Source organism: Allobosea sp. LjRoot9, assembly GCF_964252745.1.
Classification (GTDB): Bacteria; Pseudomonadota; Alphaproteobacteria; order Rhizobiales; family Beijerinckiaceae; genus Allobosea.
Window position 1 is genome coordinate 1,132,501 of sequence record NZ_CAXUPC020000002.1, and the last position, 55,747, is coordinate 1,188,247.

Genomic DNA, 55,747 nt, shown 5'->3' on the forward strand with positions numbered 1-55,747 from the left:
CCCAAAGGTCTCAATGAAGCGTGGGAGGCGGCGGCGCCAGCGGCGTCGCCGTCTCGATGGCCGCTGTATAGGCCCCACCTCCCAAGCCTGTCAACAACCAACGTGAAACTTTTTAGACAGCGCAGCAGTTTTTCAAAAACGGGGCTGTTGGGCCGCCATTTTGAGGCTGAATCGACGCCTTGGCGCCTCCCCCCGCCGAGAGTTCCGCTCGTTTTTTCGGAAGCGGCGCAATTTTTTCTGAAAATGCCGTTCGGCCCCCTCCCCGCGATCAGAAGGAGACCCCGGACCTAGTCCTGGAGGTTTGCGCTCGTCGCCACGGCCAGCATCTCACGACAAAGCGAGCGGAAGCACCAGCACGACGGCAAAGCCATCGACCTTTCCAGCGAAGCGGATCGAGCCGCCATGGCTGCAGATCATGTCGGACGCGATGGCGAGGCCGAGCCCCGATCCGCCCTTCCCGGTGGAGCCGGATGTGAACGGCGCGATGACCGAGGCCCATTCGGATGCCGGAATGCCGGGACCATCGTCGAAGACCTCGACCATCGCCTACGCCCCGCCTTGCGAAACCGCCACCGTCAAAGCCGTCATGGCGCCATGGGTCAGGACGTCATCTGCCGCTCGCATGAGGCGAGGATAATCGCTAGATTCCCGCAATGCGCCCGACACAGATTCGCAGCTGTGACCTTTCATCCTTGCAGAACGCGCGGCGTCGCGAGCCCCGTCATGCTGAGCGCTTCGGCAACAGGGCCGTTACGCTCGCGGCAGCAAATAGGGTGGAAACCGAAACCGTGGTTGCGCGTTCTGGTCGCATTACGGAGACGAAACGATGATATTTGAATTCGTGTCAGCCAGGGCGGGCCGTGACGCCGACCATAGTCACTCTGAGGGGCTTCAATGATGAGACGTGTTATCGCGGCCGCCGGCATGCTGAGCCTGGCCCTTCTGGCAACCGGCTGCGTCCAGCAGAGCCGTCAACGCGTGATCGTGGCGAGCCCCGAGCCCGGTCGCGGTGCCGCAATCACGAAGCGAATTACGCCCGATGGCGTCGGCGGCCTGTTTCTCCCAGACGGATCACGTGTCGAGGTGGATCGCGCCGGGGGCTTCACGCTCCCCAATGGCGACTATGTCCGCCGAGATGCGTCCGGTGCACTGAACTTGCCCAATGGTTCGCGCTGCCTGCCCGACGGGCAAGGCGGATTTGGCTGCCCGTAGCAGTCGACGGCCACAACTTCGCAGATGGTCCGGGCTCGCCACGCTAGCTCGAACCACCTGCACGCCGGACGATCTTCAGTAAGTTGGATATTCAGTAGGTCGCCCTGCCGCCTGACAGGTCGAAAATGCCTCCGGTGGAGAAGGAGCATTCGTCGCTGGAGAGCCAGAGCACCATGCGCGCGACCTCTTCGACCTCGACGAAACGCCCCATCGGGATGCGGCCGAGGATGTCGGCGCGGCGCTCGGCCGAGATCTCCCTGGCCATTGCCGTCTCTGCCGCCGCCGGCGTGACCGCGGTGACGATGATGCCGTCCAGCGCCGTCTCCTTGGCGACGCTCTTGGTCAGCGCGAGCAGCCCGGCTTTTGAGGCCGAATAGGCTGCGGCCTTGGCCATGCCCTCCTTGCCCTGGATCGAGGCGATGTTGACGACATGGCCGCGCAGGGGATGCGGCGTGGTCGCGGAGGCGCGCGCCGACTGCCGGCGCATCAGCCCGACAACGGCGCGGGTGACGAGATAGGAGCCGAACAGATTGACCTGCAGCACGCGCTGGAAATTGTCCGGCGTCGTCTCCCAGACCGGCTTCACCTCGCCGAGCACGCCGGCATTGTTGACCAGGATGTCGATGCGACCATTATCTTTGAAGGCGGCCTGCGCCGCGGCCTCGACCGCGGCAGCGTCAGTGATATCGAGCACGCGGGCGCGGGCGCCCTCGCCCAACTCCGCAACCGCGTCGGCAAGGGCTGCGCTATTGGCGTCCCAGAGCTCGACGATCGCGCCGGCCTCGATCAGGGCGTGTGCGATGCCGCGCCCGAGCCCGCCGGCGCCGCCGGTGACGATGGCGATGCGGCCAACAAGATCATAACGCGCGCTCATCAGCCGGCGCTCCAGGCCGTCTTGGTACGGGTGATCTGATGGCGGTAGAGGCCCAGTGAATAGGGGCCGCTCCCGCCGATCGCATCGAGCTTCTCGCCGGCCAGCTCCGCCTTGGCGAGCGTGACGAAGGCCGCCTCATCGCCCCAGCCTTCGAGCAGCAGCACCCAGCGCGGCACGGCATTGGCGACACCGCGCGCCTTCTGCTCGGCAGTGGCGACGCCGCTCGCCTCGGCGTCGGCCGTCAGCAGGTGCACGCCGGCGATGCCGGGCCTGGCGAGCAGGTCAGGGATGGTCTGGCGTAGCAGTGTCGCCTTATGCGCGGCGGCCTCCGCATCGGCCACGTCATAGCGCAGCGTCGCGATCAGGCCGCCCTGGGCTGGGCCGGTGCTATGGGCGACGCGACAGATCGAGCGCGCGACGGAGCGGAAATGCTTCACCGCCGCGAGCGTCCAGGGCGTCGGTGCGTTGACGCGGGCGGTGTAGTCCTGGCTCTTAAGGACTTCGACGCTCAGGGCCTCGTAAAGATTGAAGAATTCAAGGTCGGCCTCGATTGCGGCATAGCGCCGCCCGCGCGTGAAGCCGGGAATGCCGAGCCGCTCCGGCATATGCTCCTGGCCATGCCAGGCATAGAAGATCTCGCGGCCTTCCGGCGCGATGTCGTGCCAGATCGCGACCGCGCCTTCTCCAGATAAGCTCACTGACATCCTCCCGGTCGGGTCTCGAGGGCGCGTTGACTCCGCCTCTTGCGGTTCGTATATGAAATTCAATTCTGAATTGGAAATCAATTCCAAAATAAAAACTGCAAGGGATGAAGCGTGACGATCGCAGCGGTAGAGCGGGCGTTGAAGGTGCTGGAGGCGTTGTCGGGCGAGCCCGACGGCGTCGATCTCAGCCTGCTCGCAGAACGCCTCGATCTACCGGCCAGCGCGACGCACCGGCTTCTGGCGACGCTCGCTGAGCGCGGGTTCGTCGCTCAGGACGCATCCAGCGGCGCCTATGGGCTGACGTTGAAGCTCTCCCAGCTCGCCTTCCGCAATCTCGATCTGCGCGGCCTGCCCGATGCAGGACAGATCGTGCTCGACGGGCTTGCCATCGCGACCCGCGAATATTGCCGCCTCGCCGTAGTCGAGGGCGAGAGCCTGGTCTGGATCGCGCGGTCCCAGGGAGCGACCGCGGGCCTGCGCTATGAACCGCCGATGGGCACCGAGATCGTGCTGCACGCCACCGCGACGGGAAAGGCCTGGCTCGCCTCCTTGCCGGAGGCCGAGGCGCTGCGCATCGTCTGCGCGCGCGGTTTCCGGGCTGACGGCCGCACCGGGCCCAATGCCTTGCGGGATGTCGATGCGCTGCGGGCCCATCTCGACGAAACCCGCCGTCGCGGCGTCGCACTCGCGGTGGAGGAAGGCGAGATCGGCACGGTCGCGATGGCGACGACCTTCCGCGCCGGCCCCGACAGCGACGCTCCCGTCGCGGGCACGCTTAGCGTCGCCGGCCCGGCGGCGCGCATGAGCGAGAGCCGGCATGGCGAGATCAGCGCCGCCTTGCGCCAGGCCGCGCGCGCCATGGCGGAGATCTGGCCGCTGCGGCGCCGGCAGATCCAGAACCTCGTCCCTGCTGTCGCAGGCGGCGAGCAGCGCCACAGTCTTTCCTCGGGCCACAGTCTTGCCGCAGGGACAAACGCATGACGGACGAGGTCGCAACCCGGCCGACGCAGCAGCCCGCCGAAGCCTCCCAGGCACAGAGCCGGGCCGGCGCATGGGTGTCTGCCATCGCCTGGCCGCTGGCGAGCTTTGCCGTGCTGCTGCTCGCCTGGCAGTGGCTGGTGCCGCTGGCGGGTATCCCCGAATACATCCTGCCCGTGCCAAGCGCCTTCTTCGAGCGGCTCTGGAGCGACAGGGCCCTGATCTTCCAGCACACGCTGGTGACGGGCAACGAGATCGTGCTCGGCTTCCTGATGGCGGCGGTGATCTCGATCCCGCTCGGCTACATCATCGTTTCCGTCAAAATCCTGGAAAAGGCGATCTATCCGGTGATCGTCTTCTTCCAGCTCGTGCCGAAGATCGCGATCGCCCCGCTCTTCGTGGTCTGGTTCGGCTTCGGCCTGTTCCCAAAGGTGCTGCTCACCTTCCTGCTCTGCTTCTTTCCGACGCTGGTCGCCAGCATGACCGGGTTCCGGGCGCTGGACGAGCGCGTGCTCTATCTGACCCGCTCGATGGGCGCCTCCGCCTGGCAGACCTTCCGTTATGTCCGGGTTCCAGCCGCGCTGACCTATATCTTCTCCGGCCTCAAGGTCTCGGCGGTGTTCGCCGCGACGGGCGCGATCGTCGGCGAATTCGTCGGCGCCAATGCGGGGCTCGGCTATCTCCTGCTGCGCGGCACGAGCTTCCTCGACATGCCATTGATCTTCGCCTGCCTCGTGGCGCTGAGCCTGGTCGGGATCCTGTTCAGCTATCTCGTCGACGGGCTCGAGGTGCTGCTGATGCCCTGGCAGCGCAAAGGCTGACAAGCGCAAGGGCTGACGCGCCGATCCATTCTGTTCACGAACGAACCATCAACCCGGACCAACCGGGGCATACGGGAGGACCAAGACCATGAACCGACGCATGTTGATCACCACTGTCGCCATGCTCGCACTCAGCGCAGGCAGCGCCTTCGCACAGGGTGCCGGCAAGCCGATGAAGATCACGCTGAACTTCCTCGCCGCCGCGCCCAATGCCGGCTTCATGATGGCCAAGCAGCTCGGCCTCTACGAGAAGGCCGACATCAACCTGACGATCGAGGAGGGCAAGGGCTCGGGCACCACGGCGCAGATGGTCGCCACCGGCCAGACCGATATCGGTTTCGCCGACGCGCCGGCCGCCATGCAGCTGCGCACCAAGGGCGCTCCGGTCAAGATCATTGCCCCCGTGCTCCAGACCAATGGCTTCGCGATCATCGCGCTGGAAGACAGCAAGATCAATTCGCCCAAGGACCTCGTCGGCAAGAAGCTCGCGGTCCAGCCGGGAACGGCACAGACGACGCTGCTGGAGGCCATCCTCGCCAGCAACGGGATCGACAAGAGCAAGGTCGATGTCATCGCGATCGATCCCGGCGCCTTCGTCGGTGCGCTGCTCGAGAAGAAGGTCGACGCGATCCTGGGCGGCGCCGATTTCCACTCGATCCAGATTCGCGAGCGCGGCTTCAAGGTCCGCGACATCTTCTACCGCGATGTCGGCGTGCCGACGGTGGGCTTGTCGATCATCGCCCGCGACGACCGGATCAAGGCCGATGCGGAGCTGTTCAAAAAATTCGTCGAGGCGAGCCTCCAGGGTTGGGACGCGGCGCGCAAGAATCCCGAAGCGGCGGCGGACGCCGTCGTGGCGCAGTTCCCGGCGGTGAAGAAGGCGCAGGTGCTGGCGCAGTTCGATGTCGTCAACAAGCTGCTCTGCGCGCCGGGAGCAACCGCGCTCGGCAAGGTGCCGGAGACAAACTGGACCGTCAGCTACGACCTGCTGACGCAGTATCTCGGCCTGCCCAAGGACAAGCCGATCACCGATTACTACACGACCGAGCTGCTGCCGGCCTCGGCACCGGCCTGCCCGTGAGACGATGATGCATCCCAGCTCTGCGCAGCCCGGCACCGGCGCCGCCTCCATTTCCGGACGCGGCGTGATCAAGAGCTTCGGCGGCTTCACCGCCGTCGATGGTCTCACCCTCGATATCAGGAGCGGCGAGTTCGTCAGCCTGATCGGCCCTTCCGGCTGTGGCAAGAGCACGTTCATGCTGATGGCGGCGGGGCTGATTCCGATCAGCTCCGGCGAGCTCCTGGTCAATGGCAAGCCGCTGACCTCGCCTTTGACCGATATCGGCATCGTCTTCCAGGACCATCTCCTGCTGGAATTCCGGACGGCGCTGGAGAACGTGATGCTCCAGGCTGAAATCCGCGGCCTGCCGCTCGCGCCTGCGAAGGAGCGCGCGCTGGAGCTCTTCGCCAAGCTCGGCATCAGCCACGCCGTCGACCGCTACCCCAAGCAGCTTTCGGGCGGCATGCGCCAGCGCGTCTCGATCGCGCGTGCACTGATCCACGATCCGTCCGTCCTGATGATGGACGAGCCCTTCGGGGCGCTCGACGCGATCACGCGCACGCAGATCCGCCACGATCTCGAAATGCTCTGGCTGGAGACGGGCAAGACCGTCGTCTTCATCACCCACTCGATCGACGAGGCGATCGGCCTGTCGGACCGCGTGCTCGTGATGTCGCCGACGCCGGGTCGCGTGGTCGACGAGATCGCGATCGAGCTGCCCCGCCCGCGTCCCGCGCATCTCGGTGATTATCCGAGCTTCAACGCCTATGCCGACCGCATCCACGACGCGTTCCGGCGCTTCGGCGTGATCAAGTACTAGGCGCAACGCGACGCCCCCCCGGGTAGGGCACGGCTCCCCTCAGCCGGTTCCCTCTCCCGTCATGGTCGCCCTTGTGGCGACCATCCACGTCTTCGCTGATCAAGGTCTGAGTTCAAGACGTGGATGCTCGGGACAAGCCCGAGCATGACGGAGAGGGCACAGCCTCCCGATGTGGAGCATTTGACAACAACCGGATCATCTCCCACTCTCATTCTTACATAAAACAAAAATGAACAGGGTGGAGATGTGAAGGGGGCATGGAGCCGGCAGGAGACGCGCGCCGCGGTTCTCCGCTATCTCTGGCGATCCGGCGGGTCGTTCCGGCCGGATGTGATCGCTCATATCGGCCTGACCGATGCGAGCATCTCCCGCATCGTGGCCGATCTCAAAGCGGAAGGGCTCGTCGACGAGACCCGGAAACGGGCGCCTTATCGCGGCGGCCCAAGCGCTTTTCTCACGCTGAGCGAGAGCCAGTTCGTCGCAACGATCGAGCTCTCCAACAACCGCGCGCATGTCGGCGTCGGAAACCTCAAGGGCGAGGCGCTGTTTTCGGAGCACCACGACCTGCTCGACGGCACGGCCGCCATGGCGGCGGAGAACATCACCGCCGCAGCGATCGCGCGCATGGCCGATTGGTGCCTGCGCCACGACATCGTCTTGCGCCAAATCGCCGTCTCCATACCCGGCTACCATCCTGGCCAGGCGAGCAACCCGATCGTGGCGCTGCGGCGCGACTTCATCACCCGGACGCTGGAAGCAGCGCTCCCGGACGTGCCCGCGACTTTCGCCAACTCGATCGTGACGCGCGCCCTGGCGCATCGGCTTCAGATCGGCGTCACGCGGGATGAAAGACCCTATTTCTATGTGTTCCTCGGGCATGGCGTCGGTGGGGCCTTCGTCGATGAAAGCGCCGGGAGCGACGATGTGCTCCCCTGCGAAATCGGGCACATGATCATGGACCCGCAGGGCGCGCGGTGCCGCTGCGGCCATTCCGGCTGTCTCGAAGCCTATGTCTCGACAGGGGCCATGGCTCCGCTCTTCGGCAAAGCCGAGCAGCACATGCTCGCGCCCCGCGATAGCTGGCGCGAGGGCGTTCGGCTGTCTGGTCATGCCGAGGCCGAAATCGGCATCCGTCTCGCCCAGCTCGGCACGGCGATCGGCAATGCCCTGAACCTCAATCGTGTCAGGCGGGTCGTCATCGCAGGCTGGCCAAGCGAGCTGCAAGACAAGGCCCGCCCAGCCTTATTGGCCGGTATCGACCAGAGCCTGTTCGGCGGCGCGGCCGGTGTTGAATTGTCCTTCTCCGCGATGAAGCTCGGCAGAGAACCCGCATCGGGCATCGCGCTCGCCACCTTCTGCTTCATCAATCGCGGCGGGCACCTGGCCCCGGCGCCTGGCCGCAAGCGAGCACGGCGCCCGGCGCTGGAAACGTCATGACAAATCACAAGAAAATCGGGAGGACACCATGAAAACGCATTGGGCAATCGGCGCCATTCTGCTTGCACTATCAGCCGGCTCGGCAGCGGCGCAGAGCGTCTTGAAAGTCAGGCCGTCCGGCGACGTCAAGATCCTCGACCCGATGCTGGGCTCGGATTCGATGGCCCGCAACTTCGGCTACATGGTCTACGACACGCTGTTCGCGGTCGACGACACTCTGGCGGTGAAACCCCAGATGGTGGCGGCATGGAGCACTTCGGCCGACGGCAAGACCTGGGACTTCACGCTGCGCGACGGCCTGGCATTCAGCGACGGCCAGCCCGTCACCTCCGACGACGTCATCGCCTCGCTGAAGCGCTGGAGCGGCAATGACAGCATGGGCCAGCAGCTCAATGCGCGCGGCGCAAGCTGGAGCGCGCTCGACGCCAAGAGCTTCAGGCTGACGCTGTCCCAACCCTGGGGCTTCGTGCTCGACGCCCTCGGCAAGCCCGGAGCGCCTGTGCCCTTCATCATGCCGGCGCGGATCGCCACGGCGACGCCGGCCAATCAGGGCGTGACCGACCAGACCGGCTCCGGCCCCTTCATCTTCAAGAAGGAGGAATGGCTCTCGGGCTCGAAACTGGTCTTCGTCAGGAACCCGGCCTATGTGCCGCGTACGGAGGCGCCGAGCGGCTTCTCCGGCGGCAAGGTCGCGCGCGTGGACCGCGTCGAGTGGCAGATCATCCCCGACCAGCAGACGGCGATGAACGCCGTGCTGAAGGGCGAGATCGACATCAGCGAAGACCTCTCCGCCGATCTGATCGGGCTCGCCAAACCGGCAAAGGACGTCGTCATCGCCCGTCAGGATGAACTCGGCGTGGCGCAGCAGATCCGCATCAACTCGCTGCAGCCGCCATTCAACGATCCCAGGATCAGGCAGGCCCTGCTCCATGCCGTCAACGGCTCCGAGTTCCTGGAAGCCGTGATCGAGGATCCGAGCCTCGGCAAGACATGTCGCTCCTTCTATATCTGCTCCTCGCCCTATTTCACGGAGGAAGGCTTTCCCAAGCCGGACCTCGACAAGGCCAAGGCGCTGGTCAAGGAGAGCGGCTATGACGGCACGCCGGTCGTGCTGCTCGACGCCACCGAGAACACCAATATCCACGCCTTCACGATGGTCGCGGATCAATTGCTGCGCAGTATCGGCCTCAAGACGGATATCCAGGCGATGGATTGGGCCACGGTCGTGAGCCGCCGCGCGAGCAAGGAGCCGGTTGGCAAGGGCGGCTGGTCCATCTTCATTTCAGGACCTGGAGGGCTCGACATGATGGAGCCCCTCAGCCATCTCGGCCTGCGCTCGAACTGCGACAAGGCCTGGTTCGGCTGGCCTTGCGACGCCGAAATCGAGGCCATGCGGTCCGCCTTCGCCGACCTCTCCGACCTTGGCGCGCGCAAGGCGCTCGCCACGAAGATCCAGGCCCGAGCCGTCGAAACGGTGCCCTATATTCCGATCGGCCTGCAATATCAGATCAGGGCCCACCGGGCGAACCTGACCGGGATCCTGACGCCGCCGGCGCCGGTCTACTGGAACATCGCGCGCAAATAAGCAGCCGCCGAATGATCATCCGCCTCTAGAGCATTCCGCGTTTCTCCGAATCGCGGAATGCTCTAGCTCCTTGTTTTAGCGTGTTTTCTCCGCGCAAACGCTTCGCGTTTGTCGCGGGGAACCGGTGTCCACTTCGCTCGAAAACGCTCTAGTCGCAGCAGGACGATTCGAACCATGTCGTGGCGGCGGCCGTAAGGGCGGGCAAGGCCGCCTGCAGCGCCCGGTAGCGCGGCAGGTTCTTGCGCAAGAGCCCGCGCAATTCGGCCTCGCATCGCTCGAGCTCGATGCCTGTCGGGCGGCCATCCCTGACGATCTCCCGCCCGGCCACGACCACGTCGCGGACGCAAGCGGTGTTGCCGCGGGCGAACAGCAGGTCGAGCGGATCGACAGGCATGATCGCGTCGCGATCGAGCCGGTCGAGGTCGATCACCGTGAAATCGGCGGCAGCGCCCGCAACCAGCGTGCCCGACCCCGGCGCGCCCGTGGCCTTGCGGCCGTTCCGGACCGCGAGGGAGAGGAATTCGGCGCGGCCCCAATTGCGCCGGAGGCCCGCGCCGTCATGCATGATCTGGACGAGCCGCATCTCGCGCAGCGCATCGTCGTCTTCGTCGAGCGCTGCGCCATCGACGCCGACAGCGATCGCGCAACCACGACGATGGGCTTCGGCGATCGGCCCGAGCCCGGAATGCAGATGCAGATTGGAGCTGAAATTGGTGACGATGGTCGCGCCGGCCTCGGCAATGAGATCGAGCTCCTCGGGCCTCGCATGGGTGCAATGGGCCAGGGTCAGGCGCTCAGAAAGCAGGCCGATATCCTTGAGGTAGCCAAGCATGCCGCCCGGGAAGGTCCTGTCCGCCCAGGCGCGCTGGTAGACGGTTTCGAGGAGATGCATGTGCACGCGCCGGCCGGTCGCGGCTGAGCGCTCGGCAATGGCCTCGAGCAGGGCCGGCGAACACCATTGCACTCCGGCGGGCCCGAACTGGACATCGATCATCGGCCCGGCGATCGCGGCGGCGATCTCCTCGACAAGGTCGAGATAGGCGGCAGGCGGCATCGCCGGCCGGATGAACAGCTCTTCGACCGGCTGCCGCGCCTCGACCGGGAGAGCCTCGAGCACGGCGGCGCTGTCGCCATAGACCAGCGGGTTCTGGTCGCGCACCGCCGGTGCGAAGGCCAATCGGATGCCGACATCGCTGGCCGCGCGCGTGATCTGCCGGGCTTCCTCGACGATCGGCATCGTGCCGCTCGGGCGGGTATAATGGACCATCATGGCGCCGCAGCCGGCCCGTGCCGTTCTGGCCAGCGAGACGGCGGCGGCGAGATAGGGATCAGGCGGCGTGCCGAAGGCCGAGCGCAGCATCCAGGTTTCGAGCGGCAGGTTCGCTGCGCCCAAGGAGGTCATGCTCGGCCGGGCATGGTCATGCGCATTGACGAGGGCCGGGATGATCAGCCGGCGCCCATCCTGCACCGCTTGCCCATCCAGCACGGCGCTGATCACCCCGTCCCTGTGCTGGAGCACGGCATCCGCGACGAGGTCTTGTCCGGTGAACAGGCTCGTCGCGAATGCCGTCCCTGTCATCTCGCCCTCCCGGCGGGTTCAGTTCACAGTGTAGACCAGTTCACGCTCCGCCTTGGGCGGCAGGAACTGGCGCGAGAAGATCTCACTGGGCGCCGGCGTGCGCGCGAGCTGGTAACCCTCGACGATGATGCCGATGGCACGCGCCATGCGCTCGTCCTTGGTGTCGCCGATGCCGATCTCCTTCATCTCCGGCGAGACGATAAGCTCGCTGAAGGAATATTGCAGCCGGCGCTTCTCGACCTTTTCGTCGACGAGGTTGTCGAAATTGATCACGCCCTTCATGCCGAGCCCCTGATCCCCAGCGATCTCGATCAGTGCCTTGTTGGTGGCGCGGACGAGGCCGGCCACGGCCTTCGGATTCTCCTTGATCAGCTTCTGCGAGACCATCAGGCCGTTCGAGTAGAGGTCGAGGCCATAATCGCCGAACATCAGCCAGTTGAAATCCTTGTCCGGATCCTGGCGGTTCAGCACGAGGTTGAAATAGCTGGTGATGTTGAAGACCAGCGCGCCGTCGATGTCGCCCTTGATCAGCAGGGGCTCCTGCAGGTTCGGCGCCATATTGGAGAGCTTGACCTTGTCCATTGGGACGCCGTTCTTGCGCGCGAAGACCTCGAGCAGGCGGGTCGTCGGCGTGCCCTGGGCGCCGCCCAGCGTCTTGCCGACGAGCTCGGCCGGCTTGGTCACGCCGGTCGCCTTCTTCGTCACGATCGCGAAAGGCGGCCGGTTCCATATCATATAGACCATCACCGGCGCTTCGCCCGGCTTGGCCGCGGCGTTCTGGATGATGGCGTTGACATCGCCGAAGCCGGCATCATAGGCGCCGCTCATGACCCGGGTGACGGTGGCGCCGGAGCCCTCGCCCTGATCGATGACGACGTTCAGCCCCTCGGCCTTGTAGTAGCCCTTGTCGCGCGCGACGAAGAAGGCTGCATCCGAACCTTGCGTCTTCCAGCCGAGCGTGAACTTGATCGTGGCCTCCTGGGCCAGCGCGGAGCCGGCCCAGGCCAGGCCGGCAAGGAGTGTCGCGGTCCAGGTCTTAAGCATCGTGGTCTTCAGCATCGTGATCTCCCCTTCTGACGATTTGTGGCGATTGCAGGAGGCCTAGGCGGTGGCGAGGTCGGTCTTGCGGGTGGCCCAGCCGGTGACGCGCATCTCGATCAGCGAGAAGGCGACGTAGAGCGCCACGCCGAGCCCGGCGAGGATGAACAGCCCGGCAAAGACCAGCGGCACGTTGAAGTTGGACGAGGCCGTCATCATCACATTGCCGATGCCGCGATTGGAGGCGACGGTCTCGGCCAGCACCGTGCCGACGAAGGCATAGGTGATCGCGACCTTCAGCGAGGCGAAGAAGAACGGCATCGTGCGCGGCAGGCCGACATTCCACAGGATGTCGAACTTGCTGGCGCCGAGCGCCTTCAGCACGTCCTCCATCTCGGGCTCGGTCGTAGCGAGGCCGGTCGCGATGTTGACCACGATCGGGAAGAAGCAGATCGACAGCGAGGTCAGCACGGCCGGCACCGTGCCCGAGCCGAACCAGAGCACGAAGATCGGCACCACCGCGACCTTCGGGATCGAGGAGAAGCCGATCAGCAGCGGGTAGACCGTGTCATAGGCCGTGCGCGAAACGCCGATGACCGCGCCCAGGACGACGCCGAGCGCAACGCCGAGCACGAAGCCGGCCATCGTCGTCGCCAGCGTCTGCAGGATATGCGGCCACAGGATCGGGAAGCGCTGCACCAGCGTCGCGACCACCTGGCTCGGGCGCGGCAGGACCAGGTCCGACATGCCCGAGATGACGCAGAACAGCTCCCAGCCGACGAAGAACAGCACGATCAGCCCGGCTGAGCCCAGCCTCTGCCTGAGACGGATATCGGCCATGTCAGATGCTCTCCTCAAGGACCGGGGCGGAGCGGGCATCGACGATGAGCTCGCGCAAGCGCTGGTTCAGCGCGACGAAGTCCGGCTCGAAGGTCATCGCGATCGTGCGCGGCCGGGCGAAGGCGACCGCGCTGTCGTCGAGGATGCGGCCCGGCCGGGCGCTCATCACGCAGATCCGGCTTGCCAGGAAGCCGGCCTCGCGCAGATCATGCGTCACCAGCAGGACGGTGGGGCGGTGCGCCAGCCAGAGCTCCTGCAGGATCGCCCAGAGCTCCTCGCGCGTGAACTGGTCGAGCGCGCCGAACGGCTCGTCTAGCAGCAGCAGGCGCGGCTCATGGATCAATGCTCGGCACAGATTGGCGCGCTGGAGCATGCCGCCCGAAAGCTGCCAGGGATATTTGCCGGCAAAGCCCTGGAGCCCGACCTGGGAGAGCAGCGCATGCGCCTTGTCGCGGAAGACGCCGCGCTTCTCCCGCGCGAAACGCGAGCGGAACGGCTGGACGATCTTCAGCGGCAGCATGACGTTCTGTTCGATCGTCAACCAGGGCAGCATGGTCGGATTCTGGAAGGCCATGCCGATCCGGAGCGCCCGCGCGGTGACCTCGCGGCCACCGACGATGACGACGCCCGAACTCGGCTGCACGAGCCCGCTCACCAGCCGCAGGATGGTGGACTTGCCGCAGCCGGAGGGGCCGACCAACGCGACGAACTCGCCATCGGGAATGCGCAGGCTCGTCTCGGACAGGGCCGGCACCGCGCCTGCACCACGACCGAAGGTGACGGAGGCCTGCGAAAGCTCGATTGCCGGAGCGGGGCGCAGCGTTGCATCCGCACCCGGCAGCGGCGGCGCCGACGGAACGATCGCTGGCTTGCGGTGCGGCTGGCTCATGCCAAAAGTGCATGCAATTGCAGTGCCACATTGTATCCTGATCGGACCGCCCTCCTTGTTCGAGCGGCCTCGGCAATCCATCATGGCCAGCGCGATCGGCGGGATGCCGAGGCAACCCGGCTGTCCCGCGCATGCATTGCGGAAGCGGTCGACATGGCGCTAAGACGGTCGTCCACGACGTGGAAACCATGATGGCGCGCGAGACGGACCAGGGCCGCACTTCGCCCGACAAGCTCGGGACGATCTGCCGCGCGTTACGCCGCGCGATCATCGAGCAGGCGCTGGAACCGGGCGCGAAGCTGCCCGAGGATGCGCTGGGCGAGAGTTTCGGCGTCAGCCGCACCATTGCACGCCACGCGCTTGGACAATTGGCGGCCGAAGGGCTGGTCGAACTGCGCCGCAACCGCATCGCGGTCGTGGCGACGCCGAGCTGGCAGGAGGCGCGCGACACCTTCGACATCCGGATCGAGCTCGAGCGCCTCGTCGTGCGGCAACTGGCCGGCCGTTTGAGCAAGGCCCAGATCGCCGCGCTCAGGGCCCATGTCGATGCCGAGGATGCAGCGCGCGGCGGCCCCGACGCGGTCTCGATCCGGCTCGCGACCGAGTTTCACATCCTGCTCGCCACGATGACGGAAAGCCCGATCCTGATCCGCTATGTCAGCGAGATCGCCTATCGCTGCTGCCTGATCCTGTCCTTGTTCAGCCGGCCTCATTCGTCCGAATGCGCCATCAACGAGCACCGCCTGCTGATCGACACGCTTGCGGAGGGCGACGCCGACAAGGTGATGAGCCTGATGCATAGCCATCTCGATTCCGTCGCCGACCGCGCTCTGGTCGCGCAGGCCAAGCCGCGCGGCCGCGACATCATGGATATCCTGGCGCCCTATGCCGAAACGCCGCCGGCGAGCCCCGCCGGCAAGGCGGGTCCTGGCCGCATCTCGCGGCGCGACGCGGCGGAATAGCGTTCAGGCCTTCGGCTGCTTCAGCCCCGCACCGACCATCCGCTCATCGCCGCCCCGACACGCGTGCAAGCGAACGCGTTATCCGATCAGGTTGCGCTGCAACCTGATCGGATAACGCGTTCGCTATTACATAATGAGAGACGGATTCACCGATCAGGTCGATCCGACCTGATCGGATCCGGCTCTGCGGGATCGGCATGCAAAGTGCATGCATGTTTTTTGTACAGCCTGAACTCGTTTCCTAGAGCAGGATGCGAAAAAGTGGGAACCGGTTTTTCGCATTGATCCTGCTCTAACTCTTGGATGAGAGACGGATTCGGATTTCAGATGGGCTCACTTTGTGACCCCGTCTGAAATCATCCGGCTCTATGCATGCGATGCCCAGCTCCCTCGATCTCATCTTTCGTCAGGCGATCATCCCCAGCCACGATCGGCCGGTCGATATCGGCATCGCTGCCGGGCGCATCTCGGCCATTGCGCCCCGTATCGTCGCCGATGCGCCGGAGATCGTCCTGGACGGCCGCGCCGTGCTGCCGGGCTTCGTCGACAGCCATGTCCATCTCGACAAGGCCTGCCTGCTCGGCCGCTGCGGCCATAGTCATGGCGGGCTCGCAGACGCCATCGCCGCGGTTGCCGCGATGAAGCGCGATTTCACCGTCGACGACGTCTATGAGCGCGGCGCCCGCGTGATCGAAAAGGCGATCGCCAAGGGCACGACCCGGATGCGCACCCATGTCGAGGTCGATCCGCGCGCCGGCCTGCGCAGCCTCGAAGCGATCAAGGCGCTGAAGGCGGCCTATGCCTGGGGGCTGGAGCTTTCGATCTGCGTCTTCCCGCAGGAGGGGCTGACCAACGATCCCGGCACTGAGGAGCTTCTCGTCGCCGCCCTGCGCGACGGGGCGGACCTGCTCGGCGGCTGCCCCTATACCGACAGCGACCCGCTGGCCCAGATCGACCGGCTCTTCACCCTCGCCGGGCAGTTCGACGTCGACCTCGATATCCATCTCGATTTCGACCTCGACCCAAGCTGGATGCATCTCGATGAGATCTGCCGCCAGGCCGAGCGTCGTGGCTATCAGGGCCGCGTCGCGATCGGACACGTCACCAAGCTCTCGATGGTGGAGCCGGCAAGCCTCGCCCGGATCGGGCAGCGACTGGCTGAGGCGGGCGTGGCGGTGACGGTCCTGCCCGCGACCGATCTCTATCTGATGGGGCGGGAGGCTTCGCATGCGGTGCCGCGCGGCCTGGCGCCGGCGCACCGTCTCGTGGAGCAGGGCGTGGTCTGCTCGGTCGCGAGCAACAACATCCTCAACCCGTTCACGCCCTTCGGCGACGGCTCGCTGCTGCGCATGGCGAATTTCTACGCCAATGTCGCGCAGATCGGCCCGGACGGGTTCCAGCGCTGTCTCGATCTCGTGACGACGCTGCCGGCGCGATTGATGAACCTCGCCGATTACGGGATAGCCATCGGCAACCCGGCCGATGTGATCGTCTTGGACGCGCCGACCGGCAGCGACGCGCTCGCGGAGATCGCCGAGCCGATCATGGGTTTCCGGAGCGGCCGGCAGAGCTTCGCACGCCCGGCCGCGGCGCTGTTTGGCCCTGCACCGCACTCGCGGCACGTCCTGTGAGCGAATTCACGGCGTAGCTCCCGCACTTTGATGAGAGCCCGAAAGCGAGAACCGGTTTTCGGAACGAGCCGATGCAGCGGAAGGCGCGGGGAACCCTCTCCCTAGGGAGAGGGTTCCCCGCGCCACAATCCGGACCGAGCAGCGAACACAAAGCCCTGCCCGCGGATCGCTCGATCCATCATTTGACAGCCAAATACCGGCGTGCAGTATACAGCATACAATAAAGCTGCTGGCTCGAACCGGCAGTCATTCAGGGCCAGGAAACCACGGAGGTGCGCCAATGCGCGCTCGCGAATCCGTCATCGCCGATCACGCGATCGATCGCTGCCCTATGTCATGAGAGCCGCGACTTGCTCCGGCTGCCGGCAAGGCGATGCCGTCGTTCCGGCATAAGCTCAGCGCAGGCCAGCGAAACCTCCTCGCCACTCTCCAAAGCGTTCCCTGCCCGTTCGACGAGCTGACCTGCGATGCACTTACCCAAAGCGTTCCTTCGCTCGATCGAGAACCTGCTGATCGCAGCCTTCGTCGCGATGATCATCATGGTCTTCGGCAATGTCGTTCTTCGCTATCTGTTCAACTCCGGCATCACGATGTCGGATGAGGCCTCGCGGATGATCTTCGTCTGGCTGACCTTTGGCGGGGCATTTCTGGTCGCGCTGGAAGGCGGACATCTCGGCATGACAACCGTCGTGCAGATGCTGGCGCTTCGCGGGCGCTGGTTCGCCCGCCTGCTGGCCGAGGGGCTCTCGCTGCTTTGCATGACGCTGCTGGTCTGGGGATGCTGGCTGCAGAGCAGCATCAATTTCAGCAACCTGTCCCCGGTGCTGGGTGTACCGACCGCGGTCTTCTACCTGGCGGGCCTGGCCTGCGGCCTCGGCATCGGCCTCATCAACATCGTGACACTGATCAAGCTCTTGAGCGGACGCCTCCCTCCCGATCAGCTGATCACCGGAGCGGAGTCGGAGGAGCTGGCCGCCTTCGACGCGCATAACCAAGAGCGCCCGCGCTCATGACCATTCTCGTCTTCCTGGTGTCGCTTCTGGGCGCCATGGCGCTCGGCATGCCGATCGCGACCTCGCTCCTGGTCTGCGGCGTCGCCTTGATGATTCACCTCGACACCTTCGACGCCCAGATTCTCGCGCAGAACCTCATTGGAGGCGCCGACAGCTTTCCATTGATGGCCGTGCCCTTCTTCATGCTGGCCGGCGAATTGATGAATGCCGGCGGCCTCTCGAAGCGGATCATCGCCTTCGCGATGGCGCTCATCGGGCATGTGCGGGGTGGGCTTGGCTATGTTGCCGTGCTCGCGGCGATCGTGATGGCGAGCATCTCCGGCTCGGCGGTGGCCGACACGGCGGCCTTGGCGGCTCTGCTCATTCCGATGATGCGGCAGGCCGGCTACCGCCTCGACCGCAGCTGCGGCTTGATTGCAGCCGGCGGCATCATCGCGCCGGTCATTCCGCCCTCGATCGGCTTCGTCGTGTTCGGCGTGGCCGCCGGTGTGTCGATCACGCGCCTGTTCCTGGCCGGCATCGTTCCGGGCTTGTTGATGGGGCTGGCCCTGGCGATCACCTGGTATGTGCTGGCAAAGGACGAGCCGGTCTCGACATTGCCGCGTCCCAGCGTGAAGAGCATCGTCAAAGCCGCCCTTGATGGCTTCTGGGCCCTGCTTCTGCCGTTCATGATCATCGGCGGCATGAAGGTCGGAGCCTTCACGCCGACAGAGGCTGCGGTGGTTGCCGCGGTCTATTCCCTCTTCGTCGGCATGTTCGTCTATCGCGAGCTGAAGGTCGAATATCTGCGCCCGGCCTTCCTGGCGGCGCTGAAAATGTCGGCCTCGGTCATGTTCCTGGTCGCCGCCGCGCTTGTCTCGGCCTGGCTGATCACGATCGCCAACATACCAGCCGAAGTCGGCGCCATGCTCGGCCCGCTGATCGAATACAAGATGCTCCTGATGATCGTGATGATGCTGCTCGTCGTCGTGGTCGGCACGGCTCTCGACTTCATCCCCACCGTCCTGATCCTGACGCCCGTGCTGATGCCGATCGTCAAGCAGGCCGGGATCGACCCGGTCTATTTCGGCGTCCTCTTCATCATGAACAACGCGATTGGATTGCTGACGCCGCCGGTGGGAACCGTGCTGAACGTCGTCTGCGCGGTCGGCCGCATTCCGATGGACAAGGTCATCCGCGGGGTCATGCCCTTCCTGCTCGCACAGATCGCGGTTCTCATCCTGCTGACGCTCGTCCCCGAGATCGTCACGGTGCCGGCAAAATGGTTCTACGGGCGCTGAGAAAGCCCACTCGCAAAAGCAATCCGGAGGAGGCCCCCATGACGATCACCAGACGCACCGCCCTCACGACCGCCGGCGCCGGGCTTGCCCTGTTTTCCATAGGTCGCCCCGCTCGTGCCCAGGCGGCCAAACTGCGCTTCGCCCATCCCCATCCCGAGTCGGATAGCTGGCACAAGGCCGCGCTCCAGTTCGCGGAAAAGGTCAGGGCGAAGAGCGCGGGCAAGCTCGAGGTCCAGGTCTTCGCGAACGGAGCTCTCGGCTCGGATTCGCAGACGATCAGCGCGGTTCGCGGAGGCTCGCTCGACATCTGCCTGACAGGCAACCCCTTCTTCACCGGGCTCGCGCCGAAGCTGAACGTCCTGGACCTGCCCTTCCTGTTCCAGAGCCGCAAGCATGTGGCGACAGTGATGGACGGGCCGATCGGCGATGGCTTGCGCCAGGAGCTCGAAGGATCGAATCTGAAAGCTCTCGCGACCTGGGAGATCGGCTGGCGCAATCTGACGAATAGCCGCCGCCCCGTCGCGACGGCAGCCGACATCAAGGGCCTGAAGATCCGCACCACGCCCAACCCTGCGCATATCCGCGCCTTCCAGCTGTTAGGCGCCGTGCCGACGCCGATGGCGTTCACCGAGCTGTTCTCCGCGCTTGAAACCGGCGCGGTCGACGGCCAGGAGAACCCGGTGACGCTGATCCTCAACGCCAAGTTCAGCGAAGTCCAAAAGCATCTGTCGCTGACCCGCCACGCTTTCACCACCGGGCCCGTGGTGATGAACAAGGCCAAGTTCGATGCGATGGCGCCCGACATACAAAAGCTCCTCGCCGAGACGGCGCTCGAGCTGGCTGTCGTCCAGCGCGGGATGAACGAGGACACGGAAGGGTCGAGCCTGGCGGAACTCAAGAAAGCGGGGATGCAGGCGGTGGAAACGCCAGACCGCGAGTCCTTCTCCAGGATCGTCACCGCAGAAGTCGAGAAGGAGTTCGTGACGAAGTTCGGCGGCGAGACGCTCGAGGCGATCAAGAAGGCGATCGTCTGATGGAGATCATCGACCTGTCCATGACGATCGAGCCGCATTTCCGCTGGCCCGTCGAACTTGCGATCAAGGGCGACATCGCAGCGGGCGACCAGTTCCGCGTCTCGCGGATCAGCATGACCTGTCACGGCTTCTCCCATGTCGATGCCCAGGCCCATGTCATCGCCCATAGCCCGACGATCGAGACGACGGCGCTTGCGCGCGTCGTCGGCCCATGCCGGGTGCTGGATCTGCGGGACGTCAGCGCCAATCAGGCTATCGATGCCGAGCGGCTCGCCACTGCGGACCCTGGCGGCCCCGATGGCGAGATCCTGCTGCTGGCGAGCGGCTGGGATCAAAAGCGGGATTACAAGACGCGCGAATTCTGGCTCGACGCGCCCTATCTGACCCGCGACGCGGCGCTCTGGCTCAAATCCCGCAACCCGACCGCACTCGCCTTCGACTTTCCGCAGGATTTCCCGATCAGGCTTCTGCTCGACAACAAGCATGTGCCCTTCGCGGAGCACGTCACCCATGACATCTGCCTGCGTGCGGGCATCACCCTGATCGAATACGTCGTGAACACGGGAGCCCTGAGGAACCCGAGGACCTTCCTCTGCGCCGCGCCGCTGAAGCTGCCTAATGCGGATGGCTCGCCGGCACGCATCTTTGCAATCGAAGGGCTGAGCTGAGGCCCACGGCACACAAGCCGTCTTCGACGCTCCCCCATACAGGGCCGGGCTTTGCACGATGCCACAGGCATCGCGTCAGAGCCCCGCCCTGCTTGCACCTGCCCGCACCTGCTCAGGATGGATCGCCAGGGCGCGCACAAAACTTCGTTAAGACAGCGCCTGTAAGGGTTCCGAGCATTGGATCGGATCACAAGACCGGAATGCCGCAGGCCCTGATCGCGGGCCGAGCGCGGCGCAACCGGCTGGAGCGGCCAGCGCCCCATGATCTAACGATGAGGGAACGGCCGAACCGACTGCCTCGATCGTCACGATCGAACCGAGCCCGTTCCCGTCGTCACGCCGTCCCGCAAAACCCCGCCGCCGAAAGCTGACCATAGCCATGCTCAAGCACGCCTCCATCGTGTCGAAATCCATCGGCGTCGTCGCCGTGATGAGCGTCGTCGCCATCGTCATCGCCCTTGTCGGCTGGATGGGGCTGACGCAGCTCAAGCGCTCGATGCTCGATGTCGAGCAGACCGGGAGCGTCGCGCGCGAAGCGATGGATTTGCGTATCGACATCATCGCGATCAGCCGGATGACCTATCAGCTCGCGCGCCAGCCTGAAAAACATGCCGAGTTCGCCACCGACACCGAGCTGCGCGTGAAGGAAATGCTGGCCCGGCTGCCGATCCTGGAGGCGCTGGCCGATGCCGAGGAGAAGCGCCTGATCGGCGATGTCCGCGCCAAGCTCGGCAGTTATTTCGACCAGATCCGCGCCATGGTGGCCGCCTCCAGGAACAGCACGGCCGATCGCTCGGCGGTCGAGGCCGCGCTGGCTGCCTGCCTCGGCGGTCAGAAGGCCGTCACCGAAGCGGTCAAGGCCTACACCACCTATTCCGGCAAGACGATCGAGGCGACCCGCGACAGCGCCTTCACATCCGTCGACCGCTTCCTTCTGGTGCAGAGCGTCGTCGCCGTGCTCGGCATCCTCGGCGGGCTGCTGCTGAGCCTGTTCGTCGCACGCCGTGGCATCCTGCTGCCGCTGCGTGGTCTCAACGGCACGATGCACTCCATCGCCGAAGGCGATCTCGACAGTGCCGTCGAAGGCACTGATCGCCGCGACGAGATCGGCCAGATGGCCGCCTCGCTGCAGATCCTGCGCGACAATCTCCAGAAGATCCGCGCGCTCGAGGAACAGGAGCGCGAGGCCTCGTCGCGCCGTCTGCGCGCGGCGGAAAACATGGCCTCTGTCGTCTCGGATGTCGGCGAGGTCGTTGCCGCAGCGGCTGCGGGCGATTTCTCGGCGCGCCTGCAGATCGACCAGGCCGACGAGCAGATGCAGAAGCTCGTCGCCGGCATCAACGAGATCAATGCCGTGGTCGATTCGGCGACGAACGAGTTCGCCCAGGCGCTCTCGGCGGTTGCGGGCGGGGACCTGACCTCCCGGATCGAGACCGCCTATCGCGGCAAGTTCGCCGAGCTCAAGGGCGCGATCAACGAGACGGTGGATCGCCTGTCCTCGACGGTGCGCACGATCCAGACGACCTCCGCGGATGTGGGCTTGGCCGCCCGCGAGATCACCATGGGCGCCGACGACCTGTCGAAGCGCACGGAAGAGCAGGCCTCCTCGCTGGAGGAGACCGCCGCCACGACCGAGGAGCTCGCAGCCTCGGTGAAAGCCTCGGCCCAGGCCTCGAAGAACGCGGCTGCGATCGCGACCGAGGCGATGCAGGCGGCGCAGTCGGGCGGTACGATCGCGACCGAGGCGGTCGCTGCAATGGCGCGCATCGAGAGCGCCTCGCAGAAGATCTCCGACATCATCCGGGTGATCGACGACATCGCCTTCCAGACCAATCTCCTGGCGCTGAACGCGGCGGTGGAAGCCGCGCGCGCCGGTGATGCCGGCAAGGGCTTTGCGGTCGTCGCCTCGGAGGTGCGCACGCTGGCGCAGCGTTCGAGCGCCGCCGCCAAGGACATCTCCGGCCTGATCTCGTCCTCCAACATGGAGGTCGGCGAGGGCGTCAAGCTGGTCCGCCAGGCCGGCGATCAGCTCGACCAGATCCTCAGCCATTCGCGCAAGGTCGCGGCCACCATCGCCGACATCTCCTCGGCCGCCAGCGAACAGGCCAACGGCATCGACGAGATGAGCCAGGCTGTCGCCCATCTCGACGAGATGACGCAGGCCAATGCGGCGCTCTCCGAACAGAGCGCAGCGTCGGCCGGTTCGCTCTCGGGCCGCATCGTCCAGCTCAACGACCTCGTCGCCGCCTTCAGGACGGGACCTGAGAGTGCAACTGGCTCATCGGCCAGCTACGCGCCGGCCCCAGTCACGGCGGCAGCGACCGGCACGGCTTCCGAGCCCGAGCGCTTGCGCAAGCTCGCCGCGGCCGCCTTCGGCCAGAGCAGGGCATCGACGCCGACAGCCCGCGCCCAGGCCGCCGCGCCAGCGTCGCGCGCCCCTGCCAGAAAGGTCGCCAACAGCCGCGCGGGCGACGCCGGATGGGAAGAGTTCTGAGACCCCACCTGTATGGAAAGGTGAGCCCTCATCCTGAGGAGCCGCGAAGCGGCGTCTCGAAGGATGAGGGCTCGCGCAGTTTCCAAACGGACCCTTAGCAAATCCGGGCCAGCCGTTCAGCCACTGGCCGCAGGCCTGAGGATGTCGTCGATCTCGTCGCGATCGATACGCCGCCGTTCGAACAGCGTTTTGGCGATGGCCTTCTGGGCCGCGAGCATCGGGGGCTGATACAGGATTGCGGCGGCGGCCTTGGCACAGCGCGCTAGCAGGGCGGCCTCGTCGACTGGCCGCAGAAAGGCGATATAGGGCCGCATCTGTTCCAGATCATCATCATGGGAATGGATCGCGCCCGGATACCATCTGAGCCCTTCCCCCTCATTCCAGTAGATCATCTCGCCGCAATGGCCGGCAGACAGGATCGTGACCTCGACCTCGGCGCGCCGGAGGTCCGCCAGCCGTTCAGTCTGGAACCCTCTCTGATAGGGCTCGAAACAGGTCTCGCCGGTGAAGCCAAAAGGCGGCCGAAGCCAGGCATGAGTGACGTAGCGCTCGTGATGCCAGCCAATGATGATGTGGCCGGCCTCATGAAACGCGCAAGCCGCGCGCCGGATTTCGGCAGGGATGGCGCTGAGCTCGGGATGGCGTCTCACGTCTGGCGGTTCTCTGAATTCGTCGCTCTTGGCCGCGGCTCCGGCAACGCCGCGCCCGCATGGAACAGCGCCCACCCGGAGCTTTATTGTAGCGCGTTTTCTCCGCGCAAACGCTTCGCGTTTGTCGCGAGCGAACCGGTATCCACTTCGCTCTAAAACACTCCAGTTCCTCCGGGCCGCCTTCGTCCAGACGATCACCGAGGACGCTCTGGCAAAGGCAGCGACGCGTCACTCCCGATAAGGCAATCCTTCAGACAGCCGATGAACGCGGTCGTGCCCGGCGAGAGCGGCCGATCGCGGCGGGTGACGATGCCGTATGAGCCCATGATCGGCGGGACCGCGACGTTCAGGCGGCACAGCAAGCCGTGCCTGATGTTGAATTCGGCGACATCGGCCGGCATCACCGCCAGCATGTCGCTTTCCTGCAGCAAGGCGACCATCGTCATCATCGACGAGGTTTCGACGACATCGAGCGGCTGGTGGGTCATCATCTCCGCGAAGAGCGGGGCGAGGACCTTGCGCATCGGGCTCGCGGCGGGCAGCAGCGTCCAGGGCCAGGAGGCCAGGTCTGCAAGGCCGAGCGAGCTGGCGCGCATCAAGGGGTGACCGAGGCGGGCCACGATATGTAGCGGCTCGTCGATCAGGTCCTCATAGTCGAATTCGGTACGCCCCGCGAGCGCCAGCGGGCGCGCGAGCAGCACGTCGAGCTCCCCCTTCGCCAGCATCGGGACCAGGGCATCGCTGGTTCCGACATCGATCGAGACATCGAGGCGAGGCCTGTCGCGCTTGAGCGCCGCGACCGCCCTGGCGAGCAAAAACGGGATGGCGCTGATGACCGCGCCGATCTTCAAACGCCCTGTCGCGCCGGAGGCGAGCGCCTCGAGCTCGAGCCGCGTCCGGTCGAGATCGTTCAGGATCAAGCGCGCATGACGGGTCATCACCTCGCCATAGACCGTCGCCTTCAGGCCGCGCCGCCCACGCTCGAACAGCGGCAGGCCGAGCGTCGCCTCCAGATCCTGCAGCAGCTTGGTCGCGCTCGGCTGCGTCATGTTCAGCCGGGCGGCCGCCCGCCGCAGGCTTTGAGCTTCGTCGATCGCGATCAGCAGGAGGAGCTGCCGGTTCTTCAATCGCCGCAGCAGCGAGGCGCCCGGCTCAGCCATGGTCTGCGTCATCCAGGCCTCTCCAGTGATATCATTTTACTGATCACATCATCGCCAATCTTCATTATCAAGGCATATCAGATCGCATTAGCCTCTGACCCAATAACGCTGGCGGCACGCATCGTCGGCGATTGGGAGAAGCGCTGCTTACGGACGGACCATGCGCGCTGTCGCGCATCCGCTTCCCCCTTGGAAACGCATCAGCCGGCGAAGCCGGCCGGAGGGGACGCCATGTCGGGATTGGACCATACTCACGCGCCACAGGGCGGCATCGGCCAGGCGGCGACCACTGCGTCGGCCGGCACCACGGTGCGCTGGCGCATCTTCGGCATCGTCTTCGTGCTGGTGGTCATCAATCTGATCGACCGCACGGCGCTCTCGATCGCCATGCCGACCATCGCCAAGGAGTTCAACCTGGAGCCGGCGATGCAGGGGCTGATCCTCAGCGCCTTCTTCTGGAGCTATGCCGCGCTGCAGATCCCCGGCGGCTGGCTGATCGACAGGTTCGGTCCGCGCGCCTTGATCACCGGCGCGACCATCGGCTGGGGCATCTTCCAGTCGATCGCCGGCCTGTGCACCGGCGGCGTCACCTTGCTTCTGAGCCGCATCGGGCTTGGCGCCGCGGAAGCGCCGCTGTTTCCAGCCGGCGCCAAGCTCAACTCGATCTGGCTGTCGCCGAAGGAGCGCGGACGCGGGGCCGTGCTGATGGACAGCGGTGCGCCGCTGGGCGCGGCCTTCGGTGGCGTCATCATCGCCTGGCTCATCCTGGCCTTCGGCTCATGGCGCACGGCCTTCGTCGTCGCGGGTGTCGCGACCATTCTGCTCGGCTATCTCGCCTGGTGGTATCTGCGCGACGATCCGGCCGAGCATCCCGGCGTCGATGCCCGGGAACTCGCCTTGATCGAGGCCTCCGCTGCGAGCGCCGCCTCCGCGGAAGCGGCCACCCCGAAACAGATCTCGCCGCGCTCCCTTTCGGCCATTCTGGTCGGCCGCATGAGCTGGGCCATGATCAATTTCGGATTGCTGACCTGGGGGCCGAGCTATCTCGCCCAGGCCCGCGGGTTCGACCTCAAGCAGATGGGCGGCGCGACCTTCGTGATCTTCCTGTCCGGCATGTTCGGCTCGCTGCTCAGCGGCTTCCTCGTCGACAAGCTGCAGGAGAAAGGCCTGCGCCGCAGCGTGACCTACAAGATCGCCTTGGGCTTCAGCGGTCTCGGCGTCATGGCGTCCTTCCTCGCCTTGCCTGAGGTCGCGGACCCGGTGATGGCGGTGGCGCTGCTCTCCGTCACACTGTTCCTGCTCTATTTCGGCAGCCTCTATTGGAGCCTGCCGGCAATCCTCGCGCCCCGCGAGAAGGTCGGCATTGTCGGCGGCGCGATGAACTTCGCCGGCAGCGCCAGCGGCATCGCCATCCCGATCATCACCGGCCTGATCCTGCAGGCCACGGGCACCTATCTGATGGTGCTCTACTTCTTCGCCGCCTGCGCCGCCCTCTATGTCATCGGCTCCATGCTGATCGACTTCCAGGACGCGGAAGCTCGCTAAAGCGTTTTCGAGCGAAGTGGCTACCGGTTCGCGTGAAGACAACGCGTCAAAACAAGGAGCTGGAGCAGTTTTCGATCCAACTTGATCGGAAACTGCTCCAAAGGAGCCGAAAAGCGTGACCGAACTAACTCTCTGGCAGGGGCCGATCGTCGATGCGCACCAGCATTTCTGGGACCCGCTCAGCAATCCCCATCCCTGGCTGAAGCCGGAGGCCAGGATCCCCTTCCGCTACGGTGATTATTCGGCGCTCAAGCGCCGCTACCTGCCCGACGACTATTTCGCGGATGCGGCCGGGCATGACGTCCGCCAGACGGTCTATGTCGAGACGGAGTGGGACGAAAACGACCCGATCGGCGAGACTCGTTACGCGACGAGCCTGGCCGGGCGCTTCGGCGTGCCCAATGCCATCGTGGCGCAAGCCCGGCTCGACCATACTGACGCCGGGGCGGTCATCGCCGGACAGGCCGCCTTCGCCCTGGTGCGCAGCGTGCGGCACAAGCCGGGCGGACCGCAGCGGCCCGAGGATGTCGGCTCCCAGCGCACGCTGATGTCGAGCGAGCGCTGGCGACAGGGCTATGAGCTGCTCGGGCGGCATGGTCTGATGTTCGATCTGCAGACGCCCTGGTGGAACCTGCATGAAGCGGAGGATCTCGCCCGCAGCTTCCCGGACACTACCATCGTGCTCAACCATGCCGGCCTGCCGGCGGATCGCAGCGAGCGCGGGCTTGCAGGCTGGCATGCCGCCATGGCGCGCCTGGCCCAATCTCCCAATCTGCGCGTAAAAATCTCCGGCATCGGCCTGCCCGACCGCCCTTGGACCGTGGCGGATAACAGCTGGATCGTCGAAGAGATCACCGCGATGTTCGGCGCCGAGCGCTCCATGTTCGCGAGCAATTTCCCGGTCGACAGCCTCTGCGGCTCGTTCGACACGATCTATGCGGGCTTCAAGACGATCGCGGCGCGCTATACGCAGGACGAGCAATTGCGCCTGTTCGCCGAGACGGCGCGCGAAACCTACCGATTGAGCTAGCGAGCCGGTTTGGAACCTCCAGCCCTCATCCTGAGGAGCCTCTAAGCGGTGTCTCGAAGGATGCTCCAGCTCGCGGGGGAGCTTCCTGGAGCATGCCGTTCATCCTTGGAACCACGCCGTCATCCCGGACAGGCGGCGAAGCCTCCTGAGGCATCCCTCCCGCCGCGCCCCTCGGCAAACGCGGTCTTTGATCGCGATCAATGCGGGCTCGCACGGATTTGCCGATCAAGGCTTGCGCAGGTCTCCGGGTTTTCGGCTTGCCGTCGGATCGGTGCTCGCGGCCATCGCGCCCGCTTGCGGCCTTCCGTCGGCCAACCCTTGCCGGGTCCTGCCTGCCGAGCTGATGGACCACCCCAAGGACACTGACATGCAACTCCCCCATGCTGCCGTGATCGCCCTGGTCGACGGCAAGCGCTTCGAACTCTTTCGCAACAGCGGCAATGAAGCCGGCCCCGTCCTCGCACCAATGACGTCGCCCGATCTCGATGAGCACGGCAAGGGTGGCGGTGCCGGGCGGGATTCGAGCTCCGCAAACCCGACCGGGCATCAGATCGATGAGGATGCCCATGCCGCCGCCGCGATCGGATGGCTCAACAAGCAGGTCACCGGGCGCAAGATCGAGCGGCTTGTGATCGTCGCCGCGCCCCGGACCCTGGGAGAAATGCGGCTGCACTACCACAAGCAATTGCAGGCAGCCCTTGTCGCCGAACTCTCGAAGGATCTGGTCGGCAAGAGCGGGCCGGAGATCCTCCTGGCGCTCCGAGGCAAATAAGCCTCGCGGCTGCGGAGCGGAACGCCTGGAGCACGTTCGCGTTTCTCCGAAGCTCGGAAGGGCTCTCCCTCCTTGTTTCATCGCATTGTCCTCGCGAAGCGGCGTCCACTTCGCTCGAAATGCTCTCCTGCTCGTCACTGCCGAGGCTCCGGCAGCGCATGAAGCATCGCGGCTGGCGATTGACCTTGATCAAGGCCTTGGCGCGGTAGCGGGGGCACACAGGCAGACGCTCGGAGTGCGGATGATGTTTCGGATCGCGACAAGACGGCTTCTGATGATCGCGTTCGGTGCGCTCAGTGGCGCTCTGATCACGATGCAACCAGGCTGGGCCATGCCCGCCGATGCGCAGCGGCCGGACAACACTGAGAGCGCCGGGGTCGGCAAGCGCGTCGCGCAGCGCTACTGCGGCGGCTGCCATGCGATCGAGGCCACTGGCCTCAGCCCCAATCCGAAATCGCCGCCCTTTCCGCTGATCGCCGAGCGCTATCCTCGCAACAACCCGGCGCCCGTCCTGATCGACGGCACCGTCATTCGCCATCCCGGCATGCCCGAGTTCAACCTGCTCGAGAACGAGACCGACGGTCTGGTGGCTTATATCAGGCGCATTTCGCGCAAGTGGAAGCCGACGCCCTGACCGAAAAGGGCCTTCTGCGGCAAAAGGGAGATGGGCGCGATGACGGCGATCAGGACCAGGCGGCAAAGACCCATGATGATGTCCCAAGGCCGCTGGGGCTTGCTTGCGCTCTGCGCCGCCCTGTTCGGCGCGGCACCTGCTCTGGCAGAAGGCATCGGAGATGCGCGTGCAGGCCGGGAGGTCGCGACGTCATTGTGCAGCCGGTGCCATCAGATCGACGGCGCCGGTCGCGATCCCAGCCGGGTTCCGCCCGGCTTCGGTGCCGTCGCCGACATGGCGTCGCAGACCGAGCTGTCGCTGCGCGTTTTCCTGCAGACGCCGCATGGCAACATGCCGCGCTATCAGCTCACGCGGGACGAAACCGAGGACGTCATCGCCTATATCCTGAGCCTCAGAGCGCGCTGAGGGCCGAGGGCGGTGACGGCCTCATCCGAACGGGCGCCCGGTACCGTTCTGGCATCCACGCCGACCCGCTACGGGCGCGGCGCGGTCGACATGATTCTGGACGCGTGAGCTTTGCCGCCCCCCCGTCGCTGTTCCCCAGCAAAATCCCTCGTTGCCCAGCACTCAGCTATCCAGCTTCCACGGATTGCGCTCTCATGCCTCGGCTGGGCACGACCGCGCCCCTTCCAAGAGTCAGTGGAACGTTACGCTCCCAGTCTGGTTAGGCCATGACCCAGGTGAAGCGCGCTGGTCCCTGGACTTGTCCCTCCGATCGACAGTTCACGCCTGCGCTACCGCTTCACGTCTGGCCGGATCATCTGAGCGAGGAGATACTGATGCAGCTACCACATGGCGCCGTTGTCGCGCTGGTTGATGGGAAACATTTCGAGCTTCACCGCAACACGGGTGATGAATCGAGCCCCGAACTCGCGGCCTTGGTCACTCCTGATCTGGACGAGAGCAACAAGGCCGGCGGAGCTGGTCGCGACTCCAGTTCCGCTAACCCAACAGGCCATCAAATCGACGAGGATGCTCACGCGGCTGCTGCAACGCAGTGGCTCAACCAACAGGTCCTCGGGCACAAGATCGAGAAGCTCGTGATCGTCGCTTCGCCCCGGACATTGGGCGAAATGCGTCGGCATTATCATAAGCAGCTTGAGGTCGCGCTTGTGGCGGATGTCTCGAAGGACCTGATCGGGAAAAGTGGGCCGGACCTGATCGCAGCACTCCTAGCGGCATAAGCCAGCTAACGACGTCGGCGCGACCTTGCGGTCATGCCGACGCTACCCCGAATAAACATAGAACTCTGAGCCCACCCGATCGGCGAAAAGGTGGCGCGCAGGCTGTAGCTGCGATGTCAGCGCCGCTCGGCCGGGCAGGTGTTGATACCAAGCAGCGTGTAAGCAGGGCAGACGCGGAATAGCGCCGTGCCGAGCATGATCACACCAGCCGCCGTCAACGCATATTTCCAATTGCCCCAGCCTGCGAGCAAGCCAGCAGCTTGCGGAATGAAAGCAGCCGCAACCAGAACGACGCCCAGGCCAAAACGCAAAGCGCGATCATAGGCACCGACATTCATGACGCGACCTCCCGGCAAGGCGCATAGTGCGCCAGCTCGAATGCAGCTTAGTCCAATGGTCCGCCCGGAGGATTGACCCAGCTCAACCTCGCAGAGGACATCGAAGGGCTGGCAGCGCCTGACGCTTTCTCCATGTCGTTCAATCCCCCGTTCAACATCGAGGCGGCGAGGAAACCGGCGAAATGGCGTTGCGCGCGTGCGTGGTGAGAACGGTGCTCCGTCCGTCGCCTGGATTCGGGATCGCCATCAGCTTTCCGTCGCCAGGAAATAGAAGGCGGTAAGGCCCGAGCCGACCGCACCATTGCTGGCAAAGACGCCGAGCATGACGAGGAAGAGTTGCGTCTGCTCGGCCTCGCCCGCCAGCATGCCACCCATGAAGCCAATATCGAATGCGATCATGATAAGATAGGTTGCAGCGCCCAGCAGCGCACCCAGCGCCACGTGAAGAGGCACGGTCCGGAAACGGTCGGCGTCGCGGCGATCTGGCACTGGCCCGCTCCCTCACGCGAGTCATCTCCCTAATCCATCCGGGCAGCGAATTGTTCCCGAGCGCTTCCTGGCTGGGACGAGCGCGCGAGGCGAAGCCAGCAGGCTCCGCCAGCGGCATAGCGGCAAGAGAAGCGACGGCGCCCTCATCCAGCGGCAGGCGCGGTGCATTCATCGTCTGCCCTGTTTGGCCTGCGCAAACTGGCCTGCTCCAACGCCGTGCGTTTCGATGATCCGACCGAACCGTGCCGTCGCCATCAGATTGCGAGCGTCAGATCGACCGTTTTCTATTCTCGCGATCGCTCAACGACACAGCCAATCGTTAACTCATGCCGTCCGTCGTCCGAATTGCGCTGCGTCGCCAGGATATCGGAAACGACAGACGAACGGCTTGGCGAGACGCGGCGTATCACCTCGAGGCTGGACGCGTTCGCGGCGTCTACGGTGACGGATCCCAGGGCCTGCTCGTCAACCGCATTCCGCGGTCCTCTTGGCTGCCGAAAGCCACAGCAGGCTGCTACCCTGGGGCTGCGTCAGCCTTGTCGCCCTGTGGCCGCGGAGGGTTGTCAGCGATTGCCCACGTCAATATACGCCACGGCCGCGGCGCACGCGACACGATTCGAATGCGTGACCCTGGCCTGTCGGCCCCTCGCTCGATCGCAAAATCCCTCGTTGCCGAGCGCCCGGCAATCAGCTATCCAGCTTCCACGGATTGCGCCCGTAGCTCAGCTGGATAGAGCGTTGCCCTCCGAAGGCAAAGGTCACACGTTCGAATCGTGTCGGGCGCGCCATTTCGGCCTTTTGGCCATTCTAATCCACGGTTTTCAACGTCAGTAGGCCTTCGAGCTGCCTTGCGCCTCGAACGCATGCATAACACGCGCATAATGCGGCCGACGATGACATGAGCGTTCCAATCAGCTGACAATCCGGAACTGTGTGTATCAATACGGGCGCCGGGCGCTCGAAGATGTGCTCGAATCGTTACCGTTCGCTCGAATCCAGCCATCTCTTCGCACGCGTTGACCCGCCTCCGGTTTCCCGGCCCCTCCAAAGCTGGACGATTCCAGTTTGGCGGCATGGGCTGCGATACGGATTGACGTCACGACGCCGCGGCAAACTCCTGCGAGGTCGCAAAGACCGCGATCTCGTCTGCGAGCACCTCCTCGAGCGAGGGGCCGATCTCCTCGCAGATTGTCGGCCGCAGGCGCGTCTCGACGAGCGAGAGATGCGCCGTCATCGCCTTCACCGCCTTGCCCCGCTCCTGCGCCGCCAGAGCCCGAAAAATCGCGCGGTGCTCCTCGCAGCCGCAGGCCGAGCCTGCTGTCGTCTCGTAGCGCTTGACCAGCATCAGCGTGCGGCTGATCAGCTCCTGCGCCTGACGCTGAACAAGCGGGTTGCCCGTCATCTCCGCCAGCAGGAAGTGGAATTCGGCCGAGAGCCGTTGCCAGGTCGCCTGGTCGCCCAGCCGCAGCGCCTTCGCTTCGGCGTCGACATGCTCGCGCAGGCGCGCGATCTGCGCCTCGGTGAGGTTGTCGGCGAGATGGGCGGCCATGCCGCTCTCCAGGATTCGGCGCGCCTCGTAGACCATGTGGCTCTCGCGCAGGTCCGGCTCGACGGTGAACGCACCCCGGTTCCTGACGATGTCGAGCAGCCGCTCATGCCCAAGCCGGTGCAGCACCTTGCGGATACGCTCCCGGCTCACGCCGAAGATCTCCGCCAGCCGATGCTCGCCGAGCTTGATTCCGCCCGGCAGCCGTCCACCCCGCAGGACGGAGGTCAAAATCGTATGGATGGCCTGCTCGTTCATGCTGCGACTATCGCCGCTGCACGCACCAGCGGCAACTCCGGCGCTGCCACGTGCTTCGGCAAGCTCGCCCTTATAATGGGCACAATAATATAAGGATTGTGCACAAAAATACTCGCGCCTGAGCGAAGGGAGGCATGAGAAATTCGCCTAAGCCTTTGAATAATTTGAACCATAACGGATTCCAACCAGAGCCCCGCGGCTTGGCATGGGGGTTGCTGAGGACGGTCGCGTTTTCCCGAACGAAAAGGAACCCGACCATGGACGTCCTCTCCGCCCGGCCGACCCGTCGCTCCCTGCTCTCAGGCGCGGCAGGCGCCGTGAGCCTCATCGCCGCCCCGTCGATCCTGCGCGCCCAGACGAAGGAACTGGTCGTCGGCGGGGCGGCCGGCCACAAGCCTTGGGTCGAGCAGGTCGTGGTTCCGGCCTTCGAGAAGAAGTACAATTGCAAGGTGCTGTTCGAAGGCACCCGCTCTCTCGTCAACCTCGAGAAGATGCAGAAGAACAAGGGCAAGCAGTACATGTCCGTCGTCCAGATGGACGACCCCGTCATGATACTGGCGGTGAAGGAGGACCTTCTCGATCCGCTGACGCCCGGCAAGGCGCCGAACCTGTCGCAGCTCGTGCCCGGCTCCAGCCATATGGAGGGCATGTGGGCCAATTATCTCCAGCCCTGGCTTGGCGTGGCCTACAGCAAGGGCGCGATGAAGACCCCGCCCTCATCCTGGGCCGATCTGTTCGAGGCGAAGTACAAGGGACGGATCATCATCCCCTCGCTGCAGAACACGGAAGGGCTGCCGGTGCTGTTCGCCGCAGGCATGCTGGCGGGCGGGACGCTCGAGGCGATCCAGAAGGACACCGACGCCGGCTTCAAGAAGCTGGTCTCGCTGAAGCCGAACCTGCTGACGATCTACACCCAGCAGCCGCAGGCCTATAACCTGCTGGAGCAGGGCGAGGCCTATATGATCGGGCCGGCGATGTCGTCCTATGCGCTCGAGCGCAAGGCGGCGGGCGCGCCGATCGACCTCGTCGCGCCCAAGGAAGGCGTGTTCGCCATGCCCTCGGGGATCGCCGTGATCAAGGGCGCGCCGCAAGCCGAACTCGCCTTCGCCTATGTCAACGAGCTGCTCGGCGCCGAGCTGCAGGAGAAACTCGCTGGCCCCACCTTCTCGCTCGCGACCAACAAGGCGGTGCCGAGGCCGGCCGGACTTGGCGCCGATGTGACGATCCACCAGATCGACTGGGCCAATGTCGCGGCGCAGCGCAATGACTGGATCAAGCGCTGGGACCGCGAGATGGCGATCTGAGCCCGGGACCGCCTCGGTGAACCCGGCCTTTCTCGACATTACCGGCGCCAGCAGGAGCTTCGGCGCCGCCACCGTGCTCGACGGTATCGATCTCGCCGTCGGCAAGGGCGAATTCATCTCGCTGCTCGGCCCGTCCGGCTGCGGCAAGACCACCCTGCTGCGGATCGTGGCCGGGCTGATGACGCCCGACACCGGCCGGGTCGTCCTGGACACCCACGAGATCACGCGCAAGCCGCCGCATCGGCGCGACATCGGCGTGGTCTTCCAGAATTACGCGCTGTTCCCGCATCTCAGCGTGGCGGAGAACGTCGCATTCGGCCTCAAGGCCCGCGGCGCGGCGCGGGAGACGATCGCGCGGACGGTCGCGCGCTATCTTGGCCTCGTCCAGATGACGGCCTTCGCCGATCGCTCGATCAAGGCGCTCTCGGGCGGCCAGCAGCAGCGCGTCGCGGTGGCCCGCGCGCTCGCCGTCGGGCCCAAGCTCATGCTTCTGGACGAGCCCTTCTCGGCGCTCGACCGCAAGCTGCGCGAGGCGATGCAGATCGATCTCAAGCGGATCCTGCGCGAGGTCGGCACCACCGCGATCTTCGTCACGCACGACCAGGACGAAGCGCTGACCATGTCCGACCGCATCGCCGTGATGTATCGCGGCCGGATCGAACAATTGGATACGCCGACCGCGATCTACCATCGCCCGGCGACGCCCTTCGCGCTCGATTTCGTCGGCCTGTCGAGCCGGCTCGCCGGCACGGTCGTCGCAAGTCACGACAGGATGCTGACGATCGAGACCGCAGCGGGAACGCTGTGCGCGCCGGGACAATTCATCCCCGGCAGCCCGGTCGTCATCGGCATTCGCCCCGAGCGCGTGGCGGTTGGGGCTGGTGGCGAGAACAGCATCGAGGCGACGCTGCTCGACGTCGTGTTCCAGGGCGCTCGGGTCCAGCTCCATTTCGAGGCACCGGCGGGCGGCCGCCTGCTTGTCGAGGCGCATGAGGCGCCGGCGGGCGCAGCGCCTGGCGCCAGCTTGCCTTTGAGCTGGCGGCGGGCCGACACGCTGGTCTATCCCGCACCGGCAGAGGGAGGCGCGGCATGAGCGCGGCGCGGCGCTTCGATCCGATCCTGCTGCTGGCGGCTCCAGCCGTCGCCTACCTCACCGTCGTCTACGGCCTGCCATTGCTCTTCCTGCTCGGTCGCAGCCTGCTTGGAGCCGGCGGCTTTTCGGCCTTCGCCGGTTTCTTCGCCGATCCGTTCAGCTGGACCGTTCTCGGCAATACCGTTCGCAGCGCGGCGCTGGTGACGCTGGTCTGCCTCGTCATCGGCTATCCGACAGCGCTCGTGCTGGCGCGCGCCGGCAGCTTCGTCCAGGCGGCGATCCTCGTCGCGATCATCCTGCCGCTTTCGGTCGGCGTCGTGGTCAAGGCCTTCGCCTGGCAGATCGTGCTACGGCGCGACGGCATCGTATCGCAGATCTTCACCGGGCTCGGCATCTGGGGCGAGCCGCAGCGCCTGCTCTTCACCGAGACCGGCCTCGTCATCGGCGCGGCCAATATCTTTGTGCCCTTCATGATCCTGCCGATCTATTCCGTGCTGAAGCTCGTCGATCCGCGGCTGGGCGAAGCGGCGGCGACGTTGGGCGCCTCGCCGATCTATCGCTTCTTCAAGGTGGCGATACCGCTGTCGCTACCCGGCATCATCACGGGCATAGCCTTCGTCTTCTCGATGGCCGCCTCGATGTATGTGATTCCAAGCCTCGTGATCGGCGACCGCTTCCAGACGCTGGCGACGCTGACGGGGCGCTCCTTCCTGTTCATGCGGAACGAACAACTCGGCTCGACGACCGCCGTCGTGCTGCTCGCGCTGACGATCGGCATCGTCGTGGCGAGTTCCAGGCTGTCGCGCCGGCTGGGAGGCGCCGCATGACCGCCATCGAAAAAGTCGCCGGCTGGCTTGCCGGGCTGCTTGCGGCCTTCACCGTCGTCTTTCTGCTCACCCCGCTCGTGGTGACGGTCGCCGTCTCCTTCGGTTCGAGCGCGGTCTTCACCTTGCCGCCGCCATCATGGTCGCTGCGTTGGTACGAGGCGCTGGCCCGCTCGCGCGATCTCTGGCCGCCGGTCTTCGCCTCGATGAAGCTCGCCGCATTCTCGACCGCGGTCGCGCTGGTTCTCGGCACGCTCTGCGCCATCGGCCTGCTGCGCGGCCAGTTCCGCGGACGTGAGGCCGTGGTCACTTTCCTGGTCTCGCCGCTGATGCTGCCGGGCCTCGTCATCGGCATCGCCATGCTGGAGAGCTTCCGCGCGGCGGGCCTGCGCGACGTCTGGGTGAGCCTCGTGCTCGCCCATGTCGTCATCACGCTGCCCTATGTGGTGCGCACCGTCTTTGCTGCGCTCTCGCTCTTCGACTTCACGCTGATCGACGCTGCCCGCACACTCGGCCTGACCTACCCGAAAGCGGTGTTCAAAGTGCTGGTCCCCTCGCTCGCGCCCGCCTTCCTGACTTCTGGCATGTTCGCCTTTCTCGCCTCCATGGACAATTATCCGATCTCGATCTTCTTCACCGATGCCTGGACCAAGACGCTGCCGATCCAGATGCTGCAATATGTCGAGGAAAGTCCCGATCCCACCATCGCCGCGATCTCGACGCTGCTGATCCTGCTGTCGATCGGCGTCCTCGTGCTCGGCGACCGCCTCGTCGGCCTGCGCCGCATGGCCGATCTGTGATGAGCGGGATCATCAGCAGCGATCGCGATTTCCGCGGCTATGGCGCCTCACCTCCAGCCGTGCGCTGGCCCGGCAATGCGAGGCTGGCCGTCTCGGTCGTCATCAATATCGAGGAGGGCGCGGAACTTTCGCTCGGCCAGGGCGACGAGCGCAACGAGTCCGTCTACGAGGTCGTCGAGGAGATTTCCGGCGTCCGCGACCTGTGCATGGAGTCGCATTTCGAATACGGCCCGCGCGCCGGCTGGCCGCGCATTCGCAAGCTGCTGCGGGACTATGGCGTGCACGGAACGATGAACGCCAATGGCCGCAGCCTGGCGATATCGCCCTGGCTTGCACGGGAAGGTGTCACTGATGGCCATGAGGTCGCGGCCCATGGCTGGCGCTGGGAGCGCCACGCCAATATGAGCGAGGATGAGGAGCGTCTCGCCATCGCCCGCACGGTCGAGGCCATCACGGTCGCGGCCGGGATGCCGCCGCGCGGCTGGCACACGCGCTCGGCAACCTCCCCGAACACCCGGCGGCTGCTCCTGGAACAAGGCGGGTTTCTCTACGATTCCAATGCCTATAACGACGACCTGCCCTATCTTGTGGGGGTCGAGGGCCGCGACCACCTGGTGCTGCCCTATGCCTTCGACACCAACGACATGCGTTTCCAGCGCGGCGGCGGCTTCGTCTTCGGCGATGACTTCGCCCGGTACTGCATCGATGCCTTCGACCGGCTCCATGAGGAGGGCGCGGACGCGCCGCGCATGATGACGGTCGGCCTGCATCTGCGCATCATCGGCCGCCCCGGGCGGATTGGCGGCCTGGAGCGCTTTCTCGCCCATGCAGCGTCGAAGCCGGGAACCTGGTTCGCGCGGCGCGACGAGATAGCCCGGCACTGGCTGCGCGAGACCGGGCGCGAGGCGCTGATCGGCGGGCGCTGAGGCGCGCATGCCCGTAGCGTCCGGGACAATCCCGTCAACGATGCTCGATGCGCGCCGCCAATGCCTCCGAGAGCCCCAGCGTCGGCTTTGCCGGCGGCCTGCGGAAGGTTCCGGCGCTCGCCTTGCGCGGCTGCAGGGCGACCAGAGCCTCGGCCTGCTTCAGCGCCGCGCCGATCTGGTCGATGACGGGCACCGGGATGCGGTGGGCCACCTTGGCCGCCAGCCCGGCCAGCGGCGCCCCTGCGAGAATCACGCAATCGGCGCCATCCTCGACCACGGCCCGGTTGGCGAGCGCGACGATGACCTCCTCCTTCTCCTCCTGCACCGCGCCGATATCGGCGAAGGTTTCGTCGAGCATGCGGATCGAGGCACAGCGGCCGCCGAGCCCATGCATGGCGACGCATTCCTCGTACCAGGGCCCGAGCGCCCGCGCGAAGGTGACAATGGAAAAGCGCTTGCCGAGCATGCAGGCGGTCAGCATGGCTGCCTCGGCCATGCCCACGACAGGGATGTCGAAGAGTTCGCGCGCGCCCATCAGCCCGGGGTCGCCAAATGCGGCGATGATCGCGGCGTCGACCGCGTGGTGATGCTCGGCCAGCATGCCGAGCGCGATGGCTCCGCCAATCTGAGCCTCGGCACGGCTGGCGATATAGGGCACGCCACGCGGCGCCGTCAGCGGCACGATCTCGGTCTCCGGCGCCGCCACCGGCTTGGCCGCGACCAGGAGGCGCTGGGTAATCGCTTCGGTGGTATTGGGATTCAACAGAAGGATGCGCATGGATCTCCGTCCTCATGGGCGCGTTCAGACGCGTCCGCCGGGCGGATAGTGAGGCCCGTCGCGGCGTCCGTCGACCTCGCTTTGGGCAAAGCGCCCGGCATGCGGGATCATCGCGTTTGCCTGCGTGATCCCCGGGGCATCCCGGCAGTTCGTCGGGGATCGCCAGTTGATTGCGAATGACGGTATGAAACGCGCGACAGAGCGTTTTCGAGCGAAGCGGGTACCGGTTCGCGTGAAGAAAACGCGTTAAAACAGGAACGTAGGGCAATTGAACGATCCAATCGGATCGGACATCGCTCTCGTCAGGCGTTCGGCTCGGAAGAGCCGCGTGACAAGGCTGTTCGTTACAAGATTACCTCGCTCGGCCATCGCCTCCTGCAAGCTGCAGGTGGCGGGCGTAAAGCGTCAGGGGCCGGCAGATGACGAAGTAGATCAGCCCCACCAGGCCATAGACCGTGAGAGGCTCAAAGGTCGCATTGGCGATGGCGTTGGAGGTTCGCATCAATTCGTCGAAACCGATGATCGAGGTCAACGCCGTGCTTTTGACCAGCTGAACGAGGTAGCCGACGACCGGGGCCCGCGTGATCGCGAAGGCCTGCGGCAGGATGACGAGCCGCATCTGGTTGGGATAATGCAGGCCGAGGCTCTTGGCGGCATCCCATTGCCCCTTCGGCAGGGCCTCGACCCCGCCGCGCCATATCTCCGCCAGATAGGCGCTGGCGCAGAGGGTCAAAGCGACGGCGGCTGCGGACCAGGGTTCGATGCGGAAACCGACCAGCGGCAGGCCGAAGAAGACCAGAAAGAGCTGCATCAGCAGGGGCGTGCCCTGGAACAGGCCGATATAGAGTTCGGCGAAGCGGCGCAGCCAGCGGCGATCCGAGACGCGCGCCAGGAGGATCGCCATGCCGACGATACCGCCGCCGATGAAGGCCACGATCGAGAGCAGGATCGTCCAGCGCGTCGCGAGCAGCAGATTGCGTAAGATATCCCAGAAGGTGAAGTCCATCAGGGCGCCGCTCCGATCAGATATGTCCGTCCGGTGAAGCCGAGCAGCCGGCGCAGGCAAAAGCTCAGCGCCAGATAGACCATGGTGATGATGAAATAGGTCTCGAAGGCACGGAAGCTGCGTGCCTGCAGCATGTCGGCCTCATAGGTCAGTTCGCGCACGGAGATCTGCGAGACCGCAGCCGATTCCAGCATCATGATGATGATCTGGCTCTGCAGGGCCGGGAAGATCACCTTCAGCGCCTGCGGCAGGACGATCTTGATGAAGACCTGCGCGGAGCGCAGGCCAAGCGCGCGGCCAGCTTCCTTCTGCCCGTTGGGGACGGCATCGAGACCGGCCGCAACGATCTCGGTGCCATAGGCCGAGAGGTTGATCGTCATCGCCAGGATCGCGGCGATGGCCGGATCGAGCCGCAGACCGAGGCTGGGCAGGCCGAAGAAGATGAAGAAGAGCTGGAGCAGGAAGGGCGTGTTCCTGATCAGCTCGACATAGCTGCCGACCGCGCGGCGCAGCAAGGGTGAGCGGCCGCGCACGGCCGCCGCGCCCAGGATGCTGCAGACCGTGCCGAGCACCGCCGTGACGGCGATCAAACCCACCGTCGCCACCGCGCCACGCGCGATGGGTTCGGCGGCCTGGCTCAGCCAGTCGAAGTTGAGGTTATAGGCCAAGCCTCAGAGATCCTTGGGATCGAGCGGCTTGCCGAGCCACTTGACCGAGACCTTGTTGAGCGTGCCGTCGGCGAGCAGCTTCGCGACGATCTCGTTGAGAGCCTGCTTGAGGCGCGGTTCGTTCTTGTTCAGCGCGATATGGTCCGGCGAGGTCATCAGCTGGAATTTCTGCTCGGGCTTCAGCGCGGTCTGGCGCGACAGCACCTGGGCGCCGACATCGTTGCCGACGACCATCAATTGGGCCTGGCCGGAGATGAAGGCCTGGATGACCGAGTTGTAGCTGTCGAAGCGCTTGATGTCGGCGGAAGGCGGCGCGGCCTCCGTCAGCGACGTGTCCTCCAGCGTGCCGCGGCTCACCGCGATCGACTTGCCGGCGAGATCCGCTTTGCCTTCGACCTTCACGGCCTGCGGGCCGATGACGGCGATGTAATAGGGTGCGTAGGCGGCGGTGAAATCGAGCACCTTTTCGCGCTCGGCGCTGTGGCCGACGCTGAGCAGGATGTCGACCCGGCGCTCGGTCAGGAAGGGGATGCGGTTCTGGCCGGTGACGCCGACGAGATTGAGCTTCACCTTCAGCGTGCTGGCGATGATCTCGGCGATGTCGATGTCGTAGCCCTTCAGGCTCATATCGGCGCTGGCCGACGAGAAGGGCGGGAAGTCGGAGAAGACGCCGACCTTGAGGGTGCCGGATTTGGTGATGTCGTCGAGCGCGTCGGCGCGGACCGGCGCCATCGCGAGGCCAAAGCCGGTCAGCAGGCTCAGCGCCAGCAGCGATGTCTTGATCATGGTGTGCGTGGTCACGTGGTTCATCCTTCCCTGGAAATGTTAGATCGAGGCGTTGGGTGCGGCTTGATTGCTTCCCGCCGGATTACTCGCCGGCATGGTGATGCAGGCAGCGACGGGAAAGCCGATCCGCACCGCTTTGCCGGGATCGAGGCCGTCGCCGACGCGGTTGGCCTGCATGACGAGCAGCTGTTGCCCGCCGGGCATCTCGACCAGGATCTGGCGTGTCGCGCCGAGCAGGGCGACATTGAGGATCCGGCCCTTGGCGCTGTTGGCCATGCCGTCGGGATCGGCCGCATCGGCGGCGGAGAGCACGATGTTCTCGGGCCGGACGCAGATATCGATCGTGTCCGATGCGCAGTCGGGCACCATCAGGGACAGGCCCGAGCGGCTCGTAGCCCGGGCGAAGCCGGTTTCGCGGCGCGTGACCTGGGCTTCGATCCAGTTGGTGCGCCCCATGAAGTCCGCAGCGAAACGCGAATCCGGGCGACCATAGACATCCGACGGCGTGCCGACCTGGACGATACGGCCCGATTGCATCAGGAAGACGCGTTCTCCGAGGCTCATGGCCTCTTCCTGGTCGTGCGTGACCACCATCGCGGTCGAGTTCACCGCCGCCAGAACCTGCTTGAGTTCGGCGCGCAGGTCCTGACGCAGCTTGGCATCGAGCGCCGAGAGCGGCTCGTCGAGCAAGATCAGGCTGGGGCGTGTCGCCAAAGCGCGGGCCAGCGCGACGCGCTGCTGCTGACCGCCGCTGAGCTGATGCGGACGGCGGGCACCGAAGCCCTGCAACCGCACCAGCGCCAGCATCGCCTCGACGCGATCGGGAATCTCGCGCTTGTCGGCGCCGCGATGCCGCAGCCCATAGGCGATGTTCTCCGCCACGGTCATATGCGGGAACAGGGCGTAATGCTGGAACAACAGCCCGACATTGCGTTCATAGGGCTTGAGCGCGGTGACGTCGCGGCCGCCGATGCTGACCGTGCCGGCATCGGGTCGCTCAAAACCCGCGATCACACGCAGAATGGTTGTCTTGCCGCAGCCGCTGGGCCCCAGCAGCGCGACGGTCTCGCCGGCGGCGATCGAGAAGGAGACGTCATCGACGGCTGTGACCCCGCCGAAGCGGCGGCTGATTCCGTGAAACTCGACCGCGTTGTTCAACGTCTTGACCCCTATGAACGAAACAGCCCCTGGCCCAACAGACGGTCGAAACCGACGAAGCGCTCGAGCACGAAGATGAGGAGGGCGCTGACCGCCATCAGCAGCACGGCGGCGGCGGCGATGGTGAGATCGAAGGAGGCGCGCATGTTGCTGACGAGCGCGACCGGCAAGGTGTAGGTCGAGGGGTCGGTCAGGAACATGCTGACCGCGACATCATCCAGCGACACGGCGAAGGCGAAGACGGCGCCCGTGACCATGCCGCTGCGGATCAGCGGCAGGGTGATGTTCCAGAAGGCCTGGCTTTCGGTCGCGCCCAGCACCAGGGCCGCCTCGGTCAGGCGCCGGTCACGCCCGGTGAGGCTGGCGAGCACGGTGCGCACGACATAGGGCAAGGTGATCACGACATGGCCGCAGAGCAGCCGGGTGAAGCCATCGGCGATGCCGATCCGCGACAGGAACAACAGCAGCGCAAAGCCGATCACCACGGCCGGCACGATGAGCGGCGAGAGGAAGGCGGCCATCAGCAGGCCGCGGCCGCGGAAACTGCCGCGATCGAGCGCGACCGCGGCAGCTGTTCCCACCAGCACATCGATCACGGTCGTCAGGACGGCGATCTTCAGGCTGGTCGCCAGGCCGGTCGCGACATAGTCCAGCGAGACCAGCTTCTCGAACCAGCGCAGGGACAGGGCCGGTGGCGGCAGCGGCCCGAGAAAGCTGCGCGCATCGAAGGCAAGCAGGCAGGTGACCAGAAGCGGCGTCACCAGGAAGGCGAGCACCAGCGCCAGCATCGCGACCATGGCGCCACTGAGGAACTGGTCGCCGCGACGTTTTGCGGTGCCGTTCATGAGCCTGCGCCCTTGCGTGGCTGCACTAGCGAAACCAGCGACAGCGCGAGCAGCGAGATGACCAGCATCACGATTGAGACGGCGGCTCCGCTGGGGTAGTTCGCGACGTCGCTGAAGCGCGTGTAGATCGTGTTCGACAGGAACAGCACCCGTCCCTTGCCGAGCACCATCGGAATGACGAAGGCGCTGATCGCGAAGGTCATGGCGATCAGAAAGGCCGAAACCAGTCCCGGCAAAGCGAGCGGCACGGTGATGCCGAGATGCGCCTTCCAGGCGGGAGCGCCGAGCGATTGCGCGGCGTCGCAAAGCCGGGGATCGATGTTCTGGATCGTTCCCAGCAGGGTCAGGGTGCAGATCGGCACGATTGCATGCAGCAGGCCCGCGCCCACCAGCGTCTCGATATACCAGCGGCTCGTCGGCGAGATCCCCAGCGCCAGGAGCAGCGGACGGGCGATCCCGACCGAACCGAAGGCGAGTTCCAGCGCATAGGTGCGCACCAGCATGCTGAGCAGCACCAGCATCACCAGAAGACCGATACAGGCGGCACGCTGGCGCGGCGAGAACCGCCGCACGATGCAATAGGCCAGCGGAAAGGCCGCCAGCAGCCCGGTCAGCGCCGCCGCCGCGCTCAGCTTGAAGGTCTCATACAGCACGCCGGCGAAGGAGGGCGTCGCGAGTTCGCGATAATTCTCCAGGGTCAGCGGCGCATCAGTGGCCGAGCCGACCCGGCCCGGCACATATTGCTTGAGGCTTTCCAGCGCGAGCCCGAGCAATGGCAGGGCGAAGATGACGAAGAGGAGCAGCAGCCCCGGAGCGAGCAACAGCAGCGTCGTGCGCCCCAGTGCCGGGATCGCGATCGCCGGCTTCCGCAGTGGAATGGCGGTCACGGCGCTCATAGCAGCGGCGCGATGTCGGTTTCCCAGCGCTTGGCCCAGGCGTCCTGCTGACCCAGCACCACCTTGTAGTCCGGCACGTGCACGAAGCTCTCGAATTCCTTCGGCGTGAAGGAGAGATGGGCCAGTTCCGGCGGTGTCGCGGCCTTGCCGTTCAAGGGCGCCTCGCCGGCGACCTTCGCATAGAGCGCGCTCATCTCGGGGCTGATGGCGAAGTTGATGAAATCGCAGGTCGCCTTGCGGTTTGGCCGGTTCTTCATGACGGCAAAGCCGCTCTGGTAGAGGAAGGTCGCCATGCCGGCCTGCTTGGTCAGGCGGGTGATCTTGAAGTTCTTGGCGACGGCAGCCCAGCTCGGCTCGGCGAAGAAGCCGACGGAGGTCTCGCCGGAGGTGAAGGAGTTGGTGAAATCGACATCGGTCACGGCGATGCGGCCGATATTGCCGGATTTCGCCAAGTCTTTCATCAGCTTCCAGCCTGGCTCCATATTGGATTCATTGCCGCCACCCTGCAAAGCGAGCGCGACGATCTGCAGCATCATGCTCTGGGTCGGGCCGGGCCAGCAGATCGCGCCCTTGAGGCGCTTGTCGAAGAGATCGTCGACCTTGCTGATGGCGAAGGGGGCGGTGTCGGTCCGATAGCCGAAATACATGCCGCCGACGGCGCGCGGCACCGCTTTCACATTGCCCTTGGCATCCCGCATCATGATCTTCTCGGGAATGTCGGCGAGATTGGGGACATCGGCTACCGTGATGGTCTCGACCCAATCCTCCGCGATCATGCTGTTGAAGGAACCTTCCCAGCCGGCGATGTAGTCATAATCGACCTTGGGCCAGGCCGCCTTGATCTTGGGCAGGATGGCGCCGGCGCCGCCCTGATGCAGCACCCAGTTGAACTGGGCCGCATTCTGCTTGGCGGCGATCTGCTTCATCGCCTCGACGACATCACCACCCCATTCGGCGGCGGTGAGGCCGGTCGCTGCCCGAGCGCTGCCCAGGAATGGTCCGGCGAGCCCGACCGTGCCGGTCGCGCCGATCAGGGAGAGAAGGTTTCGGCGTGTCATCGTCATGGTGTCAGGTCCTTCGCGCCACGGGTCGAGGGGCCACAGGCTGTGCCTGTCGCCAGCGGCGATCAGGCTCCCGAGCCGTCCAGAGCCATGATTGCACCCGTTGGGAGGGCGCGGCGGTAGGGCGAAAATGCTTGCCCGGCTATAAGCGGGCGTGAATGCCGGCGCCGGCTCAGGGCCGGCTCAGGTCGCTCTGTCGGGAGATGAAGTCCGCGAGAAAGCTCGCCTCGGTCGGCGCGCCGGTCCGCGAATAGAGCCCGATGCTGATCTCGACCGGCTCGGGCAGCCCGGCGACATGGTCGAGGATCCGGCAATCCTCAGGGATAGTCGCCGCGATCATCGGACCGATGCCGATGCCGACGCGCACCGCGGTCGCCATGGCAACCAGCGTCGACGCCTCGCAGACGATGTTCCACTGCATGTCATGCCCCGCCAGCGCCTTCAGCGCCAGCGTGCGCCAGGGGCAGGATTCCTCGAACATGATGATCGGCAGCGGGACTTGCGTCGAGATCACCATGTCCGAGCGCACCACCCAGAACAGCCGCTCGGACCAGACCAGGGTCGGCTTCCGGTTGAGCCGGGTCGTGTCGCAGACGGCGATGTCGAGCTTGTCGTTCTCGAACATTGCGGCCAGGCGCTTGTTGGGCTCGACGATGATGTCGATATCGACTTTCGGATTCTGGTCGCGGAAGGCCTTCAGGATATCGATCAATCGGGTCGCGGCGAAATCCTCGACGACGCCGAGGCGGACCCGGCCCTCGATCGTCTTGCCGTTGAGGCGCTTGCCGATCTCGCTGTTGAGCCGCAGGATTTCGCGGGCATAGGGGACGAGCAGCACGCCATTGGTCGTGAGCTCCAGCCCTTTGGACGAGCGCTCGAACAATTCGCCACCGAGCAGATCCTCGAGCTTGCGGATCTGCATGCTGACGGCAGCCTGGGTGCGATTGAGCGACAACGCGGCGCCATTGACCGTTCCGACCTCGGCGACGGTCAGGAAGGCGCGCAGCAGATAAGGGTCGAGCTCGAGCATTCAGCTCTCGTTATAGCGCTAGAGCGTTTCCGAGCGAAATGGACACCGGTTCGCGCGAAAACGCGTTCAAACAATGAGCTGGAGCGGTTGAACGATCCAATGGGATCGGGGACGGCTCCAGAGGCGACTTGACGCAGCCATCGCTGCAAATCTGCTGCCAACCGGTCCAATCGCCCCATGTTCTGGCTTCGCTGCGGCCGGCACAGGAGCCCTATTCAGTTTCGTTTATAGGGCAGCGTGCTTTTTCGCCCTACCGAGCGCCCCGGCCCGGTGCCAGCCTGCAGTGCTCCCCACCCTTCGCTTGCAGGTTGCCATGCCCTTCGACGATGCCGCCCTCGACCGTCTGCGCCAGCGCTACGCCTCGGCTGGAGGCGGCGAGATGCATGATCCGCACTTCAAGGCGGTCGCCGACATGATCTTCCAGGGCTCGGACCGGCGCAAATGGCCGTTCGCCGACCCGGCGACCTTCCTCGACGCGCCCTTCGTGCCGGACGGTCTCTCGCCGGACAAGCTCGCGGGGCTCGATGTCGCCCTGATCGGCGTGCCGATGGATCTGGGCGTCACCAACCGCGCCGGTGCGCGATTGGGACCGCGCGCCGTGCGCGCCGTCGAGCGGATCGGACCTTACGAGCACGTCCTGCGCGTCGCGCCGCTGGGCCGGCTGCGTGTCGCCGATGTCGGCGATGTCGCGCTGAGCAGCCGCTACAGCCTGGCCGATTGCCATGCCGATATCGAGGCCTGCTACCGCATGATCGCCGGGACGACGACGATACCGCTCTCGGTCGGCGGCGATCATTCGATCACCGGCTCGATCCTGAAGGGGCTGGGTGCCAAACGTCCGGTCGGCATGATCCATATCGACGCGCATTGCGACACGGCCGGCCCCTATGAAGGTTCGAAATTCCATCACGGCGGCCCGTTCCGGGAGGCGGTCCTGGCCGGGGTGCTCGACCCCACCCGGACGATCCAGATCGGGATTCGCGGCGGCGGCGAATATCTCTGGGAGTTCTCGTTCGATTCCGGAATGACCGTGATCCACGCCGAGGAGGTCGGCGCTCTGGGGCTTCCCGCCGTGATCGAGAAGGCGAAGGCCGTCGTCGGCTCCGGACCTGTCTATGTCTCCTTCGACGTCGACAGCCTCGACCCGGGCTTCGCGCCGGGCACCGGCACGCCCGAGGTCGGAGGCCTGTTGCCGCGCGAAGTGCTGGAGATCCTGCGTGGCGTCGCAGGCGTCGACATCATCGGTGGCGACGTCGTCGAGGTCGCTCCGCAATACGACCCGACCACGAATACGGCGCAGGTGGCGGCACAGGTCCTGTTCCAGCTGCTCTGCCTCGTGGCCTGCAAGGGTGCCCCTGCAAGAGCCAGATAGCCGCTTGCGCCAATCTGGACTGATCGGGTGGATCGAGACGGAGGCTCGCGCCGGAGCCGCCGCACCCGGGACTGTCGCAATCAGGGCGCCTTCGCGTATCGGGCGAAGCCGATCTTGATGGCGACCAGCACGGGGGCTGCGACCACGAACAGCAGGGCGACTGCGTTGAACGCAGTGTCGAAGGCAATCACGGTGGACTGACCTGTCACGGCACGGCCTAGAAGGCTCGTCGCTGCCCGGCCGGCCGCCGCCACATCCATACCCTTCGCCGTCAACATCGCTGCCATGGCCGTCAATCGCTCGATGACGGCAGGCTTCCCTGCGGCAACATTGGCGCCGAGCACCGCGACATTGGCGACGGTGTGGTGGTCGATCAGCGTCTGCAGAGCCGCGACGCCCATGAGGCCGCCGAGCTGGCGGCCGGTATTGAAAAGCCCGATTCCGCCAGCAAGCTTCCGGTCGTCGAGATTGCTGAATGCGATCAGCGTGATCGACAGAAACAGGAGGCCGAGGCCCAGGCCGCGCAACAGCACCCCCGCCATCATATCGTCGGCTCCGCTCTCGTTGGTCGAACCGGACAGCAGCCACATCGCGGCCATCAGGGTCAGGATGCCGAAGGGCACCGTGGCGAAGGGTGGCAAGCGGCGGAACTGCACGAGCAGGGCAACAAGGAGGAGCGCACCGACAAAAGGCACGCCGCTCGGCAGCAGGAGGTGCCCCGCCTCCGTCGGCGTGAACGCGAGAACCGACACCGCGAACGACGGAATCAGGAACGCGCTGCCCGATAGGGCGGCGCCGGCGACGAAGCTGACGATGAAGGCGAAGGAAAAATCATTTGGGCCGAACACGGTGAAGTCGAGCAGGCCCTGGCCCCTGGCCATCGCCTGCTGGCCGAGAAAAACCAGCAGAGCGGTCGCGCCGATCCCTGTCAGCCACAGAATGCGCGGCTCCTCGAACCAGTCCCAGCGGCTGCCCTGCGTGAAAACGTAGCTGAGGCAGAAAAACGCGACTGAGATCAGCGAGAAGCCGACCCAGTCGAATGGGCGGGGCGCGCCCTTGGCGGGCATCGGACCCTCCGCCATCAGCAGAAGCCCTGCAGCCGTGAGGGCCAGCGGCGCGATGCCGAAGAAGATCCAGGTCCAGGATTGCGCGTCGAGCAGCCAGCCCTGAAGCGCCGGAGCGAGTGTCCCGGGCGCGACGACGGCTCCCATCGCGAACAGCGCCTGGAGCAGAGGCTGGTGCGAGCGCGGAAAGCGCAGGAAAATGATCGCCTGGCCTGCAACGAGCAGGGCGCCGCCGGAGAAACCCTGGACGATCCGAAGCGCGATCAGCAGGTCGAGCCGGGCCGTCATCGCGGCGATCCCGGATGCCAGGCCCATGGCCAGGGTCGAGGCGACGAGCACGCTGCGCGGATCGAGGCGGCTCATCAGCCAGGGCGTGGTCATGAAGCCGATGAGCTTGAGCGCGGTGTATCCGACGTCGAGCCAGGCGAACTCGTCGGGCGTCGCGGAGGTGTCGCCGAGGATGTCGCCACGCCCGAGCGACAGGACGGTGCCGGCGATCGCCTCGGTCAAGGCGGCGAGCACGATGCCGGCGAGGAGAAGGGGGCCGGCCGCAGTGCTGCTGCGGCCCGGCACGGCGGTGGTGGCCATGGTCATGAGCTGCCTCCCGGAGCGATCTCGACACGCGCGGACAGGCCGGGCACGAGGCGGCCGGGCAAGGGATTGCCGACGAACCGGATCTTCACCGGAACGCGCTGGACGACGCGGACGAAATTCCCTGTCGCATTATCGGCCGGAAGCAGGCTGAAGGCGGAGCCGCTGCCGGGCGCGAAGCTGTCGACCACGCCCCGGAGCGCCTCGCTCGGATAGCCGTCGACGGTAATGCGGACGTGCTGGCCGGGCCGGATCTGCTCAAGCTGGGTTTCCTTGAAATTCGCCACGACCCAGACGTCGTCGATGGGAACGATGTCGAGCAGCGAGCTCCCCGGCGCGACCAGCCGGCCGATCCGAACCTGGCGGTTGCCGATGATGCCTCCGACGGGGGCGCGCACGACGGTGCTGTCGAGATCGATCTGGGACAGATCGCGCGCTGCCTGCGCCTGCGCCACGGCGGCAATGGCAGCTTCGCGCTGCGTGGTCAGGACTGCGATGCGCTGCTGTTGCGCCTCGATCGTCGCCGAGACCGCCGACAGGTTCGCCTCGGCCCGCGAGCGCGCGGCGTCGCTTTCGTCGAGCAGGGCCTGGCTCACCGCATTGCTGCGAATGAGCTCGCGACGCCGGCCCTGCGCCCGCGTCGCGAGGGTCAACTCGGCGATCGCGGCCTGCTTCTGGGCTTCGGCCTGCCTGACCAAAGCGTGCTGGAGCTTGGTTTCGGCGTCGACATTGGTGACGCGCGCCTGCGCGGCCTCGACGTTGGCGACAGCCTGCGCGAGCTTCGCGCGATAGTCGGAATCGTCGATCCGGAACAGGATGTCTCCGGCCCGGACGGCCTGATTGTCCTCGATCTCGACCGCCGTGACGTAACCGGCGATCTTCGGCGCAAGCGAGGTCACGTCGCCGCGGAGATAGGCATTGTCGGTCGCCTCGCCACCGGAACGGGCTTTGGCCCATCCCGCGGCCGCTGCCGCCACGGCGCCGAGGCACAGCAGCAGCCCGATCAGCTTTCTCTTGCCTGGCCGCGCTGCCGGGGCGGCGTTCCCCGAGCCTTCGCCTTCGATGATGCTCTTCTCTTCCAGGGGGTCCATGGTCCTGTTCCCGTTGAATGCCGATGGCTGCGATCAGCGCCCGGCGACGGAGAGCCCGTCGCCGGGCGAGCTCTCCTTGCTGGTCAGCTTCTGGCCTGCTGCGCCTTCGACTGGGCGAGCCAGTCCTCGAAGCGGATCACGCCCATGCGCGGATTCGCGCCCGGCGTGAGCGAGCGATCGGAGAGGACGGCGCCGTAATAGCGCGCGTGGATATCCGGAACGACCTTGCGCGGATCCTGCGTCGCTCGCAGGAAGCGCCGGACCAGCTCGTCAAGCGGCATGGCTTCGGGACCGGCGACCTCGACCGTGCCATTGACTGGCGGGGCGAGCGCGACATCGACGAGCGCCGCCGCGACGTCGCTCGACGCCATCGGCTGGATCAGGGCCGGAGACAGGCGAAGCTCCTCGCCGACGGTGGCCGACTGGGCGATGGCGCCGACGAACTCGAAGAACTGCGTGGCACGCAGGATGGTGTAGGGGATGCCCGACGCCTTGATCAGGTTCTCCTGGGCGACCTTCGCCCGGAAATAGCCGTTGTCGGGAAGCCGTTCGCTGCCGACGATCGAGAGGGCGACATGGTGGCGTACGCCGGCAGCCGCTTCCGCGGCGAGCAGGTTGCGGCCCGAGGTCTCGAAGAAGTCGAGGACGGCCTTGTCTTCCCAGACCGGCGCGTTCGCCACGTCGACGACGACGTCGGCGCCATCGAGCGCTTCTGCCAGACCCTCGCGGGTGATGGTGTTCACGCCAGTGCTTGGCGCAGCCGCGAACACCTGATGGCCGCGCGCACCGAGAGTCTGCACGAGCTTCGATCCAATGAGGCCGGTGCCACCGATGACGACGATCTTCATGGGCTTTCTCCGTTTCTCTCGACCGCAACCATTGCCGTCGACATGATCTGAGAGTGCCCGGCCGCTTGCGGGAAGTCCTTGCGGCGGGCTTGAATTGCCCTCCAAGGAAGCTTGCTTTCTTGTCCAAGACGGCGCCTTGCGGCAGAAGGACGAACCAGGGCGCTGTCAGTCTCGGACTATTCCCGACCAACCGCCTCGGTCAGCGAAACGACGGCATTCGGCAAGGGACGACCGACGTGCAATTCGCGTTTGGAGATTATGTGCTCGATCCCGAGCGCCGGGAGCTGACCCTGCGCGCACAGGTCGTGACCATCGGGCCGCAGGTCTTCGACCTGCTGCTGCATCTGATTGGGAACCGCGACCGGGTCGTCAGCAAGGACGAGCTGCTGCAGGCGGTGTGGGGCGGCCGGATCGTCTCCGAATCCACGATCACCAGTCACATCAACGCCGTCAGGAAGGCCATCGGCGACAATGGCGACGAGCAGCGCCTGGTCCGGACGATCGCCCGCAAGGGTTTCCGCTTCGTCGGCGAAGTCGAGCAGGCCGGGGACGCGCGACAGCCGATCGGATCAGGCGTCCTCGAACGGGCCGCGAGCCAGTCGACGGAACTGCGCTCAGTGCCGCTCTCGGCGGACAAGCCCTCCATCACCGTCCTGCCGTTCCAGAACCTGAGCGGCGATCCCGAACAGGAGTATTTCGCCGACGGCGTGGTGGAGGATATCATCGCCGCCCTGTCCCGCATCCGCTGGCTGTTCGTCATCGCGCGCAATTCAAGCTTCGCCTTCAAGGGCCAGGCCGTGGATGTGAAGGAGATCGGCCGGGAGCTCGGCGTGCGCTACGTCCTGGAAGGCAGCGTCCGCAAATCCGGGAACAAGGTGCGCATCACCGGGCAGCTCATCGATGCCACCACCGGGACGCATCTCTGGGCGGAGCGTTTCGAGGGCTTGCTCGATGACATTTTCGAATTGCAGGACCGGATCGCCGAAAGCGTCGTCGGCGCGATCGCACCGCAGCTTGAACGAGCGGAAATCGAACGCGCCAAGCGCAAGCCGACGGAGAGCCTCGACGCCTACGATTATTACCTGCGTGGCACGGCGAAGCTGCATTCCGGCACCAGCGACGCCATCGAGGCGGCGCTGCCGCTCTTCTACAAGGCCATCGAGCTCGATCCGGACTTCGCCTCGGCCTATGGCATGGCGGCCTGGTGCTATGTGTGGCGCAAGGTGAATGGCTGGATGGTCGATCATCCCCGGGAAATCACTGAGGGCATACGGCTGGCGCGGCTGGCGGTCGAGCTCGGCCGGGACGATGCGGTCGCCCTGACGCGGGCCGGACATGCGCTCGGCCATTTCACTGGTGATCTCGATGGCGGTATCGCGCTCATCGACAGGGCGGTGCTCCTCAATCCGAACCTCGCCCCCGCCTGGTTCCTCGGCGGCTTCCTGCGCGCCCTCAACGGCGAACCGGCTTCAGCTCTCGAGCATTTCGCGCACGCCGCCCGCCTGAGCCCGCTGGATCCCGAAATGTTCAGGGTGCAGCTTGGAATGGCGCTGGCGCATTTCTTCGCGGGACACTTCGATTCCGCCGTGGCCTGGGCCGAGAAAGCCGCCGGGAATCTCCCCAGCCTCCTCGTCGCCGCCGCATTGATGGCAGCCAGTCACGCGCTCGCCGGGCGCCCCGACGAAGCGAGGCGGGCCATGGAACGCCTGCATGCGCTCGATCCATCCATGCGCATCGCCAAACTCAGGGACTGGCTTCCGATCCATCGCCCGGACGACCTGGCGCGCTTCGCGGACGGATTGCGGCTCGCTGGACTGCTCGAGTGACGCAGACCATTGCCGTGTTCATCTGAATGCAGCTCCTTATTTTATCGCCTTGTCTTCACGCGAACCGGTACCCGCTTCGCTCGAAAATGCTCCAGGCGTTCCAGCGGCCGTGGCCGGAAGCAGGCCGGGCACTGCCGCGATCACCTCGGCCCATTGCGCATAGCCTGCTGCATTCAGATGGATGCCGTCAGCGTCATAGAAGCGCCCGATCGGCCGCCCATGCCGTCCGAGCAGACAGCTCGACACGTCGATGAAGACGCCATCGCTGCCCTTCGCGCAGCTCTCGGCTCGCATCGCATTGAACGCCCTGAATTCGTCGGCATAGATCCAGCGGGCGGGGCTGTGCTTGATCGAGAGATGGTAGATTGGAACAGCCCCGAAAACCTCGCGAATGCGCCGTGTCAGCCTTTGGGCTCCCGCGAAGGCGGAGTTTGCATCGAGGCCGTCATTGGCGATGTCGTTCTCGCCGAAATAAAGGACGATGCTCGCGGGCTCGACGAGGCCGAGCAAGCTGTCGAAATAGCGCAGGCCACTTTCGACCGTGCCGCCGCCGAAGCCGAGATTGGCCAGATCGAGACAATCGAGGTCCTCGGCCATGCGGTGCCAATAACGAAACGAAGAGGAACCGAAGAAGACCGCGGGCCTGCTCGCAAAGCGCCGGCGCAGCACCTGCCCGCGTATCGCGAAGACGTCGTCGTCATAGCGGCTGGTCGTCCATTCCCCCTCGGAAGCCGGCAGCGCTGTCTGGAAGATCTCGGATTGTCCGTTCACGGATGAGCCTCGCGGGCAAGGATGTCAGGCGAAAGGCGTGGTCCAGCGGTGAGCAGGATCACCATGAGGCCGCGGAGGGCTTGTGGTGACAGCACCGCCTTCGTCATGACGCCCTCCGCGCGGAGAGGCGGGGGTCGATGCGCTCGCGCAGCACATCGCCGAGCAGGTTGACCGCCAGCACGAGCAGCGACAGGAAAAGCCCGGGAAAGGCAATGATCCAGGGCGCGACACGGAAGAACTGGCGCCCACCGGCCATGACATTGCCCCAGCTCGGAAGATCCGGCGAAATGCCGACGCCGAGAAAGCTGAGAACCGCCTCGGCGAGAATGGCCGAGGCGCAGATGAAGGTCGCCTGCACCACCAGCGCTTCCGTCGCATTGGGCAGGATGTGCCGGAACAGGACCCTCGGCGTGCTGGAACCGATCGAGACCGCCGCGTCGACATAGGGCATCTCGCGCAGGCTGAGCACGACGCTGCGCATCAGCCGGGCGGTGCGGGGAATCTCGGGCACGCTGATCGCGATCATCACGGTGACGAGACCGCTGCCGAGCAGGGAGGCGAGCGCGATGGCCAGCAGCACGCCGGGGATCGCCATGAAGCCGTCCATGATGCGCATGATCACGGTATCGACCGTGCGGACATAACCCGCCAGCAATCCGATCGCGCCGCCTGCGGCAAGCGTCAGAGCGGAGACACCGAGCCCGACGAGGAGCGAGGTGCGCGCGCCGGACAAGGTGCGCACGAAAATGTCGCGACCGAGATTATCCGTGCCGAACCAGTGAATGGCGCCTGGCGGCTGCAGCGCCTCGGCCATGTTGAGATCGCTGCTGTAACCGAGGATGGGCGGCGCCAGGAGCGCGCAAGCCAGCACGATCCCGACCACGGCGAGGTTGAAGCCGAGCGCAAGCGTCGATGCGCTCAAGGGGCGGCGCCGGGCGACCATCGTCGTCGCGCTCATCACCGTTCTCCCTGCCGGATGCGCGGATCGAACAGCGCATAGCTGAGATCGACCAGGACGTTGACGAGGACGAGGACGAAAGCGAACGCCAGCATCACGCCCTGCACGACCGGATAGTCGCGCGCGAGAATGGCATCGACCGTCAGGCGCCCGATGCCAGGAATGTTGAAGACGGACTCGGTCACGACCACGCCGCCGAGAAGGGCCGCGAAGGAGGTGCCGACCACCGTCACCACGGGGACGCCGATATTCTTCAGGGCGTGCACGGTGAGGATACGCCCGTCGGGCACGCCCTTGGCCCGTGCCGTGCGGATATAGTCCTCCGACAGGACATTGAGCATCGTCGCCCGGGTGATGCGGGCGACCAGCGCCGCAAACAGGAAGGTCAGCGCTACCGTGGGCAGCGTCAGGCTGCGCAGGGTGTTCCATGCGCCGCTCGCCAGGGGCCGGTAACCCTGCACCGGCAGCCAGCCGAGCTCGATCGCGAAGAGCTGGATCAAGGCATAGCCGACGACGAAGACCGGAACCGAGAAGCCCGCGACCGACAGACCCATGACGAGATAATCAGTCGCCCGGCCAAGCCGTCGCGCCGCGAAGACGCCGGCGGGAACCGCGACCAGGACCGAGAGCAGGCTCGTCGTCAGAGCCAGCATCAATGTCGGCTCCGCCCGCTGCAGGATCATCGTCGAAATCTGCCGTCCCGAATAGACGGAGACGCCGAGGTCGAACTGCGCGAGCTGGCGCAGGTAGATCAGGAACTGGATCGGCAAGGGCTGGTCGAGATGCAGGCGCTGGCGGATCTGCATGATCTGCTCGGGGCTGGCATTGTCGCCCGCCATCGCCGCCGCCGGATCGCCGGGCCCGATATGCAGGAGCAGGAAGACGATCGCCAGCACCGTCAGCATGACGGGCACCGTCGCCAGAAGCCGCGAGAAGAGGTAACGGGCCATGAAAGGGTCCTGCGCGCGGCTCAGTCGGATTTGCGCGCGTTCCAATAGGTCAGCGTCGCTCCCGGAACGAAGCCGGAGACGGTTTTGCGCCATGCCGAGAGATCGTTGTACTGGCCGAGCGGGATATAGGTGACGATCTCGTTTGCCCTGGCCTGCATCTCGACCGCGGCGGTCTTGCGCGCGGCATCGTCGCCCGCCTTCAGGAAGGCCTGCCAGAGATCCTGCAGCGGCTTGTCGCAAGGCCAGCCGATGAACGCCTTCTCGCAGGCGCCGGTGACATAGGGGTTCGTCAGCGGGTCCATCAGGGCATCACCGGCGAAGCCCGTGATGAACACGTTCCAGCCGCCCTGCTTCGGGGAGGCCTTGCTGGCGCGGCGGGTGAACATCGTCGCCGTGTCCATCTGCACGTCCTCGACCACGAAACCGGCCTTGCGCATGGAACTCACCATGACCGTGCCGACATCGCGCTGAGCCTTCAGATCCATGGGATGGAGATAGACGATCGGCGTCCCGTCATAGCCCGCCTCCTTCAGCAGGGCCTTGGCCTTCTCGAAGTCCTGCTTCATGAACCGCTCG

The 55,747-nt window shown here is 65.6% G+C and carries 55 protein-coding genes and 1 tRNA gene (1 of these 56 cut by a window edge); 28 read left to right on the forward strand and 28 right to left on the reverse strand.

Features of this window, described 5'->3' with window-relative positions:
* Positions 1-327: 327 nt before the first annotated feature.
* Positions 328-543 carry an ATP-binding protein gene (locus tag ACSQ3P_RS13900; RefSeq protein WP_436166095.1) on the reverse strand — a complete coding sequence of 72 codons (216 nt, stop codon included), beginning with the start codon at positions 541-543 and terminating at the stop codon, positions 328-330.
* A gap of 354 nt (positions 544-897) precedes the next feature.
* On the opposite strand from ACSQ3P_RS13900, the gene ACSQ3P_RS13905 reads away from it, so the two are divergent.
* Positions 898-1,212, forward strand: a complete 315-nt coding sequence (locus ACSQ3P_RS13905; RefSeq protein WP_436166096.1) for a hypothetical protein — start codon at positions 898-900, stop codon at positions 1,210-1,212.
* Between the two features lie 91 nt (positions 1,213-1,303).
* Here the strand turns inward: ACSQ3P_RS13905 and ACSQ3P_RS13910 are convergent, their stop codons facing one another.
* Both ACSQ3P_RS13910 and ACSQ3P_RS13915 read right to left on the reverse strand, forming a co-directional pair.
* Positions 1,304-2,086, reverse strand: a complete 783-nt coding sequence (locus ACSQ3P_RS13910) for an SDR family NAD(P)-dependent oxidoreductase (RefSeq protein WP_436166097.1) — start codon at positions 2,084-2,086, stop codon at positions 1,304-1,306.
* Complete coding sequence (locus tag ACSQ3P_RS13915) at positions 2,086-2,784, reverse strand: hypothetical protein (RefSeq protein WP_436166098.1); 699 nt, start codon at positions 2,782-2,784, stop codon at positions 2,086-2,088. The genes ACSQ3P_RS13910 and ACSQ3P_RS13915 overlap by 1 nt, the downstream gene beginning before the upstream one ends.
* 117 nt (positions 2,785-2,901) lie before the next feature.
* Between ACSQ3P_RS13915 and ACSQ3P_RS13920 the strand changes: the two genes are divergently transcribed.
* The 6 genes from ACSQ3P_RS13920 (at position 2,902) to ACSQ3P_RS13945 (ending at position 9,491) form a co-directional block, all read left to right on the forward strand.
* Positions 2,902-3,771: an IclR family transcriptional regulator gene (locus ACSQ3P_RS13920; protein WP_436166099.1), complete on the forward strand. Its 870-nt coding sequence runs from the start codon at positions 2,902-2,904 to the stop codon at positions 3,769-3,771.
* Positions 3,768-4,589 (forward strand): ABC transporter permease, encoded by an 822-nt coding sequence (locus ACSQ3P_RS13925; RefSeq protein WP_436166100.1) that lies wholly within the window; start codon positions 3,768-3,770, stop codon positions 4,587-4,589. Before ACSQ3P_RS13920 ends, ACSQ3P_RS13925 begins: the two co-directional genes overlap by 4 nt.
* Before the next feature lie 88 nt (positions 4,590-4,677).
* Positions 4,678-5,670 carry an ABC transporter substrate-binding protein gene (locus ACSQ3P_RS13930; RefSeq protein ID WP_436166101.1) on the forward strand — a complete coding sequence of 331 codons (993 nt, stop codon included), beginning with the start codon at positions 4,678-4,680 and terminating at the stop codon, positions 5,668-5,670.
* A gap of 7 nt (positions 5,671-5,677) precedes the next feature.
* Complete coding sequence (locus tag ACSQ3P_RS13935; RefSeq protein ID WP_244546662.1) at positions 5,678-6,469, forward strand: ABC transporter ATP-binding protein; 792 nt, start codon at positions 5,678-5,680, stop codon at positions 6,467-6,469.
* Between the two features lie 246 nt (positions 6,470-6,715).
* Entirely contained in the window at positions 6,716-7,906 is a 1,191-nt protein-coding gene (locus tag ACSQ3P_RS13940; protein WP_436166102.1) for an ROK family protein, read from the forward strand.
* Between the two features lie 28 nt (positions 7,907-7,934).
* Positions 7,935-9,491 carry an ABC transporter substrate-binding protein gene (locus tag ACSQ3P_RS13945; protein WP_436166103.1) on the forward strand — a complete coding sequence of 519 codons (1,557 nt, stop codon included), beginning with the start codon at positions 7,935-7,937 and terminating at the stop codon, positions 9,489-9,491.
* Positions 9,492-9,639: 148 nt separating this feature from the next.
* On the opposite strand, the gene ACSQ3P_RS13950 is transcribed toward ACSQ3P_RS13945, so the two are convergent.
* Genes ACSQ3P_RS13950 through ACSQ3P_RS13965 form a run of 4 tightly spaced genes read right to left on the reverse strand, consistent with a single transcriptional unit; the run spans position 9,640 to position 13,837 of the window.
* Entirely contained in the window at positions 9,640-11,070 is a 1,431-nt protein-coding gene (locus ACSQ3P_RS13950; RefSeq protein WP_436166104.1) for an amidohydrolase family protein, read from the reverse strand.
* Positions 11,071-11,088: 18 nt separating this feature from the next.
* Positions 11,089-12,114 carry an ABC transporter substrate-binding protein gene (locus tag ACSQ3P_RS13955; protein ID WP_436166265.1) on the reverse strand — a complete coding sequence of 342 codons (1,026 nt, stop codon included), beginning with the start codon at positions 12,112-12,114 and terminating at the stop codon, positions 11,089-11,091.
* Positions 12,115-12,171: 57 nt separating this feature from the next.
* Positions 12,172-12,948, reverse strand: a complete 777-nt coding sequence (locus ACSQ3P_RS13960; RefSeq protein ID WP_436166105.1) for an ABC transporter permease — start codon at positions 12,946-12,948, stop codon at positions 12,172-12,174.
* 1 nt (position 12,949) lies between these two features.
* Positions 12,950-13,837 carry an ABC transporter ATP-binding protein gene (locus ACSQ3P_RS13965; protein ID WP_436166106.1) on the reverse strand — a complete coding sequence of 296 codons (888 nt, stop codon included), beginning with the start codon at positions 13,835-13,837 and terminating at the stop codon, positions 12,950-12,952.
* Positions 13,838-14,025: 188 nt separating this feature from the next.
* On the opposite strand from ACSQ3P_RS13965, the gene ACSQ3P_RS13970 reads away from it, so the two are divergent.
* The 7 genes from ACSQ3P_RS13970 (at position 14,026) to ACSQ3P_RS14000 (ending at position 22,919) form a co-directional block, all read left to right on the forward strand.
* Positions 14,026-14,799, forward strand: a complete 774-nt coding sequence (locus ACSQ3P_RS13970; protein WP_436166107.1) for a GntR family transcriptional regulator — start codon at positions 14,026-14,028, stop codon at positions 14,797-14,799.
* 368 nt (positions 14,800-15,167) lie between these two features.
* Entirely contained in the window at positions 15,168-16,430 is a 1,263-nt protein-coding gene (locus ACSQ3P_RS13975) for an amidohydrolase family protein (RefSeq protein WP_436166108.1), read from the forward strand.
* A gap of 467 nt (positions 16,431-16,897) precedes the next feature.
* Positions 16,898-17,443, forward strand: a complete 546-nt coding sequence (locus ACSQ3P_RS13980; RefSeq protein WP_436166109.1) for a TRAP transporter small permease — start codon at positions 16,898-16,900, stop codon at positions 17,441-17,443.
* Positions 17,440-18,723, forward strand: coding sequence for a TRAP transporter large permease (locus ACSQ3P_RS13985; RefSeq protein ID WP_436166110.1), 1,284 nt, complete (start codon positions 17,440-17,442; stop codon positions 18,721-18,723). Before ACSQ3P_RS13980 ends, ACSQ3P_RS13985 begins: the two co-directional genes overlap by 4 nt.
* Before the next feature lie 38 nt (positions 18,724-18,761).
* Positions 18,762-19,757 carry a TRAP transporter substrate-binding protein gene (locus tag ACSQ3P_RS13990; RefSeq protein WP_436166111.1) on the forward strand — a complete coding sequence of 332 codons (996 nt, stop codon included), beginning with the start codon at positions 18,762-18,764 and terminating at the stop codon, positions 19,755-19,757.
* Entirely contained in the window at positions 19,757-20,425 is a 669-nt protein-coding gene (locus tag ACSQ3P_RS13995; RefSeq protein WP_436166112.1) for a cyclase family protein, read from the forward strand. Before ACSQ3P_RS13990 ends, ACSQ3P_RS13995 begins: the two co-directional genes overlap by 1 nt.
* A gap of 379 nt (positions 20,426-20,804) precedes the next feature.
* The gene (locus tag ACSQ3P_RS14000) at positions 20,805-22,919 is read left to right on the forward strand and encodes a methyl-accepting chemotaxis protein (RefSeq protein ID WP_436166113.1); all 2,115 of its coding nucleotides are present in this window, start codon (positions 20,805-20,807) and stop codon (positions 22,917-22,919) included.
* Positions 22,920-23,035: 116 nt separating this feature from the next.
* Here ACSQ3P_RS14000 and ACSQ3P_RS14005 read toward each other — a convergent pair whose 3' ends face one another.
* Together ACSQ3P_RS14005 and ACSQ3P_RS14010 are read right to left on the reverse strand one after the other, a co-directional pair.
* Complete coding sequence (locus tag ACSQ3P_RS14005; RefSeq protein ID WP_436166114.1) at positions 23,036-23,767, reverse strand: hypothetical protein; 732 nt, start codon at positions 23,765-23,767, stop codon at positions 23,036-23,038.
* Entirely contained in the window at positions 23,764-24,741 is a 978-nt protein-coding gene (locus tag ACSQ3P_RS14010) for a LysR family transcriptional regulator (RefSeq protein ID WP_436166115.1), read from the reverse strand. Before ACSQ3P_RS14010 ends, ACSQ3P_RS14005 begins: the two co-directional genes overlap by 4 nt.
* Before the next feature lie 219 nt (positions 24,742-24,960).
* Here ACSQ3P_RS14010 and ACSQ3P_RS14015 point away from each other — a divergent pair, with 219 nt between their 5' ends.
* From ACSQ3P_RS14015 to ACSQ3P_RS14040, 6 genes are all read left to right on the forward strand, one after another.
* Positions 24,961-26,274, forward strand: coding sequence for an MFS transporter (locus tag ACSQ3P_RS14015; protein ID WP_436166116.1), 1,314 nt, complete (start codon positions 24,961-24,963; stop codon positions 26,272-26,274).
* Between the two features lie 115 nt (positions 26,275-26,389).
* Entirely contained in the window at positions 26,390-27,304 is a 915-nt protein-coding gene (locus ACSQ3P_RS14020) for an amidohydrolase family protein (protein WP_436166117.1), read from the forward strand.
* A gap of 367 nt (positions 27,305-27,671) precedes the next feature.
* Positions 27,672-28,076 carry a baeRF12 domain-containing protein gene (locus tag ACSQ3P_RS14025; RefSeq protein WP_436166118.1) on the forward strand — a complete coding sequence of 135 codons (405 nt, stop codon included), beginning with the start codon at positions 27,672-27,674 and terminating at the stop codon, positions 28,074-28,076.
* A 274-nt stretch (positions 28,077-28,350) separates the two neighbouring features.
* Positions 28,351-28,710 (forward strand): c-type cytochrome, encoded by a 360-nt coding sequence (locus ACSQ3P_RS14030; RefSeq protein ID WP_436166119.1) that lies wholly within the window; start codon positions 28,351-28,353, stop codon positions 28,708-28,710.
* A gap of 39 nt (positions 28,711-28,749) precedes the next feature.
* Entirely contained in the window at positions 28,750-29,115 is a 366-nt protein-coding gene (locus ACSQ3P_RS14035; RefSeq protein ID WP_436166120.1) for a c-type cytochrome, read from the forward strand.
* Positions 29,116-29,489: 374 nt separating this feature from the next.
* The gene (locus ACSQ3P_RS14040; RefSeq protein ID WP_436166121.1) at positions 29,490-29,894 is read left to right on the forward strand and encodes a baeRF12 domain-containing protein; all 405 of its coding nucleotides are present in this window, start codon (positions 29,490-29,492) and stop codon (positions 29,892-29,894) included.
* Between the two features lie 116 nt (positions 29,895-30,010).
* On the opposite strand, the gene ACSQ3P_RS14045 is transcribed toward ACSQ3P_RS14040, so the two are convergent.
* Together ACSQ3P_RS14045 and ACSQ3P_RS14050 are read right to left on the reverse strand one after the other, a co-directional pair.
* A complete protein-coding gene (locus ACSQ3P_RS14045) occupies positions 30,011-30,232 on the reverse strand; it encodes a YgaP family membrane protein (RefSeq protein ID WP_436166122.1) in 222 nt (73 codons plus the stop codon).
* A gap of 246 nt (positions 30,233-30,478) precedes the next feature.
* Positions 30,479-30,721 (reverse strand): hypothetical protein, encoded by a 243-nt coding sequence (locus ACSQ3P_RS14050; protein WP_436166123.1) that lies wholly within the window; start codon positions 30,719-30,721, stop codon positions 30,479-30,481.
* Positions 30,722-31,432: 711 nt separating this feature from the next.
* Here ACSQ3P_RS14050 and ACSQ3P_RS14055 point away from each other — a divergent pair.
* Positions 31,433-31,509 (forward strand) — tRNA-Arg (locus tag ACSQ3P_RS14055).
* A 308-nt stretch (positions 31,510-31,817) separates the two neighbouring features.
* On the opposite strand, the gene ACSQ3P_RS14060 is transcribed toward ACSQ3P_RS14055, so the two are convergent.
* Entirely contained in the window at positions 31,818-32,525 is a 708-nt protein-coding gene (locus ACSQ3P_RS14060) for a GntR family transcriptional regulator (protein WP_436166124.1), read from the reverse strand.
* Positions 32,526-32,782: 257 nt separating this feature from the next.
* Here ACSQ3P_RS14060 and ACSQ3P_RS14065 point away from each other — a divergent pair, with 257 nt between their 5' ends.
* Genes ACSQ3P_RS14065 through ACSQ3P_RS14085 form a run of 5 tightly spaced genes read left to right on the forward strand, consistent with a single transcriptional unit; the run spans position 32,783 to position 37,472 of the window.
* Positions 32,783-33,829 carry an ABC transporter substrate-binding protein gene (locus ACSQ3P_RS14065; RefSeq protein ID WP_436166125.1) on the forward strand — a complete coding sequence of 349 codons (1,047 nt, stop codon included), beginning with the start codon at positions 32,783-32,785 and terminating at the stop codon, positions 33,827-33,829.
* A 16-nt stretch (positions 33,830-33,845) separates the two neighbouring features.
* A complete protein-coding gene (locus ACSQ3P_RS14070; protein ID WP_436166126.1) occupies positions 33,846-34,922 on the forward strand; it encodes an ABC transporter ATP-binding protein in 1,077 nt (358 codons plus the stop codon).
* On the forward strand, positions 34,919-35,749 hold the full coding sequence (locus ACSQ3P_RS14075; protein WP_436166127.1) for an ABC transporter permease: 831 nt from the start codon (positions 34,919-34,921) through the stop codon (positions 35,747-35,749). The genes ACSQ3P_RS14070 and ACSQ3P_RS14075 overlap by 4 nt, the downstream gene beginning before the upstream one ends.
* Positions 35,746-36,546 (forward strand): ABC transporter permease, encoded by an 801-nt coding sequence (locus tag ACSQ3P_RS14080; RefSeq protein WP_436166128.1) that lies wholly within the window; start codon positions 35,746-35,748, stop codon positions 36,544-36,546. Before ACSQ3P_RS14075 ends, ACSQ3P_RS14080 begins: the two co-directional genes overlap by 4 nt.
* A complete protein-coding gene (locus ACSQ3P_RS14085; protein WP_436166129.1) occupies positions 36,546-37,472 on the forward strand; it encodes a polysaccharide deacetylase family protein in 927 nt (308 codons plus the stop codon). The genes ACSQ3P_RS14080 and ACSQ3P_RS14085 overlap by 1 nt, the downstream gene beginning before the upstream one ends.
* Positions 37,473-37,506: 34 nt before the next feature.
* Here the strand turns inward: ACSQ3P_RS14085 and ACSQ3P_RS14090 are convergent, their stop codons facing one another.
* The 9 genes from ACSQ3P_RS14090 to ACSQ3P_RS14130 form a co-directional block, all read right to left on the reverse strand.
* Positions 37,507-38,250 (reverse strand): aspartate/glutamate racemase family protein, encoded by a 744-nt coding sequence (locus ACSQ3P_RS14090; RefSeq protein ID WP_436166130.1) that lies wholly within the window; start codon positions 38,248-38,250, stop codon positions 37,507-37,509.
* Positions 38,251-38,602: 352 nt separating this feature from the next.
* Positions 38,603-39,259, reverse strand: a complete 657-nt coding sequence (locus ACSQ3P_RS14095; protein ID WP_436166266.1) for an amino acid ABC transporter permease — start codon at positions 39,257-39,259, stop codon at positions 38,603-38,605.
* Positions 39,256-39,924: an amino acid ABC transporter permease gene (locus ACSQ3P_RS14100; RefSeq protein WP_436166131.1), complete on the reverse strand. Its 669-nt coding sequence runs from the start codon at positions 39,922-39,924 to the stop codon at positions 39,256-39,258. Before ACSQ3P_RS14100 ends, ACSQ3P_RS14095 begins: the two co-directional genes overlap by 4 nt.
* 3 nt (positions 39,925-39,927) lie before the next feature.
* A complete protein-coding gene (locus tag ACSQ3P_RS14105; protein WP_436166132.1) occupies positions 39,928-40,734 on the reverse strand; it encodes a transporter substrate-binding domain-containing protein in 807 nt (268 codons plus the stop codon).
* A gap of 15 nt (positions 40,735-40,749) precedes the next feature.
* On the reverse strand, positions 40,750-41,868 hold the full coding sequence (locus tag ACSQ3P_RS14110; RefSeq protein ID WP_436166133.1) for an ABC transporter ATP-binding protein: 1,119 nt from the start codon (positions 41,866-41,868) through the stop codon (positions 40,750-40,752).
* Positions 41,869-41,879: 11 nt separating this feature from the next.
* Positions 41,880-42,713: an ABC transporter permease gene (locus ACSQ3P_RS14115; RefSeq protein ID WP_436166134.1), complete on the reverse strand. Its 834-nt coding sequence runs from the start codon at positions 42,711-42,713 to the stop codon at positions 41,880-41,882.
* Positions 42,710-43,609, reverse strand: coding sequence for an ABC transporter permease (locus ACSQ3P_RS14120; RefSeq protein ID WP_436166135.1), 900 nt, complete (start codon positions 43,607-43,609; stop codon positions 42,710-42,712). Before ACSQ3P_RS14120 ends, ACSQ3P_RS14115 begins: the two co-directional genes overlap by 4 nt.
* Positions 43,606-44,673, reverse strand: a complete 1,068-nt coding sequence (locus ACSQ3P_RS14125) for an ABC transporter substrate-binding protein (RefSeq protein WP_436166136.1) — start codon at positions 44,671-44,673, stop codon at positions 43,606-43,608. Before ACSQ3P_RS14125 ends, ACSQ3P_RS14120 begins: the two co-directional genes overlap by 4 nt.
* A gap of 169 nt (positions 44,674-44,842) precedes the next feature.
* Positions 44,843-45,700 carry a LysR substrate-binding domain-containing protein gene (locus ACSQ3P_RS14130; RefSeq protein ID WP_436166137.1) on the reverse strand — a complete coding sequence of 286 codons (858 nt, stop codon included), beginning with the start codon at positions 45,698-45,700 and terminating at the stop codon, positions 44,843-44,845.
* Positions 45,701-46,013: 313 nt separating this feature from the next.
* Between ACSQ3P_RS14130 and ACSQ3P_RS14135 the strand changes: the two genes are divergently transcribed.
* The gene (locus tag ACSQ3P_RS14135) at positions 46,014-47,072 is read left to right on the forward strand and encodes an agmatinase (RefSeq protein ID WP_436166138.1); all 1,059 of its coding nucleotides are present in this window, start codon (positions 46,014-46,016) and stop codon (positions 47,070-47,072) included.
* An 80-nt stretch (positions 47,073-47,152) separates the two neighbouring features.
* Here ACSQ3P_RS14135 and ACSQ3P_RS14140 read toward each other — a convergent pair whose 3' ends face one another.
* The 3 genes from ACSQ3P_RS14140 to ACSQ3P_RS14150 form a co-directional block, all read right to left on the reverse strand.
* Positions 47,153-48,730: an MFS transporter gene (locus tag ACSQ3P_RS14140; protein WP_436166139.1), complete on the reverse strand. Its 1,578-nt coding sequence runs from the start codon at positions 48,728-48,730 to the stop codon at positions 47,153-47,155.
* A complete protein-coding gene (locus tag ACSQ3P_RS14145) occupies positions 48,727-49,818 on the reverse strand; it encodes an HlyD family secretion protein (RefSeq protein ID WP_436166140.1) in 1,092 nt (363 codons plus the stop codon). The genes ACSQ3P_RS14140 and ACSQ3P_RS14145 overlap by 4 nt, the downstream gene beginning before the upstream one ends.
* Positions 49,819-49,901: 83 nt before the next feature.
* On the reverse strand, positions 49,902-50,666 hold the full coding sequence (locus ACSQ3P_RS14150; protein ID WP_436166141.1) for an SDR family oxidoreductase: 765 nt from the start codon (positions 50,664-50,666) through the stop codon (positions 49,902-49,904).
* A gap of 236 nt (positions 50,667-50,902) precedes the next feature.
* Between ACSQ3P_RS14150 and ACSQ3P_RS14155 the strand changes: the two genes are divergently transcribed.
* On the forward strand, positions 50,903-52,492 hold the full coding sequence (locus ACSQ3P_RS14155) for a winged helix-turn-helix domain-containing tetratricopeptide repeat protein (RefSeq protein ID WP_436166142.1): 1,590 nt from the start codon (positions 50,903-50,905) through the stop codon (positions 52,490-52,492).
* Positions 52,493-52,528: 36 nt separating this feature from the next.
* Here ACSQ3P_RS14155 and ACSQ3P_RS14160 read toward each other — a convergent pair whose 3' ends face one another.
* The 4 genes from ACSQ3P_RS14160 to ACSQ3P_RS14175 form a co-directional block, all read right to left on the reverse strand.
* A complete protein-coding gene (locus tag ACSQ3P_RS14160) occupies positions 52,529-53,263 on the reverse strand; it encodes a GDSL-type esterase/lipase family protein (RefSeq protein WP_436166143.1) in 735 nt (244 codons plus the stop codon).
* A 103-nt stretch (positions 53,264-53,366) separates the two neighbouring features.
* A complete protein-coding gene (locus tag ACSQ3P_RS14165) occupies positions 53,367-54,221 on the reverse strand; it encodes an ABC transporter permease (RefSeq protein WP_436166144.1) in 855 nt (284 codons plus the stop codon).
* Positions 54,221-55,171, reverse strand: a complete 951-nt coding sequence (locus ACSQ3P_RS14170; protein WP_436166145.1) for an ABC transporter permease — start codon at positions 55,169-55,171, stop codon at positions 54,221-54,223. The genes ACSQ3P_RS14165 and ACSQ3P_RS14170 overlap by 1 nt, the downstream gene beginning before the upstream one ends.
* A gap of 20 nt (positions 55,172-55,191) precedes the next feature.
* Positions 55,192-55,747 carry the 3' end of an ABC transporter substrate-binding protein gene (locus tag ACSQ3P_RS14175; RefSeq protein WP_436166146.1) on the reverse strand. Its footprint extends 1,031 nt past the window's final position, so only the last 556 of its 1,587 coding nucleotides appear in the window; its start codon lies beyond the right edge, outside the window; the stop codon is at positions 55,192-55,194.

Coding starts and splice junctions, on each gene's coding strand:
- ACSQ3P_RS13970 (WP_436166107.1), top strand. CDS start 14,026: ATGATGGCGCGCGAGACGGACCAGGGCCGCACTTCGCCCGACAAGCTC.
- ACSQ3P_RS14060 (WP_436166124.1), bottom strand. CDS start 32,525: ATGAACGAGCAGGCCATCCATACGATTTTGACCTCCGTCCTGCGGGGT.
- ACSQ3P_RS13995 (WP_436166112.1), top strand. CDS start 19,757: ATGGAGATCATCGACCTGTCCATGACGATCGAGCCGCATTTCCGCTGG.
- ACSQ3P_RS14000 (WP_436166113.1), top strand. CDS start 20,805: ATGCTCAAGCACGCCTCCATCGTGTCGAAATCCATCGGCGTCGTCGCC.
- ACSQ3P_RS14170 (WP_436166145.1), bottom strand. CDS start 55,171: ATGGCCCGTTACCTCTTCTCGCGGCTTCTGGCGACGGTGCCCGTCATG.
- ACSQ3P_RS14040 (WP_436166121.1), top strand. CDS start 29,490: ATGCAGCTACCACATGGCGCCGTTGTCGCGCTGGTTGATGGGAAACAT.
- ACSQ3P_RS13930 (WP_436166101.1), top strand. CDS start 4,678: ATGAACCGACGCATGTTGATCACCACTGTCGCCATGCTCGCACTCAGC.
- ACSQ3P_RS13910 (WP_436166097.1), bottom strand. CDS start 2,086: ATGAGCGCGCGTTATGATCTTGTTGGCCGCATCGCCATCGTCACCGGC.
- ACSQ3P_RS14030 (WP_436166119.1), top strand. CDS start 28,351: ATGATCGCGTTCGGTGCGCTCAGTGGCGCTCTGATCACGATGCAACCA.
- ACSQ3P_RS14130 (WP_436166137.1), bottom strand. CDS start 45,700: ATGCTCGAGCTCGACCCTTATCTGCTGCGCGCCTTCCTGACCGTCGCC.
- ACSQ3P_RS14150 (WP_436166141.1), bottom strand. CDS start 50,666: ATGAAGATCGTCGTCATCGGTGGCACCGGCCTCATTGGATCGAAGCTC.
- ACSQ3P_RS14025 (WP_436166118.1), top strand. CDS start 27,672: ATGCAACTCCCCCATGCTGCCGTGATCGCCCTGGTCGACGGCAAGCGC.
- ACSQ3P_RS13935 (WP_244546662.1), top strand. CDS start 5,678: ATGCATCCCAGCTCTGCGCAGCCCGGCACCGGCGCCGCCTCCATTTCC.
- ACSQ3P_RS13905 (WP_436166096.1), top strand. CDS start 898: ATGAGACGTGTTATCGCGGCCGCCGGCATGCTGAGCCTGGCCCTTCTG.
- ACSQ3P_RS14065 (WP_436166125.1), top strand. CDS start 32,783: ATGGACGTCCTCTCCGCCCGGCCGACCCGTCGCTCCCTGCTCTCAGGC.
- ACSQ3P_RS14085 (WP_436166129.1), top strand. CDS start 36,546: ATGAGCGGGATCATCAGCAGCGATCGCGATTTCCGCGGCTATGGCGCC.
- ACSQ3P_RS14120 (WP_436166135.1), bottom strand. CDS start 43,609: ATGAGCGCCGTGACCGCCATTCCACTGCGGAAGCCGGCGATCGCGATC.
- ACSQ3P_RS13980 (WP_436166109.1), top strand. CDS start 16,898: ATGCACTTACCCAAAGCGTTCCTTCGCTCGATCGAGAACCTGCTGATC.
- ACSQ3P_RS13975 (WP_436166108.1), top strand. CDS start 15,168: ATGCATGCGATGCCCAGCTCCCTCGATCTCATCTTTCGTCAGGCGATC.
- ACSQ3P_RS14090 (WP_436166130.1), bottom strand. CDS start 38,250: ATGCGCATCCTTCTGTTGAATCCCAATACCACCGAAGCGATTACCCAG.
- ACSQ3P_RS14105 (WP_436166132.1), bottom strand. CDS start 40,734: ATGAACCACGTGACCACGCACACCATGATCAAGACATCGCTGCTGGCG.
- ACSQ3P_RS14140 (WP_436166139.1), bottom strand. CDS start 48,730: ATGACCATGGCCACCACCGCCGTGCCGGGCCGCAGCAGCACTGCGGCC.
- ACSQ3P_RS14145 (WP_436166140.1), bottom strand. CDS start 49,818: ATGGACCCCCTGGAAGAGAAGAGCATCATCGAAGGCGAAGGCTCGGGG.
- ACSQ3P_RS14115 (WP_436166134.1), bottom strand. CDS start 42,713: ATGAACGGCACCGCAAAACGTCGCGGCGACCAGTTCCTCAGTGGCGCC.
- ACSQ3P_RS14165 (WP_436166144.1), bottom strand. CDS start 54,221: ATGAGCGCGACGACGATGGTCGCCCGGCGCCGCCCCTTGAGCGCATCG.
- ACSQ3P_RS13925 (WP_436166100.1), top strand. CDS start 3,768: ATGACGGACGAGGTCGCAACCCGGCCGACGCAGCAGCCCGCCGAAGCC.
- ACSQ3P_RS13955 (WP_436166265.1), bottom strand. CDS start 12,114: ATGCTTAAGACCTGGACCGCGACACTCCTTGCCGGCCTGGCCTGGGCC.
- ACSQ3P_RS13900 (WP_436166095.1), bottom strand. CDS start 543: ATGGTCGAGGTCTTCGACGATGGTCCCGGCATTCCGGCATCCGAATGG.
- ACSQ3P_RS14080 (WP_436166128.1), top strand. CDS start 35,746: ATGACCGCCATCGAAAAAGTCGCCGGCTGGCTTGCCGGGCTGCTTGCG.
- ACSQ3P_RS14035 (WP_436166120.1), top strand. CDS start 28,750: ATGACGGCGATCAGGACCAGGCGGCAAAGACCCATGATGATGTCCCAA.
- ACSQ3P_RS13960 (WP_436166105.1), bottom strand. CDS start 12,948: ATGGCCGATATCCGTCTCAGGCAGAGGCTGGGCTCAGCCGGGCTGATC.
- ACSQ3P_RS14075 (WP_436166127.1), top strand. CDS start 34,919: ATGAGCGCGGCGCGGCGCTTCGATCCGATCCTGCTGCTGGCGGCTCCA.
- ACSQ3P_RS14015 (WP_436166116.1), top strand. CDS start 24,961: ATGTCGGGATTGGACCATACTCACGCGCCACAGGGCGGCATCGGCCAG.
- ACSQ3P_RS13985 (WP_436166110.1), top strand. CDS start 17,440: ATGACCATTCTCGTCTTCCTGGTGTCGCTTCTGGGCGCCATGGCGCTC.
- ACSQ3P_RS13965 (WP_436166106.1), bottom strand. CDS start 13,837: ATGAGCCAGCCGCACCGCAAGCCAGCGATCGTTCCGTCGGCGCCGCCG.
- ACSQ3P_RS14045 (WP_436166122.1), bottom strand. CDS start 30,232: ATGAATGTCGGTGCCTATGATCGCGCTTTGCGTTTTGGCCTGGGCGTC.
- ACSQ3P_RS14125 (WP_436166136.1), bottom strand. CDS start 44,673: ATGACGATGACACGCCGAAACCTTCTCTCCCTGATCGGCGCGACCGGC.
- ACSQ3P_RS13945 (WP_436166103.1), top strand. CDS start 7,935: ATGAAAACGCATTGGGCAATCGGCGCCATTCTGCTTGCACTATCAGCC.
- ACSQ3P_RS14010 (WP_436166115.1), bottom strand. CDS start 24,741: ATGACGCAGACCATGGCTGAGCCGGGCGCCTCGCTGCTGCGGCGATTG.
- ACSQ3P_RS13990 (WP_436166111.1), top strand. CDS start 18,762: ATGACGATCACCAGACGCACCGCCCTCACGACCGCCGGCGCCGGGCTT.
- ACSQ3P_RS14135 (WP_436166138.1), top strand. CDS start 46,014: ATGCCCTTCGACGATGCCGCCCTCGACCGTCTGCGCCAGCGCTACGCC.
- ACSQ3P_RS13950 (WP_436166104.1), bottom strand. CDS start 11,070: ATGACAGGGACGGCATTCGCGACGAGCCTGTTCACCGGACAAGACCTC.